Annotated in this window: 45 protein-coding genes and 4 pseudogenes (1 of these 49 running past the window's edge); 21 read left to right on the top strand and 28 right to left on the bottom strand. The window is 71.6% G+C overall.

Annotated elements, in window-relative coordinates; all coding sequences use genetic code 11:
* Window positions 1–40 carry the 3' end of a transglycosylase SLT domain-containing protein gene (locus ACIGXM_RS21530; protein WP_396563205.1) on the top strand. 350 nt of this gene lie to the left of the window's left edge, so 40 of the gene's 390 nt are visible here — the last part of the coding sequence; its start codon lies off the left edge, out of view; it ends in the stop codon at window positions 38–40.
* A gap of 259 nt (window positions 41–299) precedes the next feature.
* Here the strand turns inward: ACIGXM_RS21530 and ACIGXM_RS21525 are convergent, their stop codons facing one another.
* The 3 genes from ACIGXM_RS21525 to ACIGXM_RS21515 form a co-directional block, all read right to left on the bottom strand.
* Window positions 300–509, bottom strand: coding sequence for a DUF397 domain-containing protein (locus ACIGXM_RS21525; RefSeq protein ID WP_396563203.1), 210 nt, complete (start codon window positions 507–509; stop codon window positions 300–302).
* A 140-nt stretch (window positions 510–649) separates the two neighbouring features.
* On the bottom strand, window positions 650–952 hold the full coding sequence (locus tag ACIGXM_RS21520; protein WP_396563201.1) for a hypothetical protein: 303 nt from the start codon (window positions 950–952) through the stop codon (window positions 650–652).
* Window positions 949–1,389: an ATP-binding protein gene (locus ACIGXM_RS21515; protein ID WP_396563554.1), complete on the bottom strand. Its 441-nt coding sequence runs from the start codon at window positions 1,387–1,389 to the stop codon at window positions 949–951. The genes ACIGXM_RS21520 and ACIGXM_RS21515 overlap by 4 nt, the downstream gene beginning before the upstream one ends.
* A gap of 128 nt (window positions 1,390–1,517) precedes the next feature.
* On the opposite strand from ACIGXM_RS21515, the gene ACIGXM_RS21510 reads away from it, so the two are divergent.
* The 7 genes from ACIGXM_RS21510 to ACIGXM_RS21480 all read left to right on the top strand — a co-directional run bounded on the left by ACIGXM_RS21510 (window position 1,518) and on the right by ACIGXM_RS21480 (window position 8,335).
* Window positions 1,518–2,357, top strand: a complete 840-nt coding sequence (locus tag ACIGXM_RS21510) for a Scr1 family TA system antitoxin-like transcriptional regulator (protein ID WP_396563199.1) — start codon at window positions 1,518–1,520, stop codon at window positions 2,355–2,357.
* Window positions 2,354–2,566 (top strand): DUF397 domain-containing protein, encoded by a 213-nt coding sequence (locus tag ACIGXM_RS21505; protein ID WP_396563197.1) that lies wholly within the window; start codon window positions 2,354–2,356, stop codon window positions 2,564–2,566. The genes ACIGXM_RS21510 and ACIGXM_RS21505 overlap by 4 nt, the downstream gene beginning before the upstream one ends.
* A gap of 91 nt (window positions 2,567–2,657) precedes the next feature.
* Window positions 2,658–3,800, top strand: a complete 1,143-nt coding sequence (gene tgmC, locus ACIGXM_RS21500) for an ATP-grasp peptide maturase system methyltransferase (RefSeq protein WP_396563196.1) — start codon at window positions 2,658–2,660, stop codon at window positions 3,798–3,800.
* A gap of 161 nt (window positions 3,801–3,961) precedes the next feature.
* On the top strand, window positions 3,962–4,936 hold the full coding sequence (locus ACIGXM_RS21495; protein WP_396563194.1) for a zinc-binding alcohol dehydrogenase family protein: 975 nt from the start codon (window positions 3,962–3,964) through the stop codon (window positions 4,934–4,936).
* Window positions 4,937–4,978: 42 nt separating this feature from the next.
* Window positions 4,979–5,791 (top strand): MIP/aquaporin family protein, encoded by an 813-nt coding sequence (locus tag ACIGXM_RS21490; protein ID WP_396563192.1) that lies wholly within the window; start codon window positions 4,979–4,981, stop codon window positions 5,789–5,791.
* Between the two features lie 637 nt (window positions 5,792–6,428).
* Window positions 6,429–6,818, top strand: coding sequence for a transglycosylase SLT domain-containing protein (locus tag ACIGXM_RS21485; RefSeq protein ID WP_396563190.1), 390 nt, complete (start codon window positions 6,429–6,431; stop codon window positions 6,816–6,818).
* Between the two features lie 392 nt (window positions 6,819–7,210).
* Entirely contained in the window at window positions 7,211–8,335 is a 1,125-nt protein-coding gene (locus tag ACIGXM_RS21480; protein WP_396563189.1) for an amidinotransferase, read from the top strand.
* Between the two features lie 278 nt (window positions 8,336–8,613).
* Here ACIGXM_RS21480 and ACIGXM_RS21475 read toward each other — a convergent pair.
* A pseudogene (locus ACIGXM_RS21475) lies at window positions 8,614–9,231 on the bottom strand (RNA-guided endonuclease TnpB family protein); the annotation flags it as partial.
* A gap of 163 nt (window positions 9,232–9,394) precedes the next feature.
* Between ACIGXM_RS21475 and tnpA the strand changes: the two are divergent.
* Window positions 9,395–9,762 (top strand): annotated as a pseudogene (gene tnpA / locus ACIGXM_RS21470) (IS200/IS605 family transposase); the annotation flags it as partial.
* Window positions 9,763–9,854: 92 nt separating this feature from the next.
* On the opposite strand, the gene ACIGXM_RS21465 reads toward tnpA, so the two are convergent.
* On the bottom strand, window positions 9,855–10,265 hold the full coding sequence (locus tag ACIGXM_RS21465) for a GNAT family N-acetyltransferase (protein ID WP_396563187.1): 411 nt from the start codon (window positions 10,263–10,265) through the stop codon (window positions 9,855–9,857).
* Window positions 10,266–10,408: 143 nt separating this feature from the next.
* On the opposite strand from ACIGXM_RS21465, the gene ACIGXM_RS21460 reads away from it, so the two are divergent.
* Window positions 10,409–10,801, top strand: coding sequence for a PPOX class F420-dependent oxidoreductase (locus ACIGXM_RS21460; RefSeq protein WP_396563185.1), 393 nt, complete (start codon window positions 10,409–10,411; stop codon window positions 10,799–10,801).
* Here the strand turns inward: ACIGXM_RS21460 and ACIGXM_RS21455 are convergent.
* Entirely contained in the window at window positions 10,798–11,475 is a 678-nt protein-coding gene (locus tag ACIGXM_RS21455) for a hypothetical protein (RefSeq protein ID WP_396563183.1), read from the bottom strand. The two genes, ACIGXM_RS21460 and ACIGXM_RS21455, sit on opposite strands and share 4 nt — an antisense overlap.
* A 218-nt stretch (window positions 11,476–11,693) precedes the next feature.
* Between ACIGXM_RS21455 and ACIGXM_RS21450 the strand changes: the two genes are divergently transcribed.
* A complete protein-coding gene (locus tag ACIGXM_RS21450; RefSeq protein ID WP_396563182.1) occupies window positions 11,694–11,939 on the top strand; it encodes a ferredoxin in 246 nt (81 codons plus the stop codon).
* Window positions 11,821–12,384: pseudogene (locus ACIGXM_RS21445) on the top strand (FAD-dependent oxidoreductase); the annotation flags it as partial. The gene ACIGXM_RS21450 and the pseudogene ACIGXM_RS21445, both read left to right, overlap by 119 nt.
* 195 nt (window positions 12,385–12,579) lie before the next feature.
* Here ACIGXM_RS21445 and ACIGXM_RS21440 read toward each other — a convergent pair.
* From ACIGXM_RS21440 to ACIGXM_RS21425, 4 genes are all read right to left on the bottom strand, one after another.
* Window positions 12,580–13,518, bottom strand: coding sequence for a cupin domain-containing protein (locus ACIGXM_RS21440; RefSeq protein WP_396563180.1), 939 nt, complete (start codon window positions 13,516–13,518; stop codon window positions 12,580–12,582).
* Window positions 13,519–13,568: 50 nt separating this feature from the next.
* Window positions 13,569–14,492 carry an NADP-dependent oxidoreductase gene (locus ACIGXM_RS21435; RefSeq protein WP_396563178.1) on the bottom strand — a complete coding sequence of 308 codons (924 nt, stop codon included), beginning with the start codon at window positions 14,490–14,492 and terminating at the stop codon, window positions 13,569–13,571.
* 241 nt (window positions 14,493–14,733) lie between these two features.
* Entirely contained in the window at window positions 14,734–16,863 is a 2,130-nt protein-coding gene (locus ACIGXM_RS21430; RefSeq protein WP_396563176.1) for a SpoIIE family protein phosphatase, read from the bottom strand.
* Between the two features lie 352 nt (window positions 16,864–17,215).
* The gene (locus ACIGXM_RS21425) at window positions 17,216–17,455 is read right to left on the bottom strand and encodes a hypothetical protein (protein ID WP_396563174.1); all 240 of its coding nucleotides are present in this window, start codon (window positions 17,453–17,455) and stop codon (window positions 17,216–17,218) included.
* Window positions 17,456–17,933: 478 nt separating this feature from the next.
* On the opposite strand from ACIGXM_RS21425, the gene ACIGXM_RS21420 reads away from it, so the two are divergent.
* Window positions 17,934–19,469 (top strand): hypothetical protein, encoded by a 1,536-nt coding sequence (locus ACIGXM_RS21420; protein ID WP_396563173.1) that lies wholly within the window; start codon window positions 17,934–17,936, stop codon window positions 19,467–19,469.
* Window positions 19,470–19,533: 64 nt separating this feature from the next.
* On the opposite strand, the gene ACIGXM_RS21415 is transcribed toward ACIGXM_RS21420, so the two are convergent.
* From ACIGXM_RS21415 to ACIGXM_RS21395, 5 genes are all read right to left on the bottom strand, one after another.
* The gene (locus ACIGXM_RS21415; RefSeq protein ID WP_396563171.1) at window positions 19,534–20,952 is read right to left on the bottom strand and encodes a sugar porter family MFS transporter; all 1,419 of its coding nucleotides are present in this window, start codon (window positions 20,950–20,952) and stop codon (window positions 19,534–19,536) included.
* Window positions 20,953–21,270: 318 nt separating this feature from the next.
* Window positions 21,271–23,409, bottom strand: a complete 2,139-nt coding sequence (locus ACIGXM_RS21410; RefSeq protein WP_396563169.1) for a caspase domain-containing protein — start codon at window positions 23,407–23,409, stop codon at window positions 21,271–21,273.
* A 5-nt stretch (window positions 23,410–23,414) separates the two neighbouring features.
* Window positions 23,415–23,840, bottom strand: a complete 426-nt coding sequence (locus tag ACIGXM_RS21405; protein WP_396563167.1) for a hypothetical protein — start codon at window positions 23,838–23,840, stop codon at window positions 23,415–23,417.
* A gap of 634 nt (window positions 23,841–24,474) precedes the next feature.
* Window positions 24,475–24,705: a DUF397 domain-containing protein gene (locus tag ACIGXM_RS21400; RefSeq protein WP_396563165.1), complete on the bottom strand. Its 231-nt coding sequence runs from the start codon at window positions 24,703–24,705 to the stop codon at window positions 24,475–24,477.
* Window positions 24,702–25,580, bottom strand: coding sequence for a helix-turn-helix domain-containing protein (locus tag ACIGXM_RS21395; RefSeq protein ID WP_396563163.1), 879 nt, complete (start codon window positions 25,578–25,580; stop codon window positions 24,702–24,704). Before ACIGXM_RS21395 ends, ACIGXM_RS21400 begins: the two co-directional genes overlap by 4 nt.
* Before the next feature lie 474 nt (window positions 25,581–26,054).
* Between ACIGXM_RS21395 and ACIGXM_RS21390 the strand changes: the two genes are divergently transcribed.
* A complete protein-coding gene (locus ACIGXM_RS21390) occupies window positions 26,055–26,468 on the top strand; it encodes an ATP-binding protein (protein ID WP_396563161.1) in 414 nt (137 codons plus the stop codon).
* A gap of 544 nt (window positions 26,469–27,012) precedes the next feature.
* Here ACIGXM_RS21390 and ccrA read toward each other — a convergent pair.
* Genes ccrA through ACIGXM_RS21370 form a run of 4 tightly spaced genes read right to left on the bottom strand, consistent with a single transcriptional unit; the run spans window position 27,013 to window position 40,007 of the window.
* A complete protein-coding gene (ccrA, locus tag ACIGXM_RS21385; RefSeq protein WP_396563160.1) occupies window positions 27,013–28,257 on the bottom strand; it encodes a crotonyl-CoA carboxylase/reductase in 1,245 nt (414 codons plus the stop codon).
* Window positions 28,254–28,436, bottom strand: coding sequence for an MbtH family protein (locus ACIGXM_RS21380; protein ID WP_396563158.1), 183 nt, complete (start codon window positions 28,434–28,436; stop codon window positions 28,254–28,256). The genes ccrA and ACIGXM_RS21380 overlap by 4 nt, the downstream gene beginning before the upstream one ends.
* Window positions 28,437–28,438: 2 nt before the next feature.
* The gene (locus tag ACIGXM_RS21375) at window positions 28,439–32,254 is read right to left on the bottom strand and encodes a type I polyketide synthase (RefSeq protein ID WP_396563156.1); all 3,816 of its coding nucleotides are present in this window, start codon (window positions 32,252–32,254) and stop codon (window positions 28,439–28,441) included.
* Complete coding sequence (locus ACIGXM_RS21370; RefSeq protein WP_396563154.1) at window positions 32,247–40,007, bottom strand: amino acid adenylation domain-containing protein; 7,761 nt, start codon at window positions 40,005–40,007, stop codon at window positions 32,247–32,249. The genes ACIGXM_RS21375 and ACIGXM_RS21370 overlap by 8 nt, the downstream gene beginning before the upstream one ends.
* 228 nt (window positions 40,008–40,235) lie before the next feature.
* On the opposite strand from ACIGXM_RS21370, the gene ACIGXM_RS21365 reads away from it, so the two are divergent.
* Window positions 40,236–40,802 carry a GNAT family N-acetyltransferase gene (locus ACIGXM_RS21365; protein ID WP_396563552.1) on the top strand — a complete coding sequence of 189 codons (567 nt, stop codon included), beginning with the start codon at window positions 40,236–40,238 and terminating at the stop codon, window positions 40,800–40,802.
* 80 nt (window positions 40,803–40,882) lie between these two features.
* Window positions 40,883–41,731 (top strand): helix-turn-helix domain-containing protein, encoded by an 849-nt coding sequence (locus tag ACIGXM_RS21360; RefSeq protein ID WP_396563152.1) that lies wholly within the window; start codon window positions 40,883–40,885, stop codon window positions 41,729–41,731.
* Window positions 41,732–41,802: 71 nt separating this feature from the next.
* Here ACIGXM_RS21360 and ACIGXM_RS21355 read toward each other — a convergent pair whose 3' ends face one another.
* The 5 genes from ACIGXM_RS21355 to ACIGXM_RS21335 form a co-directional block, all read right to left on the bottom strand.
* Complete coding sequence (locus ACIGXM_RS21355; RefSeq protein ID WP_396563150.1) at window positions 41,803–42,171, bottom strand: nuclear transport factor 2 family protein; 369 nt, start codon at window positions 42,169–42,171, stop codon at window positions 41,803–41,805.
* Window positions 42,172–42,497: 326 nt separating this feature from the next.
* Complete coding sequence (locus tag ACIGXM_RS21350) at window positions 42,498–43,757, bottom strand: peptidase S8 (protein ID WP_396563148.1); 1,260 nt, start codon at window positions 43,755–43,757, stop codon at window positions 42,498–42,500.
* A 268-nt stretch (window positions 43,758–44,025) separates the two neighbouring features.
* Complete coding sequence (locus tag ACIGXM_RS21345) at window positions 44,026–44,535, bottom strand: DUF664 domain-containing protein (RefSeq protein WP_396563146.1); 510 nt, start codon at window positions 44,533–44,535, stop codon at window positions 44,026–44,028.
* A 121-nt stretch (window positions 44,536–44,656) separates the two neighbouring features.
* Entirely contained in the window at window positions 44,657–45,103 is a 447-nt protein-coding gene (locus ACIGXM_RS21340; RefSeq protein WP_396563144.1) for a nitroreductase family deazaflavin-dependent oxidoreductase, read from the bottom strand.
* Between the two features lie 107 nt (window positions 45,104–45,210).
* A complete protein-coding gene (locus ACIGXM_RS21335; protein ID WP_396563142.1) occupies window positions 45,211–47,280 on the bottom strand; it encodes an N-acetylmuramoyl-L-alanine amidase in 2,070 nt (689 codons plus the stop codon).
* A 491-nt stretch (window positions 47,281–47,771) separates the two neighbouring features.
* Between ACIGXM_RS21335 and ACIGXM_RS21330 the strand changes: the two genes are divergently transcribed.
* Window positions 47,772–48,713 (top strand): RimK family alpha-L-glutamate ligase, encoded by a 942-nt coding sequence (locus ACIGXM_RS21330; RefSeq protein WP_396563141.1) that lies wholly within the window; start codon window positions 47,772–47,774, stop codon window positions 48,711–48,713.
* 457 nt (window positions 48,714–49,170) lie between these two features.
* On the opposite strand, the gene ACIGXM_RS21325 is transcribed toward ACIGXM_RS21330, so the two are convergent.
* The 4 genes from ACIGXM_RS21325 to ACIGXM_RS21310 all read right to left on the bottom strand — a co-directional run bounded on the left by ACIGXM_RS21325 (window position 49,171) and on the right by ACIGXM_RS21310 (window position 52,667).
* On the bottom strand, window positions 49,171–49,731 hold the full coding sequence (locus ACIGXM_RS21325; RefSeq protein ID WP_396563139.1) for a DUF1990 family protein: 561 nt from the start codon (window positions 49,729–49,731) through the stop codon (window positions 49,171–49,173).
* 148 nt (window positions 49,732–49,879) lie between these two features.
* A complete protein-coding gene (gene ltrA, locus ACIGXM_RS21320; protein WP_396563137.1) occupies window positions 49,880–51,367 on the bottom strand; it encodes a group II intron reverse transcriptase/maturase in 1,488 nt (495 codons plus the stop codon).
* A gap of 632 nt (window positions 51,368–51,999) precedes the next feature.
* On the bottom strand, window positions 52,000–52,227 hold the full coding sequence (locus tag ACIGXM_RS21315) for a hypothetical protein (protein WP_396563135.1): 228 nt from the start codon (window positions 52,225–52,227) through the stop codon (window positions 52,000–52,002).
* 230 nt (window positions 52,228–52,457) lie between these two features.
* The gene (locus ACIGXM_RS21310; protein WP_396563133.1) at window positions 52,458–52,667 is read right to left on the bottom strand and encodes a hypothetical protein; all 210 of its coding nucleotides are present in this window, start codon (window positions 52,665–52,667) and stop codon (window positions 52,458–52,460) included.
* Window positions 52,668–53,171: 504 nt separating this feature from the next.
* Here ACIGXM_RS21310 and ACIGXM_RS21305 point away from each other — a divergent pair.
* The 4 genes and pseudogenes from ACIGXM_RS21305 to ACIGXM_RS21290 all read left to right on the top strand — a co-directional run bounded on the left by ACIGXM_RS21305 (window position 53,172) and on the right by ACIGXM_RS21290 (window position 56,530).
* Window positions 53,172–53,591: a YciI family protein gene (locus ACIGXM_RS21305; protein WP_396563131.1), complete on the top strand. Its 420-nt coding sequence runs from the start codon at window positions 53,172–53,174 to the stop codon at window positions 53,589–53,591.
* Window positions 53,564–54,895: an RNA polymerase sigma factor gene (locus ACIGXM_RS21300; protein WP_396563129.1), complete on the top strand. Its 1,332-nt coding sequence runs from the start codon at window positions 53,564–53,566 to the stop codon at window positions 54,893–54,895. The genes ACIGXM_RS21305 and ACIGXM_RS21300 overlap by 28 nt, the downstream gene beginning before the upstream one ends.
* 182 nt (window positions 54,896–55,077) lie before the next feature.
* Window positions 55,078–55,902: pseudogene (locus ACIGXM_RS21295) on the top strand (ISKra4 family transposase); the annotation flags it as partial.
* 94 nt (window positions 55,903–55,996) lie between these two features.
* Window positions 55,997–56,530 (top strand): putative immunity protein, encoded by a 534-nt coding sequence (locus tag ACIGXM_RS21290; RefSeq protein WP_396563128.1) that lies wholly within the window; start codon window positions 55,997–55,999, stop codon window positions 56,528–56,530.
* The last annotated feature ends 1,141 nt before the right edge of the window (window positions 56,531–57,671 follow it).

Raw genomic sequence — 57,671 nt, 5'->3', positions numbered from 1 at the left:
CGCCGCCTGGGCCTACTGGCAGACCCACCACAACTACTGACCAGTAGAGGGAATCACCCGCCGGCCAGCCACCGCTTGACCAACCAGCCACAGCTGACCAGCCGCTGATCACACCCCGAGCCACCCCCGCAGCGCTCCACGCGTCGGACAGGGACTCTCGGAGCGCCCGAAGGGGCCCGGAACGCCACCGCGTCCCGGGCCCCTTCGGCCATCCCCAGGAAACCGAACCACACCGACACGAAGACCCCGGCGACGAGTTCGCCGGGGTCTCTGCACGTCCGAGCAGTCTTACCGAGGGATCACGCCTCGCCGAACTCCCCTGCGGCAGCGCTCCGAGCGAAGGCCGCCCATGCCTCCCGCGAGAAGACCAGGGCAGGACCACCGGGGTCCTTGCTGTCCCGCACCGGGACCACACCGGGGAAGTCGGCGGCGACCTCCACGCAGTTACCGCCCTGCTGGCTGTGGCTCGACTTGAACCAGGAAGCGTCGGACAGGTCTGGGTCGGTCATGGGTGCGGTTCCTCTCGTGCCTTGCGAACGGGACCAAGGGATGCGGCTCTGGGTAACACCTCTACCCACCTGCGGTTGACCGCAGGCCTCCCCCACCCCCTGACAGTCCCCCCGTACCGCACAGCCATGTCGGCGCCGCATCACATCGGCGCCTCTCGTCCGACCGACTGCATCGTCAGCACGTGCGGGCGATCCGCCAGCGTGAACGGCAGCACCAAACCCTCGCCGCGCCGCAGGACGTCCTCCGCACGGAGAAGCGCGTCCTCACCGATCAACATCTCCTTGAACCAGTTGAGTTGCAGGCTTCCCAGCGGCAGGAGCCGGATGGACTCCCACAGCGCCTCCAGCGCATCCGGCACCCGATCGAACGTCGCGGGCTCGACGAGCCCGGTCAGCTCCACGACCACCGGGCCGACGGCGGCCGCGCTCTTCTCGCCGGTCATCCCTCAGCGTTCCTTTCACCCTGACGTGGCCCCGATGCATCGGACGCAGGAGCGAGCACCGCCCACGTGATCTTGCCGATTCCCTGGTCGCCACGCGGGCGCCAACCCCACTGTGAAGAAAGCGATTTGACCAAGATTAGCCCCCGCCCCGCCTCATCCTCCGCGCACACCTCACGCAGCTCGGGAGGGACGCCGCTGGCGTCGTGCACCTCGATCAGCAACCGGTCCGCATCCACGTCCAGGCGAACCCAGACCTGACGCCCTCGGGGACTGCCATGCTGGACGGCGTTCGCCGTCAGCTCGGTCAGCACGGTCAGCCCATCGGTCGCGAACCGCTCACCACCGCTCACGCGTGCGAGCAGGCCCACCAGTAACTGCCGTGCGACTCCAGGGGATCTAGCACTGCGCGGCAACCAGCACTCTTCCTTGCCGGCCATCTCCACGACGGGCTCTCTACACACGCCCACCGTCGCTCCTCTCCGTAGTGGATCCACTACCGAGAATCGGCCGAAGCCCGTACGATCGGAAGTGTTTTGACTTTGACACTTCCCGCATGTAAAAGGCTGTGACGATCTTGCCTGAACAAGAAGTTGACGCAACGTCATCTCCACTTGCGCGGTTCGGCGCAGAACTTCGCAGGTCACGGCGAGCAAGGGGCTGGTCTCAGATCGAGACCAGCAGGCGCATGGGCTACTCGAACACCCTTGTGTCGTGCATCGAAAGAGCTACACGTTCTCCAACAAAGAAGTTTGCTGTAAAAGCCGACATGGTGTTCGAGATGGATGGGGCCTTCGTAGAGCTGTGGCGGCGTTACAGCCGTGCTGCGTTACTTGAGGGCTTCGAGGAGTTCGCAGAGTGCGAGGGGCGCTGTCGGCGCTTGAGGACGTTTGAGCTGGGGGTGATCCCCGGGCTCTTTCAGGTTCCCCGTTACACCGAGGCACTGGCGTTCGCCGCCGTGAAGCGTGGAAGCATCACCCGGGAGCAGGCCGACGAACGGATTGCGTTCCTCGCCGCCCGACAGAAGCGGGTACTGGAGCAGAGGAAGCCACCGCTCGTACACGCCGTCATGGATGAGAGCTGTCTGATGCGCCCGGTAGGTGGGCGTGACGTGATGCTCTCTCAGTTCGACCATCTAGAGGAGCTTGCCGATCGTCCGAACCTCACGATTCAGGTCGCCCCGTACAGCCTTGCGGAACATGTCCCGTTCACGATGCCAGTGGTCCTGTTGACGTTGCCCGATCGTTCGGTCATCGGGTATGCCGAATCGCAGCTTCGAGGGAACCTGGAGCGGGGCCGTGAACCCGTCGCGGCCTGGGAAAGAGACTACGATCGGCTGCAGGTGGAGTCCCGGTCCACGGTGGCTTCACTCGCCATGATCCGCGCTGCTCGGAAGGAACTTGAATGAAGCACATCGACCTGACCGGCGTTCGGTGGGTGAAGTCAAGGCATAGCAACAACGGCGGCAACTGCATCGAGTTTGCGCCCGGCCTTCCCGGCGTCGTTCCCGTCCGTGACTCCAAGGACCCTCAGGGCCCCGCGCTGATCTTCCCGGCCGACGCGTGGCAGGCGTTCGTGGCAGGCGTGCGCACTGGGAGCTTCCCCGCCGGTTCCTGATCCACCCTCGCCTTCGACAGCCCTCGGCCGGTGTTCCGGTGCGGGGGTTGTCGTGTTGTGCCGACGACCGGCTCCAGAAAGGCCCCAACCCGTGACCACCTCCGCCGCGCTGCGTGCCACCCTGGTCGAACAGCTCACCGCCGACGGAACACTCACCGACCCCGCCTGGCGCAGGGCCGCCGAGGCGGTGCCCCGGGAGCTGTTCCTGTCGGAGTACTTCCAGGAGGTGCCCGGCAGCAACCCGACCGGCTACCGGGCCGTCCACGCGGACTCCCCCGGCTGGCTCGAAGCGATCTACACCAACCAGACCCTCATCACCCAGCTCAGCGGAAACACCCGTCCGGGCGATGCGCGCGGGCGTACGGTCACCGGCGCCCCGTCCTCGTCCTCGACACTGCCGTCCCTGGTGCTCGGCATGTGGCAGCAACTCGAAGTCCGCAGCGGACAGCGAGTGTTGGAGATCGGCACCGGCACGGGCTACTCCACGTGTCTCGGTGCCCACCGGCTCGGGGACCAGAACATCGTCAGCGTCGAGGTCGATCCCGGGGTCGCCGAGCGTGCCGAGGCCGCGATCAAGGCGGCCGGCTACGCGCCCGCCCTGGTGGTCGGCGACGGACTCGACGGCCACGCCGAGGGCGGCCCCTACGACCGGCTGATCGCCACCTGCGCGATCCGGTACCTGCCGCATCCGTGGCTCTACCAGGTGAAGCCGGGCGGGAAGATCCTCGCGACGCTGTCCGGGTGGTCCTACGGCTTCGCCCTGGTCCTGCTCACCGTGACCGGGCCCGGACGCGCCAGTGGCCGGTTCCTGCCCGGATACACCAGCTTCATGATGGCCCGCCCGCACACGCCCCCGCCCCGGCAGAGCATCACCCTGGCCCCCGGTGACCAGCGGCCCAGCCGGATCGATCCCGCCGTGCTCGGCACCTGGACCGGCAGCTGGGTGGCGCAGCTCGGCGCGCCCTCGGCCGAGCGGATGGGGGCGGGCGGGCAGCAGATCCTGCTGGACGTGGCCACCGGGTCGCAGGCCCGCAGTGAGCCGGACGGGAACGGCGGCTGGACCATCACCCAGCGCGGTCCGTTGCGCCTGTGGGACCAGGTCGAGAGCGCGGTCGTCCAGTGGCAGGAGCGGGGTTGCCCGCACCAGGAGGCGTTCGGTCTGACGGTCACCGAGCACGGTCAGCGGGTCTGGCTCGGCGGTGAGGACGGCCCGGGTTGGGATCTGCCCGTCTGAGTGGATCTTCGGTGGCGGTCCGGCTCGGAAGGCACAGGGGGTCGCCTCCTGTTTGCCGCCTGCCATCGGTCGTGGTGGGCTTGGAAACGGGCACGATCTCCGCTCGGCGCGCGGTGAGCTGGGCGAACAGCGGAGTGCCCCGTTCTCGGAAGGGGTCCGCCATGCGCGCTCTGCGTTTTGACCGCTTCGGCGATCCCGACGTCCTGCACGTCGCCGACCTGCCCGATCCGGTGGCGGACGACGGTGAGGCCGTCATCGCCGTCAAGGCCGCCTCGGTGAACCCCTCCGATCTGAGGAACGTCGCCGGCGCGATGGAGTGGACGACCCTGCCCCGGACCCCGGGGCGCGACTTCGCCGGCGTCGTCCTCGAGGGGCCACGGGACTGGATCGGTGCGGAGGTCTGGGGCACGGGAGGCGACGTGGGCTTCACCCGTGACGGCTCCCACGCGCAGCTGCTCGCCGTTCCGGCGCGGGCTCTGGTCCGCAAGCCCGAGCGGTTGAGCTTCGAGGAGGCTTCGACCGTGGGGGTCAACTTCGTCGTCGGCTGGCTCGGCGCGGTCGAGGTCGCCCAGCTGGGCAAGGGCGAGACCATCGCGGTGTTCGGCGTCTCGGGTGGTGTGGGTGGCGCGGTCGCCCAGATCGCGCACGCCCTCGGTGCCCGCGTGATCGGCATGGACCGGGTCCGGCCCGCCGATGGCACCCCTGCCTCATCGGTCATCGAGGAGTTCGTCGCGCTCGACGGCAGCCCGGACGAGATCGGATCCGAGGTCAAGCGGCTCAGCGGCGGCAAGGGAGCGGACGTGGTGTACGACGCCGTCGGCGGCGTCACGACCCCGGCGGCGCTGGCCTCGCTCGCTCATCGCGGCCGGCTCGTGGTGATCAGTGCGATCGGCACGCGGACGGTGGAGATCGACCTCGTCGACCTGTACCACAACGAGACGCGGATGCTGGGGTGCGACAGCACGAAGCTCGGCGTCGTCGAATCGGGTGCGCGGCTCGGCCTGCTCGCACCGTATTTCGAGTCCGGACAGTTCCGCCCGCTCCCTGTCGTCGACCGCTACGGTCTGGAGAACGGCGTGGACGCCTACCGGGCGGTGGCGAACCGTACACGCGGCCGAGTGGTCATCTGTCCTTGAACCCCGAAGACCAAGCCCCGCCGCCTCGAGGAGACCACTGCCATGCGAGCCGTTGAGGCGCACGGTGGGCCGTCCCCCCGGGTCCCGGCCGGCGCGGCGACCTGGCCGGTGGTGGCCCGGGGCAGCGCTTCGGAGTGCCTCCTGGCGTTCGTGTTGCTCTTCTGCGTCGTCACGATCGTGCGATGGGTCGCGGGGCCCTCGCCCGTGTCCGCGGCGGTCCCTCAGCTCCATGCGGAACTGTTGATCATCGGCGTGGGCGTCGGGCTGATCCTCGCCGGGCTGATCCTCAGCCCGGTGGGGAAGGTGTCGGGCGGGCACATCAATCCGGCCATCTCCCTCGCCATGTGGCGCTTCGGGGTCTTCGCCGGGGTCGCGGTCGTGCCGTATGTCGTGGCGCAGCTGCTCGGGTCCCTGCTCGGTGCGCTCGCGGCCCGAGCCGTGTGGGGGCCTGCGGCGGGGCGGGCGCCGGTGAGCGACGCCGCGTTGCAACCGGGTCTCGGTTGGTCGGCCGGGGCCCTCTTCGCGGCGGAGACCGCTTCCATGGCCGTCATCGTGCTCCTGGTCGGGCTCTTCCTGTCGGTGGAGAGGCTGGCGCCGCTGGTTCCCTGGCTCGTCGGGCTGCTGATCGGCATGGCGATCGCGTTGCTGGGGACGACGACGGGCGGTTCGGTCAATCCGGCCCGCCAGTTCGGGCCGGCGATCGTCTCGGGTCGGCTCGACTTCCTCTGGGTCTACCTGCTCGCTCCGATGGTGGGCGCCGTTCTGGCGGCACCGCTGCGCACCAGGCTCATGAAGCGGCGTGCTGTGGCCACGCATCGGCTGTGCGGCACCCGCTCCGCCGGCTCCCCGTTCTGAACCTCCCCCTTCTGCGCCTCCCCCTTTGAACCGGGCAGGCCCCGGGCGCGCCGTTGGCCGTTCCGAAGCGGGCGGCTGAGCGGGCGGCGGGACCCTTCAAGATCCCACGCAACACCACACACAAACGACCCCAAAAGCACAGAAAGCGGACATCGGGGTGGGGTGTCCAGTGACGGTGCCCACAGCCGTTTCGAGCCCACTACCGGCGATAGTGGACTTCTCCCGGCACCCCGTCAGCTCTTCGTACCGTGCGGACGGTGCTCCTCGCGCCCGGCGCCACCGCCTTGGGTGTTCGCGCAGGTCAGGTGGCAGGTTTCGGCGTTCGGGCGACATTTCGAGCTGGGTGGTTTGGTCCGTTTTGTCCCGGGTAGCGGCATGCCCGGCCGACGCCCGCACACCCCGCGACCTACGACCGGCCATCGTTTCAGCACCCCTTGGAGCCCACCCCAAGGCCCGCTAACAATGGCCAGGTCGCCAGATGCGGCAGCGGGAACCACACCCCGCAGTCGCACCTCCCGAACGGCACCCGCACCACGCGACGTGCCCGGCGCACGGCCCCGACCCGCGAAGCCCCTGTCCGGCCCGCGGAACCCACGTCGACAAGCCAGCGCCCAACCGATTGAGGTCGAACTCCCACATGCCCGTGATCACCACCCGCATGCGCAAGTCCGCCGCCCTGCTCCTCACCGCCACCGGCATCGCCACCCTCGGCGCCACCCTGGCCCCCACCGCCGCCTCCGCGGCCACCCCCCAGCAGATCGCCGCCAGCATCGTCCCGGCCAACCAGCTGGCCTCCTTCAGCCAGATCGTCTCCCACGAGAGCGGCTGGAACGTCAGCGCCACCAACCCCTCCTCCGGCGCCTACGGCCTCGGCCAGGCCCTGCCCGCCAGCAAGATGGCCTCCGCCGGCGCCGACTGGAAGACCAACCCCACCACCCAGATCAAGTGGGCCTACGACTACATGAACTCCCGCTACGGCAGCCCCAACGCCGCCTGGGCCTACTGGCAGACCCACCACAACTACTGATCCCCGCGAATCCCACGCAGATCCAGTAGCAGTGATCACCCGCTGACCAGCCGCTGATCACACCCCGAGCCACCCCCGCAGCGCTCCACGCGTCGGACAGGGACTCTCGGAGCGCCCGAAGGGGCCCGGAACGCCACCGCGTCCCGGGCCCCTTCGGCCATCCCCGGAACCACCACGCGGGCACAGCCGGACCGGTCGGGGTCCCGTCGGGCGTCAGATGGATGGGGTTCGCTCGTTGACGCCGACAACCCAGCCATGTACTTTAAGTGATATATTGCATACTTTAAGTCACCAGCTTCTGATCGAAAGCGACTGAGCATGGCGGTAGTGCGCAGGCCCGGCCGTCTGGCGGCGGCAGGCCGTGATGCCCGTACGTGGGCCGTGGACCGCGCGTGAGGTCGGCGCCGTCGGCCACGACTGATGACGCCGCGGAACCTCTCATTTCGCCGGTCAGCTCACACAACGAGTGGGACCCGCTGGAGGAGGTCCTCGTCGGGCGTCTCGATGCCGCGACGATCCCCTCCAGCCATCCGGTCGTGGCCTGCAACATCCCACCGTGGGCGGCGCGGTTGCAGGGGCTCGCCGCCGGCTTCAAGTACCCGCGCACGCTGATCGGGCCGGCGCGGCGTGAGCTCGATCAGTTCGTCGCCCTCCTACAGTCCCTCGGCATCACGGTCACGCGTCCGGACGCGATCGACCACGGGCAGCGCTTCGGTACCCCCGACTGGTCGTCGCGCGGTTTCTGCAGCACCTGTCCGCGTGACAGCATGCTCGTGATCGGTGACGAGATCATCGAGACCCCGATGGCGTGGCCGTGCCGGTATTTCGAGACCCACTCCTATCGCAGGGTCCTCAAGGACTACTTCCGGCGCGGCGCGCGCTGGACGGCGGCGCCGAAGCCGCAGCTCACCGACGCACTGTTCGAGGCGGACTTCCGGATCCCCGAGGCCGGGGAGCCCATGCGCTACATCCTCACCGAGTTCGAGCCGGTGTTCGACGCGGCGGATTTCGTGCGCGCGGGACGCGACCTGTTCGTCACGCGGAGCAACGTCACCAACCGCATGGGCATCGACTGGTTGCGTCGCCATCTCGGTCCCGGTTACCGGATCCACGAGATCGAGAGCCGCTGCCGCACGCCGATGCACATCGACACGACGTTCCTCCCGCTCGCGCCCGGCAAGGTGCTGGTCAATCCCGAGTACGTCGACGTCGACCGGTTGCCCGACGTCCTGAGCTCGTGGGACGTCCTGATCGCCCCGGAGCCCGACCCGATCGACGAGCGGTTCCTCAAGATGACCTCGTTGTGCGGCAAGTGGCTCAACATGAACGTTCTCATGATCGACGAGAAACGGGTGATCGCGGAACGGCACCACACCGGCATGCTGCGCGCGCTCGAGAAGTGGGGGTTCGAGCCGATTCCGTGCGACCTGCTGCACTACGCGCCGTTCGGTGGCTCGTTCCACTGCGCGACGCTCGACATCCGCCGGCGCGGCACGCTCGAATCGTATGTCCGTTGACCGGCCCGGGCCCGTCGCGCGGCCGGCGCCGGCCGGGTGGGTCGGCGGGGGCCGCGGAGGAGGGCTGTTCTCGTGTGTCGCAGCGGTGGTGGTTGGTGGAGGTTCACAGTTCGATCGCCAGGATCTGGCCGGGCCAGGGGCCGTTGGGCTGCTCGACCTGGCAGGTGTCGGTGGGGGTGAAGCCCAACCGCCGCTACTGGGCGACCAGTTGGCGGTCGCCTCCGGCTTGACATCCTCGCCGCCCTAAAAGGCGGCGATTCCCTCCGCGCTGCGCCTGGGTGGGTTCCTGCTTCTTCGCGCTGTGCGGGCACGGGTGCCCGTCCTACCTTCGCTCCACAGGCTGATGCCGCCAGTCCGGCGGCCGTCTTGATGTTGATCGCGGCGTTGACGTCCCGGTCATGGGACGCGCCGCACCCGGCGCAGGTCCACTCCCGGACCGCGAGGGGCTTGGGGCCGTCCTTGACTCCGCAGGCCGAGCAGAGCTGCGATGTGGGCTCGAACCGGCCGATATGCACCAACGTGCGCCCATACCGGGCGGCCTTGTACTCCAGCATCGCCCCGAAGGCCGACCAGCCCGCGTCGTGCACGGACTTCGCCAGACGGGTACGGGCGAGCCCCTTGACCGCCAGGTCCTCCACGGCCACCGCTTGGTTCTCGCGGATCAACCGGGTGGAGAGCTGGTGGTGGAACTCGCACCGCGCGTCCGCGACCTTCGCATGTGCCCGGGCGACCTTGACACGGGCCTTCTGTCGGTTCTTACTGCCCTTTTCCTTCCGGGACAGGTTTTGCTGAGCCTTCTTCAGCTTCTTCTCGGCCCGGCGCAGGAACTTCGGACTGTCGATCTTCGTGCCGTCCGAGAGGACCGCGAAGTGCGTCAGCCCCAGGTCCAGGCCGACCGCGGGCAGACCGTCGGCCGGGCCAGCGAAGCACGCTGACCAGCCGTCGGGTCCAAGCGGAAGCCATAGCGGAGCTGCACCAGCCCAGCATACTTGGGTTTATGACTGGCCATCATGGAAATCCGCACCTGGAAAGCACTGCCCCTTCGCGCTACACGCGCACTTGGTCTTCGTGACCAAGTTCCGACACAAGATGTTCGCCGACGCGCACCTGACGCGCATGGAAGAGATCACGCGGGCGGTGTGCGCCGACTTCGAGTGCGAGCTCGTCGAGTTCAACGGCGAGAACAACCACGTCCACCCGCTTGTGACCTTCCCCCGAAGGCCGCCCTGTCCAAGCTGGTCAACTCCCTCAAGGGCGTCTCCACTCGCCGGACGCGTCAGGAGTTCCCCGACCGGGTCCAGCACCACTGGCACGCACAGCGCCTGCGGTCCAGCTCGTACTTCGCCGAATCCCTCGGCGACGCACCGATCACCGCGCTACGGCACTACATCGAACAGCAGAACCAGCCCACCCGACCACCCACACGAGCACCATCCACAGCGTGGAAGGGAGCCCACGGTCACGGTCAGAACGGCCTCAGAATCGCTTCACCACCAAGCTGAAGCCCGGTTGACTGCGATTAGCCCCGGTAGCAGTCGACGCGCAGCAGGGTCAGGCCGCGGCGGCGGGTCTCCTGGAGGGCGTCGGCGATCAGGGCCGCGCCGATGCCGGAGCCCGAACGGGCGCGGGAGGTGACCAGGTTGCGGACGTAGGGTTCGCGGCGGCCGGGCGGGGTGGCGTGGTCGGGGGCGTGTTCGGACAGGACGCAGCTGCCCACGGTGGTGCCTTGGGCGTCCTCGGCGATGCGGGTCCAGAAGGTGTCGCGGTCGTGGGTGTAGGCGCGGACGCGTTCGACGGCGGCGGGTCGGGTGCTCCAGGGCTGTTCGCCCCACTGGCCGGTGCGGCCGAGGGAGGTCAGCCAGGTGACCGCGTCGTCGACCAGGTGGAGGATGTCGGTGGTGTCGTCGGGGCCGCCGGTGCGTATCTTCACCGTGGTGTTCTATCCGGTGGCGGGGTCGGGCGAAAGCCCTGGCGGTCGTTCGCTCCCCGGTGGGGGTGCGTATGCTGCGCCGTGATCATGCCGTGTTCGCCGTGGCGGGGACGGCGTCCGCATCCGATGACCGGGAGACTGTCTTGGGACTGTCCGAGGAACTGCTCACGCTGCTGCGCTCGCGCGGCATCTGCTACCTGGCCACCTCGATGGCCGACGGTTCGCCGCAGGTGACGCAGACCTGGGTGGACACCGATGGTGAGCACGTGCTGATCAACAGCGTGCAGAGTCACGTCAAGACCAGGAACATCGGGCGTGATCCGCGGGTGGCCGTCGCGGTCTCGGACCCGGCGAACCCGTCGCGGTACTTCCAGGTGCGCGGGCGGGTGGTGGAGGTGCGGACCGAGGGCGCGGTGGAGCACATCGAGGCGTTGTCCAGGCGTTACCTGGGCACCGCGTACCCGTGGTACGGCGGGCGGGACCAGGTCCGGGTGATCTTCGTGATCGAGCCGGAGAGCGTCAGCGGCATGGGTTAGCGGGCCGGGCGTGGGGTGCGCAGGTCGGCGCGCAGGACGTGGCAGCTGACCGCCAGGGCCCAGGCGGGGAAGAGGAGTTCTGACCAGGGCAGGATGCTGACCACGAACAGCATTGCCAGGCCGACCAGGTAGCCGAACCAGGTGAGCCGGCGGGGGAAGACGCCGAGCTGGTGGCCGATGGTGGTGGTGCTGAGGGTGAACACCGCGGCCATCCGCGCCAGGTAGCCGGAGAGCAGGACGAAGCTGAGGTGGCGTCCGAACACCCACTCCTGGAGCTGGCCGGAGGTGGGTCCGGAGGCCACCTCGATCAGGCCGTCGACGGCGGCGGTCAGCACGAAGAGCATCGCGAGCAGGACCAGGCCGCTGCCGAGGAAGAGGGTGTCGAAGAAGCGGTCGTGCGGGTGGCCGACGTGGTCGCGCACCGCGCCCATGAACCAGAGGAAGAAGACGCCGGCGAAGGGCACCAGGGCGAGGGCGGTGCGCAGCAGGGAGCGGTGGGAGGTGGTGGCGAGCCAGGCGCCGGCGCCGCCGGGGTGGGTCGGGATGGCGATCCTGACCAGGGCGAGGGCGAGGGCCAGGAGCAGCGCGAAGAGGATGCCGGCCACGCCGGCGGCGCGTGGGGTGCGCAGGGCTTGTGCGGGGGTGTCGTCGGTGGCCGGCGGGGTGGCCTGCATGGGTCCTCCTGGGTGGTGTGCGGGGCGGGGCCCATGGTGGCGGTTGGTGGGGGGTTCGTGTCGTGCGGGCGCACCTGGGCGGTGGACGTTCACTCCGCCGGCCCAGTCACCGGCCTGGTGTCCGTCATGCGGTGTTTGTCCGGCTCGGGTAGCTTCCCTCCTGGCGGGCGTGGCGCGGTCGGGCCCGCGCGGATCTGTGGTGAAGGGACGTGGCCCGGATGCGGCTGGTCGTCGATCTGAACCGGTGTCAGGGCTATGCGCAGTGCGTGTTCCTGGCGCCCGAGGTCTTCGCCCTGCACGGTGAGGAGGCGCTGATGTACCACCCGGGTCCGCAGGAGGCGTGGCGTGCGCGGGTGGTGCAGGCGGCGGCGGCCTGTCCGGTGCAGGCGATCACGGTGGAGGCGGCCGGGCGGGCTCCGGTCGTGTTCGCCTCTGGCGGGGTGGGTGGCCGTGGGCGGGGTTGAGGGGCGGCCGGCGCCGGGTGGGCGGATCGTCGTCGGGGCGTCGCTGGCGGGGTTGCGGGCTGCCGAGGCGTTGCGGGCGGAGGGTTTCGCGGGGACGCCGACGATGGTCGGTGACGAGGTGTGTGAGCCGTATGATCGGCCGCCGTTGTCCAAGCAGGTCCTGATGGGCCGGGTGCCGCCGGGGCGGACGGTGCTGCCCCGGCGTCGGGATCTGGATGCCGAGTGGCGTCTGGGTGTTCCCGCCGTGCGGTTGGACTTGACGGAGCGTCGGGTGGCTCTGGCGGATGGTTCGTCGGTGGGTTTCGACCGGGTGCTGATCGCCACCGGGGTGCGGGCGCGGCCCTGGCGGGTGGCCGAGGAGGCGGCCCTGGAGGGGGTGTTCACGCTGCGGACGGTGGAGGACGCCGAGCGGTTGCACCGGCGTCTGGAGCAGGGGGTGCGGCGGGTGCTGGTGATCGGTGGTGGGTTCACCGGCGCGCCGCTGGCCCGGTTGGAGGCGCAGCTCGCGCTGAGCGAACTGGTGCGTCGTCTGGAGGGTCTCCGGTTGCTGGCCGACCCGCCCCCTACCGTGCCAGCGCGGTGCTGCGCGGGCCGCGTCACCTGCCTGTCGGTTTCGACCGCGTCATTGTCTGATGGTTCGTCAGGTGGCTTGTGCCTGGCGGCGGTAGCCGCCGGGTGGCAGGCCGTGGGCGCGTTTGAAGGCCTTGGCGAAGGCGAACTCCGAGCCGTAGCCGGTCTGGGTGGCGATCGCGCTGAGCGAGAGGTCCGCCTCGCGCAGCAGCCTGGCGGCGGTGGTCATCCGCCAGCGGGTCAGGTAGGCCAGTGGCGGCTCGCCGACGAGGGTGGTGAAGCGGCGGGCGAAGGTCGCCCGGGAGGTGCCGGCCCGATCGGCCAGTGACTCCACGCTCCACGGGGCCGCCGGGTCCTGGTGGATGGCGGCCAGGGCCGGCGCGACCAGTGGGTCGCGCAGGGCCGCGGCCCAGCCGGCGACCGCGGTGGCGGGCTGGTCCTGCAGCCAGGCCCGCAGCACGTACAGCAGCAGTGCGTCGATCAGGGCCGGCACGATGCCGTCCGAGCCGATCCGCGGGGCCTCCAGCTCGGCGCCGAGCAGTTGGACGGCCGCGGTCAGCTCGGGGTGGCGGCCGTGGCGGGTCTCCAGGTGCACCACCTCGGGCAGTTGGCCGAGCAGCGGGTGCGGGCGGCCCTGGTCCAGGTGGTAGGCGCCGCAGAGCAGGCTGGTGCGCGCGCCGTCGCCGCCCAGTGTGAGGTGGCCGATCGGCGAGCCGGGGGCGAAGCGCGCGGGCTGGGGCACGGTGGCGTGGGTGGTGGGGTCGTCCGCCAGCAGGTGGCCGCGGCCGTCGCGCAGGAAGATCACGTCGCCCGGGCTCAGCGCGATCGGGCGGCGGGTGTGGGCGGTGTTCTCCAGCGGGAGGAGCCAGCAGGTGCCGTACAGCACCACGTGGAAGCCCGCTCCGGCCACCGCCGGTAGCCGCAGCCCCCACGGTGCGCGGCCCTCGGTGCGCACCGAGACCGGGCAGCCGGTGCGCATCGAGGCCAGCACCTCGGTGAGGATGTCCATCGCCGTGCCTCCGCTGCCTGGTCGGGTGTGTGTTTCGTCGTTCGTGTGTCTCAGAGGGTCAGGACGATCTTGCCCTGGGCGGTGCCCTCGTCCAGCAGCCGGTGGGCCTTGTCGATCTCGGCGAGTGGGAAGGTCGCGGCGAGGTGCGGGCGCAGGCGGCCGGCGTCGACGAGGGCGGCGATCTCGGCCAGGGCCGCGCCGTCGGGCACCACGGAGATCCCGGCGAAGCGCCGCCCGGCGGCCGTCACCGTGGCCGCGAGCCGCTCGTCGCGGTGCTCGAGGATGGTGACCAGCACCCCGCCCTCGCGCAGCACGCGCAGTGAGCGCTCGCCCTGGCCGGTGGAGTCGAGGACCACGTCCACCTCGCGCAGTGTCCGGGTGACGTCGGTGTGCCGGTAGTCGATCACCTCGTCGGCGCCCAGATCGCGCACGAAGGCGTGCCTGGGCGTACTGGCCAGCGCGATGACGTGGGCGCCGCGTGCCTTGGCGATCTGCACCGCGAGGTGGCCCACTCCGCCGGCCGCGCGCTGGATCAGCACCCGTTGCCCGGCGGCCAGCTGGGCCGCGCCCACCAGGCCCTGCCAGGCGGTGAGGGCGGCCAGCGGCAGCGCGGCGGCGTGCGCGTCGTCCAGTGTGGCGGGGCGGTGGGCCAGCTGGGTGGCGGGGGCGGTCACGTACTGGGCGTAGCCGCCGGCTTCGCCCGGGAAGCGGGGCATCCCGTAGACCGCGTCGCCGACCGCGAAGCCGGTGCCCGGTGCGGTCTGCTCGACGACACCGCTGATGTCCCAGCCCAGCACGAAGGGCGGCTCGCCGAGCAGCGGCAGGGCCCCGGAGCGGACCATCGCGTCCACCGGGTTGAGGGCGCTGGCGCCCACCCGCACCAGCACCTCACCGGCTGCCGGCACCGGCTTCTCGCGCTCCACGACCTCAAGGACCTCGGGACCGCCGAAGGAGTTCTGGCTGACCGCACGCATGGTGGTCTCCCCACTGTGTCGCACCCGACCGCTTCAGGTGATGTCCTCAACCGTAGGGAGCCGGGCGGAGCGCCTGAATGGCCTGCCCTCTCGATTTCATGTCCGATCGTCTCACCGTCTGGCTGTTGCGGGCATGCCGTGGGCGGGCGCGGGGCCGCGTTCGACAGGCCCGGCGGGTGTCCTCGAGGCCCGTGTCCGCTCCTGGGGTCGGCCTGGACGACGGGCTCCTGCCACGGTGGCCTCAGGAGGGGTCGGTGGGGCGGGTGCGGGCGATGAGCAGGGCGACGTCGTCGGTCTCCTCCGGGTTGCGCAGCGCGTCCAGGAGCAGGTCGCAGGTGGCCTCCAGCGGGCCGTGGCGGTCGGTGAGCAGGTCGAGGAGTTCGTGCAGGCGTACGTCGATGTCCTGGCCGCGGGTCTCGACCAGGCCGTCGGTGTAGAGGACGAGTTGGTCGCCGAGCGCCAGGTCGAGGGTGACGGCCTCGAAGGGGACGCCGCCGACGCCGAGCAGGGCGCCGGTGGGCAGGTCGAGGAGTTCGGCCGGGCCCTTCGCGTGGACGAGGGCGGGTGGCAGGTGGCCGGCGCTGGCGATGTGGCAGCGCAGCCGGTGGGGGTCGTAGACGGCGTAGACGCAGGTGGCGATCGACTCGTCCAGGCCGGTGGTGATGCGGTCCAGGTGGTGCAGGACGTCGGCGCAGCCGAGTTCCAGGCCGGCCAGGGTGCGGGCGGCGGTGCGTAGTTGGCCCATGGTGGCGGCGGCGTTGATGCCCCGGCCCATGACGTCGCCGACGACCAGGGCGGTGCGGTCGCCGCTGAGCGCGATGACGTCGAACCAGTCGCCGCCGGCCTCTCCGGCGGCCCCGGCGGGCTGGTAGCGGTAGGCGACCTCCAGGCCCGGCTGGCGCGGTGGGCGCCGGGGCAGCAGGTGGCGTTGCAGGGTCAGGGCGGCGCGGCGTTGGCGCTGGTACCAGCGGGCGTTGTCGATGCAGACCGCCGCGCGGGCGGCCAGTTCGCCGGCCAGCAGGACGTCGTCGTGGTCGAAGGGGCGCGAGGGGCGGGTGCGTTTGAGGTCGAGGACGCCCAGGACCTCGCTGCGGGCGATCAGCGGCACCGCGAGGTAGGAGTGGACGCCGGCTTGGGCCAGCAGGCGGGCGGCGGGCAGGTCGCGGGCGATGGCGGGCAGGTCGTGGGCGCCGATGTGGGAGACCAGGACCGGGCGGCCGGTGTTCGCGCAGCGGGTGACCAGCCGGTCCGCGCCGTAGCGGCACGGCTCGCCGACCGGGTCGGCGGCCTGGGCGGCGGGGGTGGGGCGGGCGGTCTTGACCGCCAGCGCCCGGAAGGCCAGCTCGCCGGGGGCGACGTCGCCGGAGCGCCGGTCCTCCAGCACGTCCAGGACGGACTCCAGGACGTCGACGGCGGCCACGTCGGCCAGCTCCGGGACGGCGACGTCGGCCAGCTCGCGGGCGGTGGTGTCCAGGTCGAGCGTGGTGCCGATGCGCACCGAGGCGTCCGCGATCAGGGCCAGCTGGCGGCGGACGGCGGCGGCCTGGAGGGCCGCGTGGTGCTGCTCGGTGACGTCCAGGACGGAGATCGCCAGGCCCAGCGGCCGCCCGGCGGCGTCCTCCAGGCGGAAGTACGAGGCCCGCCAGGCGTGGTCGTTGTCCGGGTCGGCCGGGGTGCGGCCGAGCACCGTCTTGTTGACCAGTGGCGTTCCCTCGGCCAGCACCCGGCGCATCGAGGACTCGATCTCCCGGGTGTCCAGGAGCGGCAGGGCCTCGCTGGGGGTGCGGCCCAGGTGCTGCTCGGCGCGGACGCCGTTGATGCGTTCCAGGGCCGGGTTGACCAGTTGGTAGCGCAGCTCGGTGTCCAGGACGGCCAGGCCGATCGGGGACTGCGTGACCAGGCGCTCGGACAGGGCCAGACCGCGCTCGACCCGGCGGACGGTGGCCCGCTCCGAGGCGATGCCCAGGGCGTAGCCGCGGCCCCGCTCGTCCTGCAGGCGCATGTTGCGGAACTCGGCGAGCAGGCGGCGGCCGTCCTTGTGGCGCACCGGGAAGGCGCCGGCCCAGGGGCCCTCGCCGGCCATCACCTTGGCGAACAGGGTGAGCACCAGGTTCAGGTCCTGCTCGTCGACGAGCAGTTTGGCGGCGGGGCGGCCCAGGGCCTCCTGGGCGGTGTAGCCGAACAGGTCCTCGGCCTGCGGGCTCCACAGCACGATCCGTCCGTCGTCGCCGAGCACGATCGCGGCGACCGCCAGGGTGTCCAGCAGGCTGCCGGGGGCGAGCGGGCCGATCCCGGGGACGGGGACGGGCGTGGACTGCGGCGCGGGCCTGGGGTCGGGCCCGGACGGATCGCTACCGCCGCTACCGCTCATGCCAGCCACTCCTCCCGGCGCGTCGCGGCACGCGGACAGCACGGGTGCGGGCGCGCTCGGTGTCCCTTCCTCGCGTGCGCCCGGCCGCGCCTTTCCATCGTCTCCCCCGCCCCGCGCGAAGGGCAGCCCCAGCGCCCGGGGCAGGCCGGCGGGCCCGGGGCCACTGGCCGCGGCCGGCGCCGACCCGCCCGATCCGCTGGCGGGGGGACGCGGCGTTCGGTGTACCGCTCGGCCGGCGGCGGGCCCGGGGCGTGGCGCAGGGCCCCGGGCGGGTTGGAGCCGTGCGGCCGGGCGGGTGACGTCCGTTCAGGGGAGCGGCGGGCGCGCCCCGGTCGGGTGCGGGGACGGTGGCTCAGGCCTCGCCGGGGTGCCAGGCCGGCCACTCCCAGGGGCGGTCCTCCCAGTGCACCTGCCGCGGGTCCTCCAGGTCGATGCCGGGGAACAGTCGCATCGCCTCGGCCTTGAACTCCTGCGGGTCGACCGGCTCCCAGCCGTGGCCCTTGAAGTGGGCCAGGCGGTAGCGGCTGTCGGTGCGGAACTCGGCGACTTCGATCAGCGGTTCACCGGGCGTGGCGCTGGCGTTGCGGTTCATGCCGCCAGGGTGTGGCAGGCGCGGGCGGCGTGCATCCCGGGCGGCCCGTTGGGGGCCTACCGGGGGGTCGCCCGTCGTCGGGGCGTCGGGCGCCCAGCAGCAGCCCCTGGCCGCCGGCGAAGGTCACGCCCTGGAAGGCGTCGCCCGTGCGCTGCACCGTGAAGCCGAGCGCGCGGTGCAGGTCGAGTGAGGCGCCGTTGCGGGCGGAGACCAGGCACCACAGCCGCCCCTCTCGCTCCCACACCCACGCCATCCGCCAGCGGGTTCGTCCTCGCCCGGCGGCGGGCGCCCGGGCGGGTAGCGGCGATGTAGCGGCCCGGTAGCGCGGCGACTCGCGAAAAGGGGGGAAACCGTCGCATGTCGCCGCGTGCCGCGCCGCTCACGCCCGGCCGGAGCCCCGATGTGGCACAGGTGTTCGATCTTGGTGTGGGACCCTCGTGCGGCGCATCCCACTCCCCCGAAGATCGAGGTCACCGGCGTGTCAGCGAGATCCCTGTCAGCACCGCGCCGTCCGGCGCCCCCCGCGGCGGGTGCCGGGGGTGGCGCGAGAGGCCGCCACCGCCGTGGTGGCGGTGGGCTGGGCGGCGCGGTGCTGGCGGCCTGCGCCGTCTGCCTGGTCCTGATGGTCGCCCTGGGCCTGCTCGGGCCCTCCGCGGTCGAGCCGGTCTTCGGCGCCGCCGGCGTGCTTCCGCCGTGGTTCGCCCACGCCCACCCGAGCGACCTGCTGGTCTGGGTGCTGGTGGCCGTGGTGCTGGCGGCCGGTACCGCGGCGGTGGCCGGCGGCCTGGTCGCCGTGCGGCGTGGCTGGGCGCCGCGTCCAAAGCGGCTGCTGGCGGGCGGGGCGGTGGCGGTGGCCGCCCTGCTGCTGGTGCCGCCGCTGGGGACCACCGACCCGCTCAACTACGCCGCCTACGGGCGGATCGCGGCGCTGGGCCTGAACCCGTACCGGGTCACCCCCGCCGGCCTGGCCCAGAGCGGCGACCCGGTGGGCCGGCTGTCGCTCGCCGAGCCCTGGCTGCACACCCCTTCGGTCTACGGCCCGGTGGCGACCGCCACGCAGTGGACCGCCTCCCTGCTCGGCGGCGCCTCGATGCTGCGCACGGTGTGGCTGCTGTCCGTGCTCGGCGGCGCGGCGTTCCTGCTGACCGGCGCGCTGCTGCTGCGCCTGGCCGGAGCGGACCCGGCGCGGCGGGTGCGCTCCCAGCTGCTGTGGACCCTCAACCCGGTGCTGTGGTGGAACCTGGTGGCCGGCCCGCATGTCGACACCCTGGGAGCGCTGTGCGTGGTCGCCGCGTTCTGGGCGCTGCGCCGCTCGCCCGTCGCCGCCGCCCTGGCCCTGGCCGCGGCGAGTGCGATCAAGCTGACCATGGGCGTCTTCGCGCTGCCCTTCGCCTGGCAACTGCGGCACGATCGGCGGCGGCTGGCCCTCGCCGCGCTGGCCGGGACCGCGGCGCTCGCGGTCGGCTACGGGCTCACCCCGCAGGCGATCGGCAACGCGCGGGCCGTCAGCAACCAGGCCGCCGACGGCACGCCGTGGCAGCTGCTGCAACGCAACCTGCTCATCCCGCTGTTCGGCACCGCCGGCTCCAACCTGGCCACCACCGCGCTGGAGTTGGTCACCGTCGCGCTGCTGGTGGTGCTGGTGTCGGCCGCGCTGCCGCAGGACGTCGAGGACGCCGGGGCGGCGCAGCTGGCCGCCCGCCCGGCGCTGGCGTTCGTGCTGGCCTACCTGCTCGGCACCGCCTACGTGCGGCCCTGGTACGAGGCGATCGCCTGGCTGCTGCTGGCGATGCTGCCGCGTTCCTGGTTCGACGTGGTGGTCCTCGCGCACACCACGCTGCTGACCCTGGTGTACGACCCCGGTCTGGCCCACGTCCTCACCCCGCACTGGCTGTACGCGCTGGTGCTGCAGATCGCCTACCGCCTGGTGCCCTACGGGCAGGTGCTGCTGCTGGCCGCCGTCGCCGTCGGGTGCCTGCGACAGATCCGCCACCGGCGCCGGGCCCTGGCCTGACGGCGACGGGCCCGGTCCGCGGGTGCTGCGGACCGGGCCCGTCGTGGTACCGGGTTCGGGGCGATCAGCCCATCTCCTCCAGGGACTTGCCCTTGGTCTCGCGGACGAACTTCACCACGAACGGGATGGACAGCGCCGCGAAGACGGCGTAGATGACGTAGGTGCCGGACAGGTTCCAGTCCGACAGCGTCGGGAAGGTCACCGTGATCAGCCAGTTGGCGACCCACTGCGCGGCGGCGGCGACACCGAGCGCCGCGGCGCGGATCCGGTTGGGGAACATCTCGCCCAGCATGACCCAGACCACCACGCCCCAGGAGAGCGCGAAGAAGAAGACGAAGGCGTGCGCGGCGATCAGCGCCAGCAGGCCGTGGCCGTGCGGGAGCGCGGAGTCGGCGCCGTGGCGGGCGGAGAACGCCCAGGCCTCCAGGGCCAGCGAGACGGCCATACCGGCCGAGCCGACGATGGCCAGCGGCTTGCGGCCCACCCGGTCGACGAAGACCATCGCGACCACCGTGCCGATGATGTTGATGATCGAGGTGGTGAACGAGTAGAGGAACGAGGAGCTCGGGTCGATGCCCACCGACTGCCACAGCGTCGAGGAGTAGTAGAACGCGACGTTGATGCCGACCAGCTGCTGGAAGACCGACAGTCCGATGCCGACCCAGACGATCGGCAGCAGGCCGAACCGGCCGCCCAGCAGGTCCTTGAAGGTGGAACGGTGCTCGCTGCGCATGGCGTGCTCGATCTCGGTGACCCGGGCGTCCAGGTCCGCCTGCTCGCCCTCGACCTCGGCGATCACGGCCTTGGCACGGTCGATCCGGCCGGTGGAGATCAGGAAGCGCGGCGACTCGGGGATCGCGAAGGACAGCAGCCCGTACAGCGCGGCGGGGACCACCATCACGCCCAGCATCAGCTGCCAGGCCTCCAGGCCCAGCACGTGGCCGCGCTGGTTGCCGCCGGCGGCCTGCAGGATGCCGTAGTTGGCCAGCTGGGAGACCGCGATGCCGATCACGATCGCGGCCTGCTGGAAGGAGCCCAGACGGCCGCGGTAGGCGGGCGGCGCGACCTCGGCGATGTAGGCCGGGCCGATCACCGAGGCCATGCCGATGCCGATGCCGCCCAGCACCCGCCACAGCGCCAGGTCCCAGAGCGAGAACGGGAGCGCCGAGCCGACCGCGCTCACCGTGAACAGCGCGGCGGCGATCTGCATCACCCGGATCCGGCCCAGCCGGTCGGCCATCCGGCCGGCCAGCGCCGCGCCGATCGCGCTGCCGATCAGCGCGACCGCGACCACCTGGGCCAGCTCACCCGAGCCGACCTGGTACTTGTCCCGGATCGCGGAGACCGCGCCGTTGATGACCGAGCTGTCGTAACCGAAGAGGAAACCGCCCATCGCGGCGGCGGCTGTGATGAAGATGACGTGCCCGAGATGGTCCGAGGTGGCGGGTCTGCGGGCTTGCCGCGCCGGGGCGGTGCTGGTCACCTGAGCTCCTAGTGCCTGACGTGCCTGACGGAACGGGCAGGGCAGGCATGATGGTCAGGTGTTCAGATAGTGAATTGACCCGGCACGCCTTTGTCCCGTCCAGCTTGAGAAGTTGAGCATAAACCCGAACTCTTGCCCGGCCAAGGCCGGTGTTGTCATCAAGAAATGAACGAGTGCGTTCATGCCAGCTCCCCGGGTCCCGGGGCGGGCGCGAGCGCGGGCACCAGCGAGGGCCGCCTGCCCCGGCCCGGGCCGGGCAGGCGGCCCTCGGTGACGCGGTCGGGGCCGGACGTGCGGGGCCGGCGCGGCCGCGGGTCCTCACCCCACCGGGCCGCGCAGCAGCACGGTCGTGGACAGCGCGAGCACGGTGGCCGCCGCGGCCTGCACCAGCACGAACCAGGGCGCCGACAACTGGAAGAGGGCGACGTCGGCGCCCAGGTAGACGTAGCGCGGGGCCAGCAGCAGGGACCCCAGCAGGAAGTACACCTCGGGCCCGAAGTAGGCCCAGGCGGCGGCGGTGACGAAGCGCCGCCGCTCGAGGTCGCGCGGCTCGGTCAGGGCGGCGGCGACGCACAGCGCGCCCATCGGGAGCACCGCGAGCAGGGCCCCGATCGGTCCGGCCGCGTCCGACAGCGTCCCGTTCGTGTTCGGCACCGCGATGAACAGCAGCACGAGTTGGAGCGCGACCGCGCCGAGCGGCAGCCAGACGAGCGGCCGGCGGCCCCCCGGTGGGCGCGCATCGAGCCGGCGGGGAACGGCGGGCAACGGCCACAGCCGGATCACCAGGGCGCCGATCAGGGCGAGGACGGCCGTGAACTCCAGCCAGGCGAAGACGTCCGCGTCGTCGTGCAGCAGCTCGACCGCGTCGGTGAGGTAGTAGACGGCGCAGGCGAAGACCAGGCCCAGGCCCGTGGTGCGTCGCGCGTCCGAGCGCTCCAGGGCGAGCAGGCCGGCCAGGAGCAGGACCGCGCGCAGCACGAAGTACCCGGCGCCGATGACGCTCGAGTGGTGCAGGGTGGAGGCCCTGGCGAACGGCCACGCCGTGAGGATCACCGCGCCCAGGGCGATGACCACGCGCTGGTCGGCGGCCCAGGTGCTCCAGGTGGCCCGGTCCCTCCAGGCCTCGGGCGGGGTGGGGACGCTGCCGCGGGCCCACAGTCGTCCGGTGCCCGGGGCGGTCACCGGGATCTCGAACTCGCCCAGGCGGTTGAGGACGCTGACGCTCCCGCGCGCCGCCGCCGCCTGTTCCGGCAGTGCGGCCGCATCGACGGTGACCTTCACCCAGGCGCCGGCCGGATCGGAGGCCTCGCTCTGGGTCACCGTGAACCAGCGCGAGGTGGTGGTGGCCTGGAAGACCCGGGCCAGTGGCGAGCCCACCAGCTTGACGGTCCGCGCGGGCGCGGGCTCGCCCGGGCGCGTCTCGGTGAGGTCGATCCGGTCGGGGACCGCCTTGAGCTGGGCCTCCTCCAGCGCGGCGGTGGCCGCCGCGGAGACCTCCTTGCTGTCGTCGTCGGTCAGCCGCTGCAGCAGGTCCAGTGCGCCCACCGCCCGCCCGTGATCCTCGTCCAGCAGGATCCGCCGCAGCTCACGGACACCGGCCAGCCGGTCGGCGGCCCTCTCCTGGCCGGTGCGGGAGACCAGCTCCGGCGGGAGTTCGGCCGCCACCAGACGCGCGGCCGGCGGCGCCCAGCCGATGACGAGCCTGCCCTGCAGGTCCACCCACTTCTGCGGGGTCTGGTGGCTGGTGGTGGCACGCACCCGGGCGTAGACGTACTCGTAGAGTTCGTCGACGTCCACCAGGCCGTCCCCGTCGGTGTCGGCCGCACCGGTGCGCAGGCCCTCCACCAGCGCGCCGGTGAACACCGACGGCGTGCGCCGACTGGTCCGGGTCAACCGGTCGTCCTCGAAGGCGTACTCGGTGGCGCTGGAAGCGGTGATCACCACTCTGCCGCGCCCGTCCACCGACGCGCCGGGGCCGGTGGTGGGGGGTGGCAGGAACGAGGTCACCACGTCCACCGTGTCGTCCGCGCGGGCCCGCACGCCCCTGGAGAACGCGCCGCCGTAGCAGCAGTCCAGGAAGAGCGCGACGCGGCGGGCGCGGCTGTCGAACATCTCGGCGTTGACGAAGTGCGCGGCCACGCCGGTCGCGGGCAGCCGGGTCGGCACGGTGTCCGAACCGGCGAAGTACAGGGCGCCGTCCGGGCCCTTGAGGCCGTGGCAGGAGAAGTGCAGCAGCAGGAAGTCGTCGGGCCTGCGGTCGGCGAAGAAGTCGGAGATCTCCCGCCGGATGACGTGGGACGGCTGGTTGTGGATCACCCGTACCTGGAACCGCCCGATCTGCGGGTCGCCGAGGACGGCCTGCAGGGCCTCGGCGTCGTGCGCGGGGGCGGTGAGTCTGCTCAACCCCTCGTGTTCGTAGAGGTCGTTGGCCACGATCAGGGCGTAGCGGTCGGCCACGGTGATCAGCCCGCCTGTCCGCTGCCGGCCTGCTGGGGGCCGGGCTGCTGGGCGGTTTCCAGGCCGTGTGCTTTCAGCCAGGCCTCGACCAGGCGCTGTTCGGTCTGGGCGCCGGCTCCGCTGACGACCAGCCGGTCGCCGCCGAGGGTGATCTCCACGCTGTGGGCGCCCGGGTCCCGGGTCAGCCAGCCGCGGATCGTCTGGACCACCTGACGCAGGGTCTGCGGCGCCTGGGCGATGGTCACCAGCAGGCTGCCGACCTGGGCGACGTCCACCGCCCGGGTGCCGGGCGGGGCCTGGCCGGCGCTGACGGGGGTGACGTCCTGGACGTCGAGTTCGAGCAGTTCGCCGCGGAGCTGGCCGGTGGAGCGCTCCAGGCGCTCCATGTCGTCGTCCGCCGCCCGTAACCGAAGGTGGATCTGCACTGCCACTGGTTCGCCCCTCACCTGTCCGACCGGGTGGGCCGAACACGGGTTCGTCCGTCCATCAAGGTACCGCCGAGGATAGGGCGTTGTTCGTCGCGAGGGAGGGGAAATCCGCTGCCCCGGTGGTGACTTGAGGGCCGGGGCGGGTCGAGTGGGTGGGTGGCCGGTGCGGTGGTCCGGCGGGCGTCACAGGCCGGGCGGGATCGCTGGCGGACCCAGGATCAGCGGATACTCGCCGCTCGCGCCGAGGAGCGGGAGCCGTCGTGCGGGTCGAATTCACCGGCTTGGCGCCAGGGGCCGGGAGATGACCGGGCGGCTGTTGGAGGCCGGACACCGAGTACGGGTGTGGAACCGCCCTCGGGCCGGTCCGGGCGCTGGCCTGCCGCCACCCGAGCGCTCTCGGCGGGGACCACGCCGAGGACTGCTGGGGCGGGGTGCACGTCCACTGAGTGTCGGTTCCCGGCCGGCAGTGCGGGCAACAGGGGGCGGGCACCGTGTCCCTGGTTCAGTACGGTGGCCGCCAGAACACTGCGCGGTGCGTGGCTCCTCCCCGGACCGGGCCGCCCGCCGCCAGGCCGGGGCCCAAGCAGGTCATCCTGCGTGACCGCCGGCCGACGGCCCTCGACGGTGAGCCTGGAGGCTACAGCAGACCCTCGCGGATGGCCTTCGTGAAGGCATCCCACTCAGCTTCGGTGAAGCGCTGGTCGTCGCGGTCCGGGCGTTTGCTGTCCGTGAGAGCGACGCCGCCCCCCGGCAGGTAGGTGACCTCCACGCAGTTGTTGTTGTTCTGGCTGTAGGGCGACTTGTGGCGGGGCAGGCCGGTCAGGTCGAGTGCATAGAGATCGACCTTGGGGTCAGGGGCGGTGCTCAACGGTTATGTCCTTCCATGTGCTTCTTGATGGTCTCCCGCGACTGGTCGGCGGGAAGTGCGGCGGCCAGGATCCGCTCGAACGCCTCTTCATACTCGCCCGCGAGTTCTTCTCCCTCGAAGTAGCGCATGTCGTGCCGATCTTCGGTCATGGCGATGGGTGGCCACGGCCTGGGGAATCGGAAGATCGTAAAGGTACCTGAGGCCCCCGGGTGCGGTCCGGCAGTCAGCGGCATGATCTGGAGTTCGATGTTCGGCAGCTCGGCCACGTCCAGCAGGCGCTGCAGTTGGTCGCGCATCAGGGACGGATGGGAGACGAAGCGCTGCATCATCAGCGACTCGTGCAGGACGAATCGCCACTTGGGTAGACCACTGGGCTGAGTCAGGACGGCCTGCCGGGCCATCCTGACGTCCACGATGGCGGGATGCTCCTCCGGCGGGATGCGGAAAGCGGTGGCGGTGGTGATCTCCCGAGCGTACGCGGCGGTCTGCAGCCACCCCGGGATCACGTTCGGGTGGTAGCACCGAACACTCTTCGCCTCGGTCTCCGCCGCGATGAGGTCTTCGACGTGCTGTGGGACCGCCGTCGTGCCGTAGTTACTCCACCAACCGGTCTTGCCGGCATTGCGGGCCAACTCCTCCAGCGCAGTGATGACCTCCGGATCGGTCACACCGCAGAGATCGAGGAATTTGGCGACCTCGGGGGCACTGATCTTGGCCGTGGCATGCTCGATCCGGCTGATCTTGGGGCCGTCCCACCGCTCGCCCATCAGCTCCGCCACCTGCTCTCCGCTCAACTGAGCGTCGGTGCGGTACTGGCGTAGCGCCTTGCCGAGGCGACGGCGACGGACCGTCGGAACAGCGCGCATGTTGGGCATAGGTGCGATCCGATCCTCTCCAGGTGCGGCTGTCGTGCCGACGGGTGCAGTTTGGCACCCGTCGGGTGCAACGGTCGATAGAACACCTGTTTTCAACATTGCCAGTATGGGTTACAAGCTTGCCAGTTGAGGTTTCAAGGGGCACTCTGTAGGCGCAGGTAATGACACTCCGTCACATCGCGATCACTGTGATGACTTGGAGCCTCTCCATGCCCGTTCGAGCCTCTCGCCCCGGTTCCCCTTCCGGCGCCAGCCGCCTGCCACGACATGACCGCAGGCCGGGGCGTCCGTCTCGGCGCGGCTGATCCGAGCCCAGGCGGCCGTCAACGAGCCGTCCTCCCTGATGACCCCTCCGGCTGGCCTGCGCACTGGCCAGCCACGCGTACCGCACCTCGAAGGACCGACATGCCCGCAACGCTCAACACCCCCTCTGCCTCCGCCGAGCCGCCTTGTAGCACTTCATGGACCGTACCGATGGACTGTGGCGCCGTCCCCACCACGCGCAGGTGGGCCGTCGCCACGCTGCGCTCCTGGCTGGTCGATCTGCCTGACAGTTACGCGGACACCGCCGCGTTGGTCGTATCCGAGCTGGTCACCAATGCTGTCACGCACGCCGCGGGCAGCGGACCGGTCACTGTTGACCTCTGGCTGACCCCGCGCGGGAACCTCGCCGTCCAAGTCGCCGACGGCTCCCCGACCCCGCCCAGCCCGCGCCGGCCGTACGACGACGACACCCGCGGTCGCGGCCTGACGGTGATCGCCACCGAGACCATCGCATGGGGATGGCGGCCCGACGGGAAGGGCAAGTTTGTCTTCGCAACAATCGCGATGCCCGGCACACGGCCACCGGACATCCGGTGCCGTACCGAGGTGTCGACCGACAACTGAACGCACAAGATATGCCGGCTCAACGTCAACCGTTCGTCACACGCGACGTGTTGGGCTGGCACGGGCCTGGTAGTCGGTGGCGCATGCGGCGCCTTGACAACCATCGACCTGTCCACGGTCAACACCGCGTGGCGCCGGTGCCCGGCCGGTAGTGCGGGAAGCACGGGACGCAGGCTCCTGGGCCCTCGTCAGGGCGGTGGTCAGTGGGGGCCCTGCGCGGGTGTGGATCTCCTGGTCGTAGCGGGCCGCCCGGCGCTGACCATCCGACAGCGCCTCGCAGGTCACTGTGCAGTGGAAGACCGACTCGCCCCGGGTGATCACGAAGGTGCGGGTAATCCCGTTGGGTATCGGCGCGCGGTTCGCGCTCCCCCATGCGGTCCATGGTAGGACCGTCAAAATTCCCGCGCGTCAGGGTCGAACCCATCGTCGGAGCATCCGCCGTTGATCGTGTGGGCCGCGGCCCACGGCGGGGTCCGGCAACGGCCGGCCCCTGCCCCGGGTCGGGGGAAGGGGCCGGCGGCGGGCTCGGGTTGGGCGGCGGGGGTTATTCGTGGGCGCCGTCGGTGGGGCTGGTGGCGCCGATGAGGACGGCGAGGTTGCCCATCGGGTGGCGGTTGTCGTGCAGGAGTTGGTGGGCGTCGCCGAGCTCCTCGAAGTCGAAGGTCAGTGACAGGCAGGGGTCCACGATGCCGCGGTCGATGAGTGCGGTGACCTCGCGGGCCTGGCGGGCGTTGGCGGCGTGTGAGCCCTGCAGGCGCTTTTGCCGCATCCACAGGAAGCGCAGGTCCACGTCCCCGTTGTAGCCGGTGCTGCCGCCGCAGATGACCACCATGCCGGCGTTGTCGCACAGGTACATGGAGGTGGGGATGGTGTCGGCGCCGGAGTGTTCCAGGACGATGCGCGGGGCGCGGCGCTCGCCGAGGACCTCCCAGAAGCGGCGGCCGAAGGCGCGGGCGCCGGCCAGCCAGCGGCTCATCGCCTCCTGGTCGTTGGTGTGGGGCAGTCGTCCCCAGTGGTCGAAGTCGCGGCGGTTGAGGTAGCCCTTCGCGCCCAGGCGCACGCACTCCTCGCCCCGCTCGGTGTTGGAGACCACGGCGATGGGGATGCCGCCGGCCCAGCGGACCAGTTGGATGGCGATGCAGCCCAGTCCCCCGGCGCCGCCCCAGATCAGCACCGGGTCGCCCGGGCGCACCGTGTGGGGGTCCCAGCCGAAGAGCTGGCGGTAGGCGGTGGCGGCGGTGACCATGTAGCAGGCGGCCTGGGCCCAGGACAGTCGGCGGGGCTTGGGGTGGCACTGGTACTCGTCCACGACGGCGAACTGCGCGAAGGAGCCGTAGTTCTCCTCGTAGCCCCACACGGTCTGGGTGGAGGAGGTGCACGGGTCGGCGCCGAGCCGGATGTCCTCGGCGTGTTCGTCCCACTGGTTGCCGAGGATGACCACCTCGTCGCCCGGTTTGATCGTGCGTACGTCCTCGCCGACCGCCCACACCACGCCGGCGCCGTCCGAGCCGCCGATGTGGAAGGCCTCCTGCTCGCCGCGGCGCTGGCGGGCGGCGATGACGTCGACCGGGTGGCCGAGCGCGGCCCAGACGTTGTTGTAGTTGACGCCGGCGGCCATCATCTTGATCAGGACCTGGCCGCGGCCGGGCTCGGGGGTGTCGACCACCTCGGTCTGGAAGGCGTCGGCGGGGCGGCCGTAGCGCTCGGGGCGGATCACCGAGGCGTACATCAGCTTCGGGTACTCGCCCAGGGGCGGGGCGTCGCCGAGCTCGTACAGTTCCTTCGTCATCGCGCTTCTCCCTGCAGGTAGGCGAGGCAGTCGTGGTGGGTGGTGGCGGGCAGGGCGATCGTCCAGCCGGCCGGTGTCCGGGCGAAGGCGGGCCACAGGCTCGACTGGCCGCTGGCGTTGACCAGCACCAGGTGTGAGGCGCGGTCGTCCCTGTCGGTGGGGTCGAAGGGGCTGGGCACGGTCAGTCCTTCCGGTCGAGTGCGGCAAGGGCGTGGGCGAGTGTCCGGCCGACCTGGGCGATGTGCTCGGGGCGGGTCATCTCGTAGTGGCCGCAGGTGAGTTGGTGGTTGTGCACGGTGCCGGTGAGGTGCTGTTGCCAGGCGGTGGCCAGCGGCTGGGTGGCGGTTGCGCGGGTGGGGGCGGGCAGGCCCTGGGGGATGGTGCCGTGGTCGGTGGCGGTGAAGAAGAGCAGGTCGCCGTCGAGGAGGGAGGGGGTGAAGCCGGGGCTGATGCGGAGGTTGTTGGCGAAGACGCGGGCCATCGCCCGCACGTCCTCGGGTGCCAGCGGCAGTGTGGAGCCGTCGCCGGTGAGGATGGCCTGCACCTGCCGCTGGGCCTCCTCGGCTGTGGGGACGGGGAGTTGGGCGAGGTGTGCGGGCAGCGGGCTGTCCATCATCGCCAGTAGTTCCACCTGCTCGCCCTGGCGGCGCAGTTCGGTGGCCATCGCGTGCGCCACCATGCCGCCGTAGGAGCCGCCGAGCAGCCGGTAGGGGCCGTGTGGCTGGATGGCGCGCAGGTGGGTGAGGTAGTCGCGCACCATCTGGTCGGCGTGTTCGGCGGGCGCATGGTGGCCGTCGAGTCCGTGGGCCTGGAGTCCGTAGAGGGGCTGGTCGGGGCCGAGCCCGGGGAGCAGGGCGGTGTAGCACCAGGCGGTGCCGATGCTGGGGTGCACGCAGAACAGCGGGCGTCTGGTGCCTTCGGCGCGTAGGGCCAGTACGGGGGCCAGCGCGCCGTCGTGGTCCGTGGTGTCGGCGGTCAGGGCGGCGATGGTGGGGGTGGCGAGCAGGCGGGTGACGGGGATGTCGAGGACGCCGGCGGTGCGCAGTTGGCTGGTGAGCAGGACGGCGCGCATCGAGTCGCCGCCGAGGTCGAAGAAGTTGTCCCTGGTGCCGATCCCGGAGATGGCCAGGACCTGTTCCCAGTGGTCGGTGACCAGGCGTTCCAGGGTGGTGGTCGGTGGGGTGTAGGGGGCGGCGAGGTGGGGGCGCGGTGCCCGGGTCCGCGGGCGGGGCGGTTCGGTGGGGGCGGGTGCCTGGGCGTTGGGGGCCTGGGCGTTGGGGGTGCTGGGGGCCTGGGTGGTGGGGGCCTGGGTGGTGTGGGGGGCGGGGATCCAGTGGCGGTGGCGGTCGAAGGGGTAGGGGGGCAGCGGTACCCGGCGGTTGGGGGTGTGGTCGCCGTTGAAGGTGGTCAGGTCGATGGGCAGCCCGGTGCTCCACAGTCGGGCGAGGGCTTCGCCGAGGACCTGGGTGTCGGGGCGCTCGGCCTTGGCGTGTCGCATGGTCGTCAGCGTGGTGGCGTCGGTGGCGGCCGGGGTGGTTCGGGCCAGGGTGGTCAGGACGGTGCCGGGGCCGACTTCCAGCAGCAGGGGGGTTGGGGCCTGGCACAGGGTGGTGATGCCGTCGGCGAAGCGGACGGTGTGGCGGGTGTGGGCGAGCCAGTGTCCGGTGTCGCGTGCCTGGGTGTCGGTGGTCCAGGTGCCGGTGACGTTGGTGATGTAGGGGATGCGCGGGGGGTGGAGGTCGACGGCCTCGAGGGCGGTGGCGAAGGTGTCCAGGACGGGGTCGAGCATCAGTGAGTGCGCGGCGGCGGGCATCCGCAGTCGGCGGTGGGTGATGTCGTTGGCGGTGAGTTTGGCTTCCAGGGCGGCGATCGCGCGCTCGGGTCCGGCGACCGTGCAGGCGGTGGGGCCGTTGACGGCGGCCAGTGACAGGTCGTCGGTGAGGTAGCCGGCCAGGTCCGCCTCGCCCAGTGCGACGCTGGTGGTGGCGCCGCCGGCGGCGATGATCAGGCGCAGGCGGGTGGCGACCAGGGGCAGCATCTGGTCCAGGGAGAGCACGCCGGCCAGGCACGCGGCGGTGTATTCGCCCAGGGAGTGTCCGATCAGGGCGGCGGGTCGCACGCCGTGTGCGATCAGGGTGCGGGCCAGCGCGTACTGGGTGGCGACCAGGGAAAGGAACGCCTCGATGCTGGCGGGTTCGGTGTGCTGGAACAGGTCGGTGCGCAGGTCGCGGGCCAGGTGGGGGGTGAGGATGCGGGCGCAGTCGTCGATGGTCTCGCGGTAGAGGGGGATGTCGCGGTAGAGGCCGGCGCCCATGCCGACGTACTGGGTGCCGCCGCCGGGCAGGAGGAAGGCCACGGGTGGCGGTGTGCTGGTCGCGGTGTGGGTGGGCGGCGGGGCGGTCAGGAGGTGGGTGGCCTCGAGGGTGGTGGTGGCGACCACGGCGGTGCGGTGTGGCATCGGTGGGCGTTGGACGCGCAGGCTGTGGGCGGTGTCGGCGAGGGTCTGGTGGGGGTGGGTGGTGAGGTGCTCGGCCAGGTCGGTGGCCGCTTGGCGCAGGGCGGTTGGGGTGTGGGCGGACAGCGGGAGGATCCTTGGGCGGTCCTGCGGTGCGGGCGGTGCGGGTGGGGTGGGGTGGTGGGGGGCTTCTTCGAGGATGACGTGGGCGTTGGTGCCGCCCACGCCGAACGCGCTCACCGCGGCCCGGCGTGGGCTGCCGGTGTGGGGCCAGGGGGTGAGGGTGGTGGGGACGTAGAAGGGGCTGGTGGTGAAGTCGATCAGTGGGTTGGGGTTCTCGAAGTGCAGGTTGGGTGGGATGGCCTGGTGTTCCAGGGCCAGGACCGCCTTGAGGAGGCCGGCCATGCCGGCGGCGGCGCCCAGGTGGCCGATGTTGGTCTTCACCGAGCCGAGCGCGCAGTACTGGTGGCGCGTGGTGGTGGTGCGGAACGCGGTGGTCAGGGCGGCTACTTCGATCGGGTCGCCGAGTCGGGTGCCGGTGCCGTGGGCCTCGACGTAGCCGATCGTGTCGGCGTCGATGCCGGCGGCCTGTTGGGCCTGCAGGATCACCTCGTGCTGGCCTTGGAGGCTGGGTGCGGTGAAGCCGACCTTGCGGCGGCCGTCGTTGTTGACGGCGCTGCCCTTGATGACGGCCCGGATGCGGTCGCCGTCGGCGAGGGCGTCTTCCAGGCGTTTGAGGACGACCACGCCCACGCCGTTGCCGTCCGCGGTGCCCTGGGCGTTCGCGTCGAAGGCGCGGACGCGGCCGTCCGGGGAGAAGGGGCCGTCGGGGGTGTGGTGGTAGCCCAGGGGGGCGGAGGTGTTGATGCTGGCGGCGGCGGTCAGGGCGATGTCGCAGTGGTAGGCGAGGAGTTCCTGGCAGGCGGTGTGCAGGGCGACCAGGGCGGTGGAGCAGGTGGTCTGGACGGTCAGGCTGGGTCCGGTCAGGCCGAGGTGGTAGGAGAGGCGGGTGGCGAGGGCGCCCAGGGAGTTGCTGATGGCGGCGTGGGTGGCGGCGACCGAGGAGGGGCGGTGGGCGAAGCGGGGGTGGACGTGGGCCGGGTAGTAGTGGCTGTCGTCCGCGCCCGCGTAGACGCCCACGATCGGTGCCCGGGGGTCCTGGGGGTCCTCGGGCGTGCTGGCGTGGCCGGCGTCCTCGAGGGCGTGGTAGGCGCATTCGAGGAGCAGGCGCTGTTGTGGGTCGAGGAGTTCGGCGTCGGCCGGGCTGAGGTTGAAGAACGCGGCGTCGAACTCCTCGATGCCCTCGACGGTCGAGATCCGCCGTACCAGCGAGGGGTCCTTCAGGTCCGCCGGGTCGCCGCCGGCGGCCAGGAACTCCTGGTCGCTGATGGGTCGGCTCGCGTCGCGGCCGGTGGCGAGCAGGTCCCAGAACTCGGTGGCGTCGCTGGCGCCGGGCAGGCGGGCGGCCAGGCCGATGACGGCGATGTCGTAGGCCTGGTCGCCGTCGTCGGTGCCGGGACCGCTGGTGGTGGCGTCAGACATGGTGGGTGGTCCCTTCGGTGTCCGGGCGGCGCGGGGGGCGGGGGCGGCGTGGTGTGGCGCGCCCTTGGGGGCGGCGGGTGGTGGGCGGTGGTGTGGTGGCGCCCGGTTGGGGGGTGGGTGGCTGGGTGGGGGCCAGGTGGGTGGCGAGGGAGCGGATGGTGGGGTGGGCGAACAGGTCGACCACGGTCAGGTCGCTGCCCAGGCGTTCGTTGAGCAGGGTGTGGGCGCGCAGCAGGAGCAGGGAGTTGCCGCCGAGGTCGAAGAAGTTGTCGCCGGGTTCGACGTGTTTGCCCAGGACCTCGCTCCAGATCGCGGTCAGTCGCTGTTCCAGTTCGTGGCGGTGCTGCAAGGTGGCCTGGTCGTTGGCGGGGGTGGTGTCGGTGTGGGGGGTGCCGGCGGTGCGCAGGGTCCAGTGGTGGCCGGCGCCGATCTGTTGGGCGCTGTGGGTGGCGGCGTGGGTCAGGGCGGTGAGGTCGGTGTCGTCGGCCAGGGCGAGGCGGGCGGTGAGGCGGTGCAGGGGGCGGGCGGGGGCCAGGACGTGGCTGCCCACCCAGGTGGCGGCGCGGTCGGCGCCGATCAGCAGGTGGGCCTGGGGCAGGGCGAGGGCCGCGCGCAGGCTGCGCAGTCCGCCTGTGAGGTCCACGGTGCGGTAGCCGCGGGCTTCGGTGAGGGCGGTCAGGGTGTGGGTGCGGCTCATGCCGAGGGCGTCGAAGCGGCTGAAGGCCAGGCTGTGGGCGTCGGTGTTCGTGGTGTGGCGGTGGTGGGTGGCCAGGGCGTCGAGGAAGGCGTTGGCGGCGGCGTAGGCGCTGCTGAGGGCGCCGCCGAAGAATCCGTTGACGGAGGAGAGGGCGATGAACGCGGCGCCGGGCTGTTCGGCGGCCAGGCGGGCGAGGATCCAGCCGCCGGTGACCTTGGCGGCCAGGGCGTGGCGCCACTGGTCCAGGTCGTACTCCAGGGCGGGTTTCTGTTCGAAGTGGCCGGCCAGGTGGAAGATCGCGGCGAGTGGGCGGTCCCAGTCCTGGCCGGCTTGGGTGATGGCGGCGTGGACCTGGTGCTGGTCGGTGACGTCGGTGGCGGTGTAGCGCACCGTGCCCTTCTCGCGCAGGGCGCGCAGGGCGGCCAGGCGTTGGCCGAGGTCGGAGCCGGTGGCGATGTGTGCGGGCCAGTCGGCTTCGGGGGGCAGGGGGGTGCGGCCCAGGAGCAGGAGGTGGGTGTGGGGGTGGGTGAGCAGGTGGTCGGCGATCTCGCGGGCCAGGGCGCCCAGTCCGCCGCTGATGACGTGGAATCCGCCCGGGGTGCCGGGCAGGTGGGCGGGGGCGGGTGGCAGCGGGCCGGGCAGGGGGGCCAGGCGGCGTACCCGGCGTTGCCCCGCGCGGTAGGCGATGTCGGGGTCGGTGGTGGGGGTGTGGATTTCGGCGAGCAGCGCTTGGGTGTCGGGGGTGTCGAGGTCGATGTGGCGGCCGGTCAGCCAGGGCAGTTCGGCTCGCAGGCTCTTGAGCAGGGCGCCGGCGGTGGCGTGCGGGTAGCTGGGCTGTTCGCCGTCCTGGAGGGCGAAGGCGCCCTGGGTGACCAGGTGGATGGCGATGGGTGCGGGGTCCTCGCGGTGCGCGGCCAGGGCTTTGGTCAGGCACAGCAGGGCTTCGGCGCCGCCCTGTTGGGCCTGGTGGAGGGTGGTGGGGCTGTCCGGCAGGTGGGGGGTGGTCAGGTGCAGGACGGCCTGGGGGGTGCGGTCGTCGGCGGCGAGTTGGTCCAGCAGGGCGGACCAGTCCTCGACGGCGTCGGGGCGCAGCCGGTAGGTGGCGGCGTCGTGGCGGTGGGGGTGGTCGTCGAAGGAGACCACGGTGCACAGTCGGCCCGCTGCCCGCAGGTGTTCGGCCAGTTGGTCGGCCCAGGTGTGCGGGGTGGGGGTGAGCAGCAGGACGGGGCCGGTGGGGCGGGTGGTGGTGGGGGTGAGGTGGGCGTGTTGCCAGACGGGGTGCAGGAACCAGTCGGGCACGGTGGTGGCGTCGCCCAGCAGGTGTTGGACGCGCTGGATCGTCTGGTCGTACTGGCCCGCTTCGAAGCGGCGGCGGAGCAGGGTGCGTTGGATCTTGCCGATCTCGGTCTTGGGGATGTCGTCGGCGGTGACGGGGATGAGGTGGGCGGGGCTGATGCCGCTCTCGCGGGTGATCTTGGCGCGTAGTTCGGCCAGGGCGGTGGCCTCGTCGTGGCCGGGGGTGAGGTGGACGAACAGGGCGAGTTCGTCCGTGCTGGCGGCGGGGTCGGTGCGCACGGCGCAGGCGGCGGTGAAGGAGCGTTCGACGAAGGGGAGTTCCTCGGCGATGGCCTCGATCTCGTGGCTGTAGTGGTTGACGCCGTTGATGATGATGACGTCCTTGGCGCGGCCGGTCAGATACAGTTCCCCGTCGCGCAGGTAGGCGAGGTCGCCGGTCTCGAACCAGCCCTCGGTGGTGAAGGCCTCGGCGTTCTGTTCGGGGTTGTCGTGGTAGCCGCGGGTCACCGTGGTGCCGCGGACCTGGAGGCGGCCGGGGGTGCCTTCGTCGACGATGTGGTCGTTCTCGTCGACGACGCGCATCGCGAAGCCGGGGTAGGGGCGGCCGCAGCTGACCACGGCGCCTTCGTCCGGGGCGGGGGTGGCGGGCAGTTCGGCGTCCGTGACGACCGAGGAGGTCTCGGACATGCCCCAGCCGGGGTGCATCGCGCTCTGCGGCAGTCCGTGGGGGGCCAGCAGGGTCAGGAAGCGGCGGGCGGTGGTGGGGACGACGACCTCGCCGGCGTTGGTGAGCAGCCGCAGTCGTGACAGGTCCCAGGTGCGATCGGTCATGCGGTGGGCGTGTTCGGCGACCAGGCCGAAGGCGAAGTTGGGGGCCCAGCTGACGGTGACGGCGTGTTGGTGGGCCAGGTCGAGCCAGCGCAGCGGGTCGGCGAGCACCCAGGCGGTGGGGGCGTGGATCTGGCGGCAGGTGAGGTAGACGTCGCGCAGGTGGAACATGACCACGCCGGTGACGTGGTCCAGGGGGATCCAGTTCAGCGTCGTCTCGGTGGGGGTGAGGGCGTTGACGGCGGCGGTGGCGGCGCAGCGGGTCACGATGTTGCGGTGGCTCAGGCGTACCGCCTTGGGCAGGCCGGTGCTGCCGGAGGTCAGCAGCATCAGCACGGTGTCCTCGCCGCGGGCGGGGTGGATGTGGGGGTCGGGTTCGGCGGTGCGCAGTTCCCGCACGGTGGCCAGGCGCGGCCGCGGGTCGCCCGCGTCCTGGGGGGCCAGGAGGTGGGCGAGGGCGTCCTGGTGGTCGGGTGAGGTGATCACCCAGGGGTGGTGGAGCATCCGGTGGACGCCCGCCAGTTTGGCGCGGGCGGCGGAGGGGGTGTGGTAGGAGGTGGGCACGGTCAGGGGGACGGCGACGAAGCCGCCCAGCACGCAGCCCCACAGGGCGGCCAGGAAGTCCCGGTTGTCGTCGCACTGCAGGATGACCGCGTCCCCGGGCTTAAGGCCGCGCTGGCGTAGGCCGCCGAGCACGTGGTGGGCCTGGGTGAGCAGGCTCGCGTAGCTGTCGCGGACCGTGGTGCCGTCGGTGAGGACGTGCACCACCTCGGCCTGCGGCCCGCTGTGGGCGGCCCTGCGCAGCACCTCGGCCAGGACGTGCACGTCGGGTTCGGGCAGGTGGGGGCCCGCGCTGAGCGAGGCCGGGGCGCGGCCCGCCCGGGCCGGTGGCGCGGTGGGGGGCGGCTCGGTGGCGGTGGTGGGGTGGGCGGTGCTGGTGGTGAACGCCAGCGGGGCGATCTCGGGGGTGTCCACCTCCAGGGTGACCTGGGCGGACAGCACGCCGGGCAGTTGGGCGAGGTGGTGTTGCCAGGTGTCGGCCAGTTGTTCGTCGATCAGTGGCAGCCGGCGCAGCGCGGCCTCGTCGACGGCGCCTTGCGGGGTGCGGGGCAGGTCCGTGACGGCGACGACGCGGTGGCCGGCGAGGGCCTGGGTGGCGCCGCGCAGGGCGCCGGCGTGGGTGGGGACGGCCACCACGACGCTCTGGCCGCCGGCGGCAGGTGCCAGGTGCGCGCCGTCGCGGATGCCGTCGTGGGCGAGCAGCTGGTCGAGCACGGGGGGCGCGGTGTTCGAGGCGGTGCTCGGGCCCTGCGACCGCGGCGCGGCGGACAGACCGGCCGGGTCGGTCAGGTCGGTCAGGTCGGTCAGGCGGTGGGTGGGGTCGGCGGCGATCGCGTCCAGCAGGGCCTGCCACAGCCGGCCCAGGCGGGCGACGGCGGCCGGTTCGAACAGTTCGGCGCGGTAGTCGATCCGTACTTCGATGCCGCCGGGGGTGCCGTCGGCGTCGTGGCGTTCGACGGCGTTGACGAACAGGTCGAACTTCGCGGTCGCGGTGTGCCCCACCTCGAGGGGCAACGTCTCCTGGCCCAGGCGCAGTTCGGCGTTCGCGTTGTTCTGCAGGGCGAGCATCACCTGGAACAGCGGGTGGCGGCCGGCCACGCGCGGCGGGTTCAGCTCGGCGACCAGCTGCTCGAAGGGCAGGTACTGGTGGTCGTAGGCGGCCAGGTCCACCGCCTTGACGCGGTCCAGCAGTTCCTCGAAGCGCGGGTTGCCGCCGGTGTCCAGGCGCAGCACCAGGGTGTTGGCGAAGTGGCCGATGAGTTCGTCCAGTGCGCTCATCGGGCGGGCGGCGACGGGGGTGCCGATGGGGATGTCGGTGCCGGCGCCGGCGAGCGTGAGCAGGGCCGCCAGCGCGCCGTGCAGGACCATGAACAAGCTGGCCTGGTGCTCACGGGCCAGGCGCAGCAACGCGTGGTGCAGGTCCGCCTCCAGCGTCATGGTGTGCTGGCCGCCCGGGCCGCCGGCGGCACTGTCGGTGGCGTGGGGGGTGTGGGGGTGGCCGGTGGGGAGCGGGATCTGCTGGGGCAGGTCGTGCAGGGTCCGCTTCCAGAAGTCGAGTTGGCGCCTGGTCAGTTCGGTGAGGTTCTCGCGCTGCCACAGGGCGTAGTCGGCGTACTGGACGGGCAGTGGTGGCCAGGTGGGGGCGTGGCCGGCCAGGCGGGCGGCGTAGGCGGTGGACAGGTCGTGTGCCAGGGGGCGCAGTGACCAGCCGTCACCGGCGATGTGGTGCAGCACGATCACCAGTACCTGCTCACCCGCGGTGCTGCCGTAGAGGGCGGCCCACAGGGGGGCGTCGCTCCGCAGGTCGAAGCGGTGGTGGGTGGCGGCGGCGACGTGGTGGGCGATCTCGGTGCTCGGGCAGTCGACGACCCGCAGTTCGGGGTGGAGTGTGCCCGGGGCGGCGATGTCCTGGTAGGGGGTGGCGTCCTGGACGGTCAGGCGGGTGCGCAGGATCTCGTGCCGGTCGGTGAGGTCGGCGAGGGCGGCGCGCAGCGCGGCGGTGTCCAGCGCGTGGTGGGGGCGCAGGACCAGCGGCATGTTGTAGGTGGGGGTGGTGGCGTCCAGTTGCTCCAGGAACCACAGGCTGGCCTGGGTCGCGGAGAGCGGGATACGGGCGGGGCGGGGCAGCGCGAGCAGCGGTGGCAGGGCGGCGGGCGCGTGGGTGAGGCGCTCGGCGAGGGCGGCGGGGGTGGGGTTGGCGTACAGGTCGCGGATGGACAGTTCCACGCCGAGTTCGGCGCGCACCAAGGTGGCCAGGCGTGCCGCGGTCAGCGAATGCCCGCCCAGGGTGAGGAAGTTGTCCTCGGGGCCGATCTGTGGCATGTCCAGTACCTGGGCGAACAGGGTGCACAGGGTGCGCTGTCGGGGGGTGTGGGGCGGTGTGGGGCCGGCGGGGCTCTGGGGGGCGGGCAGGGCCGAGCGGTCCAGCTTGCCGTTGACGGTGGTCGGCAGCCGCTCCAGGGTGACGAAGACGCCCGGCACCATCGCGGCGGGCAGCAGCCGCTCCAGATGCGCCCGCCACGCCTGGGGCCCACCACCCCGGCCGGCCCCGGCATCGGAGTCGGAGTCGGCGTCGGGGGCGGGGCCGGTGTGGGGGTCGGTGTGGGGGTGGGGGACGACGTAGGCGGCCAGGTACGGGTGGCCGGGGCGGTCCTCGCGCAGCAGCACCACCGCGGCGCCGACGCCCGGGTGGGCGAGCAGGGCCGCCTCGATCCCGGCCGGCTCGATCCGTACCCCGCGCAGCTTGATCTGCGCGTCCGTGCGGCCGACGAACTCCAGCTCGCCGCCGGGCAGTCGACGCACCAGGTCGCCGGTGCGGTACATCCGCTCGCCGGGCGCGCCGAACGGGTCGGCGACGAACCGCTGGGCGGTGATGGCTTCCTGGTTCAGGTAGCCGTTTGCGAGCTGGTCCCCGGCCAGGTAGAGCTCGCCCACCACCCCCGGCGCCACCGGGCGCAGCGCCGTGTCCAGCACGTGGGTGCGGGTGTTCCACACCGGGCGGCCGATCGGGACGGTCGGTGTGGTGTCCGCCGGCGAGTACTGCCAGGCGGTCACGTCCACGGCGGCCTCGGTGGGCCCGTACAGGTTGTGGACGTCGGCGCCGGTGATCTGGGCGGCGCGGGCGGCCAGTTCGGTGGGCAGTGCCTCGCCGCTGCAGATGATCCGGCGCAGTCGCGTGTCCTGCCAGCGCTTGGGGTCCTCGAGGCAGGCCTGGAGCACGGCGGGCACGAAGTGGGCGGTGGTGACCTGTTCCCGGCGGATCAGCGTGGCCAGGTAGGCCGGGTCCTGGTGCCCGCCCGGGCGGGCGGCGACCAGCGTCGCGCCGCTGATCAGCGGCAGCAGCAGCTCCCACACGGACACGTCGAACCCGCACGGGGTCTTGTGCAGGATCGCCTCGCCCACCTCGATCCCGTAGGCCTGACGCATCCACAGCAGCCGGTTGCAGATCGCGGCGTGCGAGACGACCACGCCCTTGGGCCGGCCGGTGGTGCCGGAGGTGTGGATGACGTACGCCGCGTCACCGGGGCGCGCCCGGCCGCCGGGCAGCTCGCCGTCGGTGGGGTCGGTGTCGGCCAGGTGCCGCAGTTCGGCGCCGTGGTCCTCCAGCACCAGCGTGGTGAGGCCTTGGTGGGCGTGCGTGACGGTGTCCTGGCCCGCGTGGTCGGTGAGCACGACGACGGGCTCGGTGTCCGCCAGTACCGCCGCCAGCCGGCCCACCGGGTGGTCGAGGTCCAACGGCACGTACGCCGCACCGCACTTGAGGACCGCCACCATCGCCACCACCCACTGCGCCGAGCGCGGCAGGGCGATCGCCACCGTGCGGCGCGGGCCCGCGCCGCGCGCCGCGAGCAACCGGGCCAGCCGGTTGGCCCGCCGGTTCAGCTCCTCGAAGTCGAGGGTGGCCTCGGCCGTGCGCACCGCCTCCACGTGCGGGGTGCGCGCCACCTGCGCCTCGATCAGGTCGGCGAGCGTGCACGCGGGCACCGGGTGCGCGGTGGCGTGCTGCTCCTCCAGCAGGGCGGCCTCGGCGGGCAGCAGCAGGTCGAAGCGGCCGATCGGGGCGGTGGGGTGGGCGGTCAGCCGATCGAGCAGGAGCGTCAGGCGGGCCAGGTGGTCGGGCAGTTCCGCGGCCCGCGGCTGCGCGAGCACCGGCGCCAGGTCCCGGCACAGGTCCTCGTGCCCGTAGCGCGGGGCCGTGAACCGCTCGCGCACCCGCGCCACGACGTCCTCGAAGGTCAGCGCCGGATCCAGCCGCAGCGTCAACGCCGGCGCTCCGACCGTGACTTCACCGCCCTGGGTGTGGCGGTGCAGATAGACGGCCACCGCCGCCATCACGTGGTCGAACCCGTGTCGCGCCATGTCCTCGTCCACCCTGTGTCCTTCCAGAGGTCGCCGTACGGCGGAAGCCGAGGCAAAACAATACCTTCGCGAAGGAATAATTCTAGAGTGATCCACGTCACACGGATCGGAGTGGGTGAGGTGGTCGCCCCCGGGCGACGGGCCCAGCCCGCGCCTTGGCACGCCGGTCGTAAACTGGCCCGCCAGGAGCGCGGGTTGACGATCCCGGTGCTCGGCGTCGAGGGACGGGCGGAGGATCGGATGCGGCTGCGCGATGTCGGGTTCACCCCCGCGGACGTCGAGGTCTACCTGCGCCTGCGGTGCGACCCGGTGATGATGGCCGAACTCGGCGGCCCGCTGCCGCGCGCGGGCATCGCCGCCAAGGTCGAGCGTGACGCGCGCGACGCGGCGGCCGACCGCGCGTGGATCAAGATGATCATCCCGGACGAGACCCGCCCCGAGGTGGTGGCCGGCACGGTCGTCCTGTGGACCCACGAGAACCACGGCACGGACACGGGCGCCGACGCGGGTCGCGGCGGCGGCGCGGACGGGGGCGACGCGGGCGGGGGCGGGCCGTTCAGCGAGATCGGCTGGATGGTGCTGCCCGCCTTCCAGGGCCGCCATCTGGCCACACTGGCCGCCGGCGCGCTGCTCGACCTCGCCCGCGCCGACGGCCGCTGGGGCCTGGTGCACGCCTACCCCGCGGTGACCAACGGCCCCTCCAACGGGATCTGCCGCGCGCTCGGTTTCACCCGCCACGAGACCCTCACGGTGCCCTTCGCCGGCCGGGCGCTGCGCGCCAACCACTGGAGCATCGACCTGAGGTGACCCGCCGCCGGTGCCACCGCCGCACGCCCAGCGAGGCGGCGCGCCAAGGCGGTTGCGCGGCATCGGATATCGTCGACGCCATGACGGCCGCCATCGCCCACAGCACCGACGACGTCACGGTGGGAACGCTGCTGCGCGGCTGGCGGCAGCGCCGAGGCATCAGCCAGCTCGAACTGGCCCTCAAGGCCGACAGTTCGGCCCGGCACATCAGCTTCATCGAGACCGGGCGCGCCAAGCCCAGCCAGGCCATGGTGCTGCGGCTGGCCGAGCACCTCAAGGTCCCGGTACGCGAGCGCAACACCCTGCTCCTCGCGGCGGGTTACGCACCCGCCTTCCGGCAGACCCCGCTGGGGGACCCGGCGATGCGCGCGCCGCGCACCGCGCTGGAGAGCCTGCTGGCGGCCCACGAGCCCAATCCCGCCCTGGTCATGGACGCCGGCTACGACATCGTCAGCGCCAACCGCGGGATCCAACTGCTGCTGGACGAGGTGCCCGGGCACCTGCTGCGGCCCACGATGAACGCCATGCGGCTCACCCTGCACCCCCAGGGCCTGGCACCACGCATCCGCAACCTGGCCCAGTGGCGCGGTCACCTGCTGGAACGGATCCAGGACCAGCTCACGATGCGCCCCCTGCCCGCGCTGCGTGCGCTGTACGAGGAGGTCGCGGCCTACCCGATGCCCGACAGCACCCCGGACGGCGCCGGCCACGGGCACCCACGGCCGGACCAGGCGCCGACCGCGGCCGAGGCCTACCGCTACGCGCTGCCGCTCAGGATCGAGGTGAACGGACAGGTCCTGTCCTTCCTCTCCGCGGCGACCACCTTCAACACCCCGACGGACGTGACCGTCAGCGAGCTGGCGATCGAGACGTTCCTGCCCGCCGACACGCGGACCGCCCGGGCCCTTCGGACCCTCGCACGCACCTGAACACGAACGCGAACGTGGGTGTGAGCGTGGGCGTGGGCGTGGCTGGTCAAGGGGCCCGGGGGGCCGGGCTGTCAGGCCCCGGGGACGCGGTCCAGGAAGCCGGCGACGGAGCGGATGCGGCCGTCCTCGGCCAGGGTGACCACGTCGAAGCCGGCCGCCGGCGCCGAGCCGTCCGCCCCGCTGGTCAGGTCCCAGGTGAAGCGCAGCAGGTCGTGGTGGCCGTCGGGGGTGCCGGTGGGCGTGAACTCGAAGCCCTGGAAACGCTGCTGGGCACCGCTGATCACGGCGACCAGGCCCTCGTGCCCCGCCACCTCGGCCAGCGGGTCGGTGTAGGTGGCGTCCTCGGTGAAGGCGGCGGCCACGGCCTTCACCCGGTCCGTGTGCGTCCGGGCGTTCCAGGCGGCGAAGTAGCGCTGGACGGCGATCTCGTAGCGGGACAAGGCGGGTTCCTCTCGTCGTCTTCGGTGCGTTCTCGTGACGCGTGGACGGTGCGTCCACGCGCCCGCCCGTGCCGCGCGAGGAGCGGGGGCGCACACGGCACGGCCCTTGGCGCCGCGGGCCCGCGCACCGGGCACCGGCCTGCGACACCCCGACGATGCCGCACCCACGACAGCGACGTCGATGACCGGCGAGGTAATCGCCCACGCCCCCACGACGAACTCCACCCACCACCCGGGACCACCCGACACCGACCGAGACCGACCAGGACCACCCGAGGCCACCCGAGGCCGCCCGGGACCGCCCGGGCCGGGTCAGCTGGTGAAGGTCAGCCGGTGAAGGCGGCCAGGCCGTTGGGGGTGCCCAGGCCCGTCGGGCCGTCGTAGCCCTTGCCGGCGGTGCAGAGGTAGGCCGGCGTGCAGGTCGCGGTGGCACCGCTGGTCACGTCGTTGAGAGCACCGGGACGCGCGTACGGGTCGGCGGCCGGATAGGCGGCGGTGGGGGTACCGGCGTCCGCGTAGACACCCGCGATGATCGGGGCGGCGACACTCGTGCCGCCGTACACGTTCCACCCGGAGCCGCCGAACGTCTGGTAGACCGCGACCCCGGTGGCCGGATCGGCGACCGCCGCGACATCGGCGACGGTACGCCCCGCACAACCGGCGTCCTTCTGCCAGCCGGGCTTGGCCTCGATGGTCGAACAGCCGGACCCGGCACCGTCGGTGGCGTCCGTGGACCACGCCTTCTCACTCCAACCACGCCCACCGGAAGCCTTCTTGAGAGCGGTACCACCGACCGCGGTGACATAACGCGAAGCCGCCGGGTACTCGACACCGAAACCGGAGTCACCGGAACTGGCGGTGATCGCGACACCCGGGTGGTTGTAGTACCTCTCGTCGAACGTGGTGTCCCCGGCGGACTCGGGACCGCCGTAGCTGTTGGAGACGAACTTCGCACCCGACCTGACCGCCTCGTTCACCGAACTGCCCAGGTTGTCCGTGCTGGCGCTGTCCGCCTCGACCAGCAGGATGTGCGCCTTCGGAGCGATCGCCGAGACCATGTCGAGATCGAGGGAGATCTCCCCCGCCCAGCCCGGGTTGTCGGCGGGCAACGCGCCGCCGCTGCCACGCTGGCCGACCTTGGTGAAACAACCATCGGCGCTGGTGCAGGCCGGCAGGCCGAACTGCGAGCGGTAGACGGCCAGATCGGACTCGGCACTGGGATCGTTGTAGGCGTCCACGATCGCCACCGTCTGGCCCGCGCCGCCATCCGCGGGCAACTCGTAGGCACTGCGCAGGTCGCCGGGGCCATAACCGGCGGGTGCCGCACCTCGGGCGACACCGAGCGCACCGACGTGCTCGACGGTGTTGGTCACCCGCAGCGCGTTACAGACCATGGTGTCCCCGGGAGCCGGTGTGCCACAGGAGTTGACCCACGTGGTCCCGGCCGCGGCCGGCGCCCGAACACCGTCCTCGCTCGCGCTGGCCTGCCCGATGAGCAGCGGCGTCACGGTCGCCGCCAGCACGGTGGTGGCGGCCGCGATGGCTATCTTGGTGGACCTGCGCTTGATCCGGCGGTGCTGGGTCATGGTCGTTCTCCCACGGGCGGCTGGGGACAGGGCAGTTGGACGGCGGCCCGCCGCCCCCCGGCGTGCGGGCCGCCGAGCACGAACCTACGGCCTGCCACCAGCCCGACGGGCCGGACAGGCCACAACTTCAAGATCCCCTAAGGAACACCTCACACCCCGCTTCACCAGGAAGCCGGGGGTGCGCCAGGAGTCGTCCCCGCACCGCCAGCACAGACCCCACCCGCGGTCCGCTCCACCGGTAGTGGAGCAGACCCCGGACAGTGCCGGCTCAACGGTGGTGGAGCAGACCGCGGACGAAGGCGGCCTGACCGGCGTGCTGGAGATCGTCCGAGATGACGCTGACCAGCCGCACCCCCATCGTCACCGGCGGGCTCCACCTCTCGTCGACGATCCGCGCCAGATCGGCGACGCGCAGCCGGCGCAGGAAGCCCACGGTCGCCTCGTGGACCGCGTCGTGGTAACCCGTCAAAAGCTCGGCCGGCGCGCGCACGGCGGCGACCTGCCTGGCGCCGTGCCCGTAGCCGGTGGCGTGGACGGCGAAGGGCAACGCGAAGCGCTCCGCCCAGCCCTTCGCGGTCCAGACCTGCTCGCCGCCGGCCAGGTCCGCCACGTGATCGTCCTGGACCCGGGTCAGGTGCCACACCAGCCAGGCGATGGTGTTGGCCCTGGCATCCACCCGCGCGGCCAGCTCCTCCACGCCCAGGCCGTCGACAACCTCATGGACGCCCTCCCGGATCCGGCCGAAGGCGTCGGCCAGCAGATCGGCGGCACTGTTCACACGGAGCTCCTCACGAACGGGCACAACACACGCGCGCAACGCACGCACGGAGCGGACACGCGGAGCGGACACGCGGAGCGGACACGCGGAGCGGAACGGACGGGCCGGCGGGGCCGGCGGTTCAGTGCGCGGTGGCGGACCGTTCCAGGACCAGGACGGGGATCTGCCGTTGGGTCTTCTTCTGGTACTCCGCGTAGTCGGGGAACGCCTCGATGGCGCGCGCCCACCACAGCTCCTTCTCCTCCCCCGCCACCTCACGGGCCCTCATGTCCCGGCGCACCGGCCCGTCCTGGAGCTCGACACGGGGATCGGCGAGCACGTTGTGGTACCAGACCGGGTGGGTGGGGGCACCGCCGAGGGAGGCGATGACGGCGTAGGTGCCCTCGTGCTCCACCCGCATGAGCGGCGTCTTGCGGATCTTGCCGGTCTTCGCGCCCCGGGTGGTGAGCAGGACGACCGGCAGGCCCCGCATGGTCGTTCCCTCCTTGCCACCGGAGGACTCGTACAGTTCGACCTGGTCACGCACCCACTGCTGCGGGCTGGGCTCGTACTCACCGTTCAAAGGCATGCTCTGTTCCCGTCCTGTCCTGCTCGTCGAGGTCCTGCCGGGCCAACCGCTCCAACGTCAACCACCGCACCCGCTGCCACTGCTCCGGCCACTTCGGCCGGGCCGCGCTACCGGGTGGCCGCCCGCACGTCGGTGGACTTGAGGAACGCCAGGCGGTGGTTGAAGCGGATCGGGTAGTAGGTGTCCTTGCCCACCACCAGGGTGCGGTCATTCGGCGCGTCCCCGTTGATGTTCTGGTCGTAGAAGTAGTCGGCCGGCTCGGGGGTGTCATCGACGGCGAGATACCCCTGCCCGGCCGACACGGTCGCCCGCAGGGACACCACCGGCAACGGTGTGATGGCCGGGTAGGGGGCGTAGGCGGCGGCCTCGGGATAGGCGCGCCCGTACACCGGGATCGTGGCCAGGCCCGAGCGCGGGGTCAACACCGTCGTGGGCGCCACCTCACCGGCGCCGGCCAGGACACCGGCGCCAGCCGCGACACCGGCGCCAGCGAGGACACCGGTGGCGGCCGCCAGCGGCGAGCCGGTGACGCGCCCGTCGCTGCGCGCCGCCGAGCCGTTCGGGTTGGCGAACCAACACTTCTGACCGTCGTACCAGATCGCCGTCCAGTCACCCTGCTGGTCGGCCACGACGTAACGGGCACCGGTGACGGCCTTGTCACTCCAGTCGTCGGCGGCCGTCGTGGCGTTGTTGATCAGCGGGGCGTCCGGGGCGGGCCGGGTGCGCAGGTAGACGAAGTTCTCGGGACGGGAGGCCACCTCGCTGACGGGAGGTTCGTTACCGGCGTCGAAGGGCGGAGCGATGGTCACGGTGTCACCGGGCCGCGGCGGCGCGGTGGTGCCGGCACCCAACGGGGCCCGCAGCAACTCCAGGTAGTGGGCCCAGTCCCAGAAGGTACCGGGATCCCAGTGCATACCGGCCACGGCGTCCTGGGTCGGGCCGGGAACATCGTCGTGCCCGATGATGTGCTGACGGTCCAACGGGATCGCGAACCGGCCGGCGAGGTAGCGCACCAGCGCCGCCGAGGACTCGTACAACTGCTCGGAGTACCAGGTCGGGCGATCGGTGGGCACGGCGAAACCCTCGTGCTCGATACCGATGCTGTGCATGTTGATGCTCTTGTTACCGGCGTGCCAGGCGATGTCCCGGGTGTGCACCAACTGCGTGACGTGACCATCCCCGGCACGCACCAGGTAGTGCGCGGTCGCCTGCTCGTGCGGATCCTGGAAGGACGCGATCGCACCCGCGTAATCACTCTCGGTGTCATGAATGACCAGGTAACGGATCCGCTGACCGTCCTCGGGACGATGAGCCGGGTTGTAGTTGCCATAGGACGTCGGATCGTCAGGATCGGTCAGCGCATACGCGGCAGGGACGAAGTCACAGCCCAGATCAGCCGGACACTCCGGGACCTCGGCCGACGACGACACGAGCGGGAACGGCTCGGGCACGACGAGACCCGCCACCTTCGGCAGGGTCAGCCACTGCCCCTCCCCGGTCCACCGCGAGACCCCCGCACGCAAGGTGGCATAGACACGATCAGCGAAGAGACGACCAGCCGCACCGGCCGCACCCGACGCACCCGACGCGCCGGTCGCGCCCGCCTGGCCAAAACGGGCGACGGCCGCGTACCAGCGAGCGGGGTCACCGGCACCCACCGCACCGCTCTGCCGCTGGTAGGAAGCCAGCAGAGCCGCACCGCCACGGATGTTCTGCTCGCTGTCGACACGCAGCTGGGCGGCCGGACGGTGGATCAGGTCCGCGGCGACCTGCAGGGTGTGCAAGGCCGGGGAGTCGACGACCCGCGGCCGGGAAACAGCCACGTGAACGGGATCGGCGAGATGGGCGGGGTGGGGCCGGTCCTCACCGCGCGGCCCGCCCGCCAGGCCACCGCTGGCACCCTGCCCGGCGGCGTGACGGGCGGCGTTCTCAGCGGCGACGTCGACCTGGGTCAGTCCCAGCACACCGTAGTTACCGGTGGTACTGGGCGCGCCCTGGTGGGACTCCCAGCGGGACTCCTGGTAGGCCAGGGCCAGCAGCAGGCCACGCGGGACACCGAACTCGTCAGCGGCCGCCGCGAACTGGCCTTGCAGGACCCGCGCGCCGGCCGGGACACCGCGCGCGGTGATGCCGTCGTCAGGCCGGGCCCGCGCGGCGGGCACGGCCAAGGCACCCACGCAGACGGTCGCGCAGGCCGTGGCCAGAGCGAGCAGACCAGCCCCCGACGACCGCCCCCACCGGCCCGACGACCGCCCCCACCGGCCCAACGGCCACACCCACCGGCCCGACGACCGCACCCACCGGCCCGACGACCGCACCCGGCGATCCGGCGGCCGTACCCGGCGATCCGCCGGGGGGTGCGGGGCAACCGGGCCGGTGGGTGCGGCGGGCGCCGGTGACGGGGCCGGGCGCAAGGTGTCGGCAGCGGGGATCAGAGCCATTCCACGGTTGTAACGTGTCTGACGTCAGATCACCCGACGTGACACTCACCCGATCGGGGCGCGCCCCTGGCCACCACCCCGGCACGGCGGCGGGCACCCGACGTCGACCGGCCCAGCCCGGGGCCGATCGACGTCGGGTACCGGCAGGCTCCGGGGCCCGCCCCCGCCCACGACCGCCGGCCCCGGCCCGGACAGGCCCTCACCCACACAGAGCAAGGAGACGCGCAGTGGCCCCAGCCGACGTCACCGCCGATCACCCACACGCCCCACGCAGCGACGCCGAACTATGGCTCCTCCTGGGAACCGGGCTGAGCGGCCGGCGGATCTTCGGCGAGCTGACCGCCGCCTTCGACCAGGCCTTCGGCCACCGCTACACCGTCGTGAGCACCGAAGACCTCCTACTGGGCGTGCAGGGCGGCCGCCTGACCCTGCACGACCTCACCGGACGTCCACTGAACGCGCCGAAAGTCGCCTACGCCCGGCTCTCCAGCCCACGCGTGAGCACCGACCGGGAAATCACCGTGCTACGCCACCTACGCGCCATGGGCACCGACCTCCTCAACCCCGTCGAAGCGGTACTGGCCTGCGTGAACAAGTTCTGGCAGCTACAACAACTCGCCGTCGCCGGGCTACCCGTCCCCGACACCCGCAGCTACGCCGACGCCCCCCTGAGCGAAGTCCTACGCGCCGGCGTCCCCGAACCCTGCGTCGTCAAAGCCGTCCGCGGCCAACGCGGCCAACAGGTCTTCCTCGCCCCCGACGCCGCCCTCCTCCACGCCATCCACGGCAACCTACGCCCCGACACCCCCTACCTGTTCCAACGGTACGTGGCACACTCACACGGCCGCGACCTGCGCGTGGTCGTCGTCGACGGCCAAGCGGTGGCCGCACAGATCCGCACCGCCCACAACGGCGACATGCGCTCCAACCTCGCCCAAGGCGGCACCGCCGACCTCTGCCTGGGCCGCTACCCCGCCGGCGAAACACTGGCCATCCAGGCCGCCAAAGCCCTCGGACTGGGCGTAGCCGGCATCGACCTCCTGTTCGAACAAGACGGAAGCTTCACGATCTGCGAGGTCAACGTCAACGTCGGCTGGCGTGAACGCATGACCAAGGTCACCCCCGCCATCGTGACCGCCTGCCAAACCCGCCTCGACACACACACCTGAAACCCACCCCCAACCCCCAACCCCCAACCGCCGGCCAGCGGCCAGCCGCCGGCAACCGGCAACCGGCAACCGGCAACCGGCAACCGGCAACCGGCAACCGGCAACCGGACCAGCCCCCCACCCCGCCCTCCAACCCCCTCCAACCACCAGCCCCGGGGACGGAGCCATCCCCCCCCCCGGCCACCAGAGCCGGGCGACGGCGGTGCCCCCGGCCGCCCGGCCGCCGCGCGTCACGGGACCACCCCCATGGGACCGTGTTCACGAGTTCAAGTTCCAGCCCGACCTCCGTGGGCCGCACACGGTCAGCGCTGACCGGCCACGCACCACCGGTACCGGCCGCGGACCGCCCCGGCACGCCCCGCCCCGAACCACCGGCCCTGTCCCGAACCACCGGCCCTGTCCCCCGTGTTCAGCTCACCATGGTCCCCGGCGTTCAACTCACCGCGGCCCCCGCTCCTCAGCCCGCCGTGGCCGCGCGCGCCACCACCCGCAGGTACCGTTCGATCGCCAGATGCTGCAGCACCACCGCCACCGGCCGACCGAGCCGCGCGTACCAGGCCGCCAGCCGTGAGAACGCGGTCACCTCGAACCACACCTCGCCACCGGCGTCCATGCTCACCACGAAGGACTCCTCGCCGCACTCCGGATGCCCAGGCAGCGTGCCGTACGCGAAACCGACCCGGTCACACTCCTCCACGGTCCACACCACCCGACACGGAATCACCAACCGCGGCAGCCGCAACCCGGGCAGACCGACCCGCAGCAGCACCGTGACACCAGCCGCGATCCGCGCCGGCGGCGGGTAGAGCGCGAAACCCGAACCCAACTGGGCTCCCCAGCCGAGCACATACGCACCCGCACGCTCCAGCACCACGGGCCCGTGACCGAGATGGACCCGGCGACGAAGCCAGCGGTAGCCCGACGGCAACGCCGCCAACCCGGTGGCACCGACCTCCCGATAGCTGAGCACGGCGGCACAGGCAGCGAGGTAACGGCGGCACAGGACATTCGACGACACCCGACAGTTGTACAACCACCAGTGAAGCCCCACCAAACACAGACCACCCAACCAACCACCACCAACCGCTGAGTAGGCCCGGAGCGCGGTGCCGAGATTGCTCCCGGTCCGTTTCTCCGGACCTCTCGCCGAACCCGCCGTGCGCCTCTCAACGCAACGGGCTCTCCACGGTCTCTGCCGTCAGGCGGGGGTTCGCAGGCTGCCATGGGCTGGGGATTGCGCTCGCCCGGTATCGGTAACGGCTGACCGTGACCGATGCGATCCGGAGGAGCTCGATCCCGTTCGCCGCGATCGGTCGCCACTTCCCGTCAGGGGTGGTGAACCGGCGGCGGACATCGCCCCAACTCCAGTGGTGGCGTTCCCGCAGCATGCGGATCAGACGCCACCATACGAAGCCGTCGAGCATGTCGAAGACATGCTTGGCGACCGCGTGCTTGAAGTAGTTGGCCCAACCGCGCATGATCTGAGTGAGTCTGATCAGCACGGCAGCAAGGTCCTGCTGCGATGTCCTGCGTGTCAGAGCACGGATCTTCTCCTTCAACGACCGGATGGGCCGGTCGGCGACGAAGGTGTAGACGTGCCAGGTGTTCGTCCCTCTCTTGCGCCTCCGCAGGATGCGGAAGCCCAGGAAGTCGAATCCTTCGCTGATGTGCACGATTCGGGTCTTGGCTGGTGACAGCCTCAACCCCAACGGTTCGAGCACACCTGCGACTTCCTCGTGCAGTGCCGCGGTGTCGGCCTCGGTGCCGTGCACCAGGACGACGAAGTCGTCCGCGTAGCGGACGACCCGCCACGTCGGTCGACCCTTGCGGCGCCGGTAGGCGCGTTTGCCTTCGGTGGCCATGGCCCCGCCCGGCTCCCACGGCTCGTGGAGATGCTCATCGAGCACCGACAGAGCGATGTTCGCCAGCAGCGGGGACAAGATGCCGCCTTGCGGAGTACCGGTCAAAGTCGCCTTGCTCTCGCCGAGTTCGGTAAGAATCCCGGCCTTGAGGAACGCCTTGACCAGCGTCAGGACGCGCTTGTCTCTCACCCGCTTTCGCACCCGGTCCATGAGGGCCGTGTGGTCGATCGAGTCGAAGCACGCCTCGATGTCCGCGTCCAGCACCCAGGAGTATCCCCGGGTGGTGAAGTAGTGGATCTCGGCGATCGCGTCCTGGGCCCGCCGTCGGGGCCGGAACCCGTAGGAGACCGGCTTGAAGTCGGCCTCGAAGATCGGTTCCAGCACCAGCTTCAGCGCCGCCTGAACGACCCGGTCCGCAATCGTCGGAATCCCGAGCTTGCGGACCTTCCCCGAGCCGCCCGGCTTGGGGATGCCGCGTTCCCGCACCGGCAACGGTCGGAACGAGCCCTCCTTGAGGGCGGTCCGCAGGTCGTTCAGGAACCCGGGAACACCGATGCTCTCCTCGACGTCGGCAGCTGTCAGGCCGTCGACGCCAGATGACCGGGCGCCCCGGTTGCCCGCGACCCGGTCGAACGCCGCGATCGGCGTCGCCGGGTCGTGCACAAGGTTGAACAGGTCATCGAACCGGCGGCCGGAATCGGCCACCGCCCAATGGTGAAGCTTGGCCTGCATCTCCAGTACCCGGACCCGAGGGCCCGGAGCTCCGCCGTTCGGCAGGGCGTCTTCCGGCATTGCAGCGTCCTTCCCTTCTCGATACCGCTGCCGCCCTTCCCCATGCGGCCGGCTTTCCCGGCCTCGGAGTACTACGGCGGCTCCGCCCCGTCCCAGACCGATCGGTGGTCGGTGCACCCAGCCCCAACTACCCGCTGGCGTCAGGCAGTCAGGGCAAGATCCGGGACGGTTCCCGTGTTCACTGTGGTTCGCTCGACGGAGTAGGAGCCCGGCTGTGTCCCTGCGGCATCGCCACGAGTACGCCGCAGACATTCCTCGTGGCCTCCCGGGCAGCTTTCGTATACCGCCCCAGGAGTTAGCAGTTCACCCAAACGGATGACCCGCGTGCGCACCGCTCCCGGCCCTGATCCACCAGGTTCGAGCCGGTGTCCCATTAAGAGACGTAAACACCGGTTCCTCTCGTACTCCTCTCCATCACGCTCGCCGGACCCGCGCCATCTGGCAGTACTGGCCTCGTCCCGGCTTTGTCAGGGCCGCTCCCACCCTCCCCGGCACCACCCGGATCAGGCTGCCCTCAGCTTCAACCCCACTGCTGCGACAGGGGATTGGTGCAGGTCTTCCACCTCCACTCGAACCAACAGCGCCTCACGGCGCAAACGAAAGACAGGCCAACACCCGGCCCCAGACGACGTTCACCCACAACCCCGAACAGGATCCAAACCCAACCGCTGGGCCTCGACTTGGTCGGCGTCGACCAGCACCAACTCGTTGCCGTAGGGCGCACGACGCACCACGTCGTGCAGACGCGGCACAGGCCCCGGCTCGACCGGACGGAACCCGCTCTTGTTCACCACCGTGACCACACCACTCGACGCGGCAACCTCCTGCGCGACGGCCCGCGCGACCACGGCGGTGTCCACCGGACGGACCAGCCACCAGCCACCGGCCCCCGACCGATCCGAGCGGAGCCTGGAGCCGCTCCAGCGCCACCGCTGCATCCTCCAGCAGCGGCGCCACCCCAGCCGGTACCTCCCCGGCCGGCGGGAACACACCGGACCCGGCGGCCGACCGGCTGTCAGAGGCGACTGCCAGGCTGGCGGTCATGGACGACCACGCCTTGTGGGGCAGCCCCGCCGACGGGGCACTGGCACTACTGCTGAAGACCGGGTGGATCGACGTCCACCCGGGCACCCCGCGGATCGAGGAGTCCCTCTTCGGCCGCGCCTTCCCGGGCCGTCGCTCTGGACGACCAGCCGATCACGGGCTTCCTGATCGAGGTCTCCAGCATCCGCGGCGCCACCACGACCTCCTGCTGACGCGGGCCCGCCTGTTCGACGTGGGCCCGCCTGTTCACGGTCACGGTCAGAGCGTTGTTCGCTGCCCAAAGGTTCTTCGAGGAGATAACTCTTGGGGGGTGTCACCCGTACTCGGCTTCAGCCGGTGGCGGCCGGCCCAGACCTGTTGTTGCGCGGTGGCCGCCGGCGACAGTCGGGCAGGCCCACCTCGGGGACGTCGGCCGGCACCTCGTCCAAGGCCCCGGCCCACTCCTGCTGGGAGCCCTTGAAGGCGATCCGCGGGTTGATCCGGTGCGGCCCGCCAGGGGGCGGGTGAGTCGGCCCGGGCCGTAGAGCTGGGTCGGGCGTGAGCGCCAGTAGTCGTCGACGGTGTGCCGAGATCAGTGAGGCCGGCCCCGAGGCCGCGGAGCTTCGGGCTGCGATCGAGGACGTGTTCGCACGGGCGTGAGACGAAGGCGTTCGTCGAAAGGAAAATGGCCCGTGTTCGTCTGTCGTGTCGATCTGCGGCCGCGCTGTTCGACCTGGGGTGGAGAGGGTCGATAGGCGACCCCCGATCAAGGAGACGAAAGATGGCGAAGTACATGCTGATCATGCGAGGCACGGACGAGTCCGTCGCGAAGATGATGGAGACGCCTTTCGAGGAGATGCTCGAGACAGTGGGCCGGTTCAACGAGGAGCTGATCCGGGCGGGCGTGCTCGTCGCCGCGGAGGGCCTGGACGACCCGTCCCAGGGCGTGGTGGTGGACTTCGGCGGGGAGACCCCGGTGGTCACCGACGGTCCGTACGGCGAGACGAAGGAGCTGTTCGGCGGCTTCTACGTGATCGATGTCGCTTCGAAGGAGGAAGCGGTCGAGTGGGCCAAGCGCCTCCCGGCCTTCCCCGGCTCGAAGTGCGAGGTCCGTCGTGTGCCGGGCATCGAGGAGTTCCCGCAGGACAACGAGTGGATCATCAAGGAGCGGGCGTGGCGCGAGCGGACCGGCCAGATCTGACGCCCGCGGCCGCCGACGGCCCGCCGAGCGCCGAGTCGGCGCGGCGGGCCGTCGAGGCGGTCTGGCGGATCGAGTCGGCGCGGATCGTCGGCGCGCTGGCCCGCTATACCGGGGACTTCGCGCTCGCCGAGGATGTCGCTCAGGAGGCGCTGGCACAGGCACTGGTCGCCTGGTCGCGCGACGGTGCGCCGGCCAGCCCGGTGGGCTGGTTGCTAACGACCGCGCGGCGGCGGGCCATTGACAGCTTCCGTCGCAAGTCCGCGCTCGAGGAGCGGTACGCCATGCTGGCGGGCCAGCTGGCCGATGGCGAGTTCAGCTCGGGCACGGTGGTCGCGCCCGGCCGGTCGGACGATCTGCCGTGGGACCCCGACCGGGTCGATGACGATGTCCTCGCGCTGATGTTCACGGCCTGCCATCCGGTGCTCGCCCCCCAAGCTCGGGTGGCGCTCACGCTGCGCGTGGTGGGCGGCCTGTCCACCGAGGAGATCGCCCGGGCGTTCCTCGTGCCAGTGCCGACCATCCAGGCCCGGATCACCCGGGCGAAGAAGACGCTTGCCGCGGCGCACGTGCCGTTCGAGCTGCCACCGTCCCAGGAACGGCCAGGACGGCTCGGCGGGGTCCTGAGCGTTCTGTACGTGATCTTCACGGAGGGCTCGACGGCGACGACCGGTGACCGCCTGCTGCGACCTGAACTCGCGTACGAGGCGATCCGGCTGACCCGGACGCTGGCCGCGCTGCTGCCCGGTGAGCCGGAGGCGTACGGGCTACTCGCGCTGTTCGAGCTCACCGCCGCGCGCTTTGCCGCGCGTACCGGACCCGATGGGGAGGCGGTACTCCTGGAGGACCAGGACCGGCGCCTGTGGGACCGGCCAGCGATCCGTCGCGCTCTGGCGGCACTCGGCCGGGCCGCAGCCATCGGGCGGGGCCTTGGACCATACGGTCTACAGGCTGCGATCGCCGCCTGCCACGCGACGGCACCCTCGGTGGAGGAGACCGACTGGGAGCGTATCGTGCTCCTGTACGAAGCCCTCGGCCGCGTGGCTCCCTCCCCTGTCGTCGAACTCAACCGGGCCGTGGCCCTCGCGATGGCGAGCGGACCACGACAAGCACTGTCCATGGTGGACGCATTGGTCGCCTCCGGCCACCTGTCGGACTCGTACCTGCTCCCGAGCGTGCGCGGTGAACTACTGGTTCGCCTCGGTCGCACCACCGAGGCCCGAGCCGAGCTGGAACTCGCCGCCCGGCTGTGCCGTAACACCCGCGAACGGTCCGTACTACTGCGCAAGGCGGCGGCGTTGGAGTGATGTCCACCCACCCAACACCACCATCGCGCCCACACCTCAGCCAGCCAGTCGATCGACATCGCGGTGGCCGGTCGAGAACTGGAGACCAGCCCACTGTCCGGAAGCACGGCGACGCCTTCGGCAACTCAGCCACCCACGACATGACCCGACGCCGCCGCACACCACACCAAACCATCACGATCAGACAACGCAAACCCACCGTGGCCTGCGTCTTCGACACCCGCCCGGCCCCACACTCCCCCACGACGTGATCCACCCGCCCGGCGGCCGCAGCGACGGCAGCCTGGTCCGCCCGGGGCCGAGGGCGGAGAACAAGTGGTGCACCGCCTCCCCCATCCGCCCGCCCGAACAGGTCATCGCCGACGCCTTCGACCAGACCGAAGCCCGCGACCCGAAGCACCTGCGACCCTGGGACGTCCTGGTCGACGGCGCCCGCCACCAGCTCGACCTGATCACCACCGAGACCGCCCGACGCGGCGTCACGGTCCACATCCTGCTGGACTTCGTGCACGTCCTCCGAGTACGTCCGGGCCGCCGCCCACGCCTTCCACAAACCCGGCACCCCCAAGGCCGAAGCCCGGGCCGCCGACCACCTGACCGCGATCCTCGCAGGCCACGCCGCCCGCACCGCCCACACCGCCCACACCGCCCACAAGATGACCGCCCAGGCCAACCGCGAGCACCTAACGGCCTCCCGACGCGAGGCCGTCGACGCCTGCCACCGCTACCTGACCGGCCACCTCGACCAGCTCGCTTACGACACCGCCCTCAACAACGGCTGGCCGATCGCCACCGGCGCCGTCGAGGACGCCAGCCGTCACCTGATCGCCGACCGCCTCGAGATCACCGGCGCCCGCTGGGGCCTTCACGGAGCCGAAGCCGTCCTACGACTTCGCACCGTCGTCTCCAACGCCGACCTCGACTCCTACCGGCGCTTCCACGCCGCCCACGAGCACCAGCGGCCCTACCCCACCCCTGACCAGCAGGCCTACAGCCTCACGGCTTGACCGGGGACCGGCTTGCGGCCGGTGGTCGACGGTGACGGAGACGAGCGCGCGAGAAGTCTCCACGCCGATTGACGACCCGCGGCAAGATTGAGCCGTGCCGACCGAGTCAGACAAGATCGAGCTGAGCGAACACGAACTCCGTGAAATCACGGGCTACGCGGCTGATTGCGCGCGCAGAGCGCTGTCGATCTTCGAAAAGGATCTCCCCGCTGACACGCGCCCTCGCGACGCCATCGATGCGGCACACGCCTTCGCCGGGGGCGGCCGGCGCACGGCCGCTCTGCGGCAGAGCGCGTGGGCGGCGTTCAAAGCGGCACAAGAAGCCACCTCACCCGCTGCGGCTGACGCGGCACGAGCGGCCAGCCATGCGGCCGGCGCCGCCTACCTACATCCCCTGGCAAATGCACATCAGGTGAAACACATTCTCGGCGCGGCAGCGCATGCGGCACGAGCAGAAGAGTTGGTATCCGGAGAAGACCCTCGCGCCAGAGCGGGCACCCTCGAATGGGCGCATCATCACGCACCACCAGCGGTCACCGCGGTGCTCAGCCGTCTACCCGCCGCACCTCCCGGAGGCGGCCGCGTGGGAGAGTTCATCCGCGATCTCGACGCCGCCCTCCGCGCCTGAGCGCGATCAAATACCAGAGACCCGCAGAGGGATCCGTCAGCGGAACTTATTGAGGGCCAACGGCCGCCCCACCGAAACGGTCGGCTTCGCTTCCGAACCGGCCCGCAAGCCCACGTGACCACGACACCGCAGCGGACCACTACCTCCCCTCGAAACGAACTGCACCCAGCCCGGTTGCCCCCGGTCGACTCCAGGTCGTCGACACCCCGAGCACCAGGCGCGGCCAAACACCCCGCGGCGAAGACAGGCACAAGACACGAACCGAGAACCCACACACCCAACGCCCCCCACCACCCGGCCGAACACCAACAGGCCCAACGACGGCGAGCAGCAAGCCGGCCCCGCCCGCCACCCCCCACACCACCACAACAGCGAGTCCCCCCACGAACGCCGGCCCCACCACCCAGGCCACCCGGCAAGAACGCCGCCCAGCCCCCGGAACACAATGAGTTCCCACCAACCTCCCCACACAGGCCACCACCACACAACCACACCCCGACCAGCACCACGAAGAACCCGGCACCCGACCACCACAACCCAGCACCCCCACCCGACCACCACAACCCGGCACCCCCACCTCCAGCGGGCACCAATGCCACCCCACGAACAGCGCGACACCCCCTCACCGGCCACACCTCCCCCCAGGCCAGCGCCAAGGAGACAGCACCAGGGGGCCAACGCGCCCGAGCAGGACCCGTCACACCCCCCACGACGGGCCACCCACCCGGCAACACCTACGGGGCAGCGGCACGCGCGTGACCGCCCGCCCCCCGCGCCCTCCTCCCCCGACGCACCACCATCCACCCCAGCCCCAGCCCCAGCCCCGGCGGCAGCCGCGGCGGCCTCCCGCGCCTCGGCCCCGACGGCAGCCTCCCGCGCCTCGCGCACGTCACGGCGCAGCAGAACCACCCAACCCGCCGGCACGAGCGCGGCAAACAACCACCACTGGATCGCATAGAGCAGGCGAACACCCCCTCACCCGCCACACCTCCCCCAGGCCAGCGCCAAGGAGACAGCACCAAGGGGCCAACGCGCCCGAGCAGGACCCGTCACACCCCCCACGACGGGCCACCCACCCGGCAACACCTACGGGGCAGCGGCACGCGCGTGACCGCCCGCCCCGGCGCCCTCCTCCCCCGAC

Source organism: Kitasatospora sp. NPDC052896 (assembly GCF_044547075.1).
GTDB lineage: Bacteria > Actinomycetota > Actinomycetes > Streptomycetales > Streptomycetaceae > Kitasatospora.
Note: the sequence above shows the minus strand (reverse complement) of the source record. Positions and strands in the feature narration are given on the sequence as shown.

Coding starts and splice junctions, on each gene's coding strand:
- ACIGXM_RS21490 (WP_396563192.1), top strand. CDS start 4,979: ATGCGAGCCGTTGAGGCGCACGGTGGGCCGTCCCCCCGGGTCCCGGCC.
- ACIGXM_RS21455 (WP_396563183.1), bottom strand. CDS start 11,475: ATGCAGGCCACCCCGCCGGCCACCGACGACACCCCCGCACAAGCCCTG.
- ACIGXM_RS21395 (WP_396563163.1), bottom strand. CDS start 25,580: ATGCCCAACATGCGCGCTGTTCCGACGGTCCGTCGCCGTCGCCTCGGC.
- ACIGXM_RS21340 (WP_396563144.1), bottom strand. CDS start 45,103: ATGCCTTTGAACGGTGAGTACGAGCCCAGCCCGCAGCAGTGGGTGCGT.
- ACIGXM_RS21435 (WP_396563178.1), bottom strand. CDS start 14,492: ATGCGTGCGGTCAGCCAGAACTCCTTCGGCGGTCCCGAGGTCCTTGAG.
- ACIGXM_RS21360 (WP_396563152.1), top strand. CDS start 40,883: ATGACGGCCGCCATCGCCCACAGCACCGACGACGTCACGGTGGGAACG.
- ACIGXM_RS21520 (WP_396563201.1), bottom strand. CDS start 952: ATGACCGGCGAGAAGAGCGCGGCCGCCGTCGGCCCGGTGGTCGTGGAG.
- ACIGXM_RS21485 (WP_396563190.1), top strand. CDS start 6,429: ATGCCCGTGATCACCACCCGCATGCGCAAGTCCGCCGCCCTGCTCCTC.
- ACIGXM_RS21390 (WP_396563161.1), top strand. CDS start 26,055: ATGGACTGTGGCGCCGTCCCCACCACGCGCAGGTGGGCCGTCGCCACG.
- ACIGXM_RS21440 (WP_396563180.1), bottom strand. CDS start 13,518: ATGGACATCCTCACCGAGGTGCTGGCCTCGATGCGCACCGGCTGCCCG.
- ccrA (WP_396563160.1), bottom strand. CDS start 28,257: ATGACGAAGGAACTGTACGAGCTCGGCGACGCCCCGCCCCTGGGCGAG.
- ACIGXM_RS21430 (WP_396563176.1), bottom strand. CDS start 16,863: ATGAGCGGTAGCGGCGGTAGCGATCCGTCCGGGCCCGACCCCAGGCCC.
- ACIGXM_RS21425 (WP_396563174.1), bottom strand. CDS start 17,455: ATGAACCGCAACGCCAGCGCCACGCCCGGTGAACCGCTGATCGAAGTC.
- ACIGXM_RS21505 (WP_396563197.1), top strand. CDS start 2,354: ATGAAGCACATCGACCTGACCGGCGTTCGGTGGGTGAAGTCAAGGCAT.
- ACIGXM_RS21450 (WP_396563182.1), top strand. CDS start 11,694: ATGCGGCTGGTCGTCGATCTGAACCGGTGTCAGGGCTATGCGCAGTGC.
- ACIGXM_RS21365 (WP_396563552.1), top strand. CDS start 40,236: ATGCGGCTGCGCGATGTCGGGTTCACCCCCGCGGACGTCGAGGTCTAC.
- ACIGXM_RS21525 (WP_396563203.1), bottom strand. CDS start 509: ATGACCGACCCAGACCTGTCCGACGCTTCCTGGTTCAAGTCGAGCCAC.
- ACIGXM_RS21495 (WP_396563194.1), top strand. CDS start 3,962: ATGCGCGCTCTGCGTTTTGACCGCTTCGGCGATCCCGACGTCCTGCAC.
- ACIGXM_RS21305 (WP_396563131.1), top strand. CDS start 53,172: ATGGCGAAGTACATGCTGATCATGCGAGGCACGGACGAGTCCGTCGCG.
- ACIGXM_RS21515 (WP_396563554.1), bottom strand. CDS start 1,389: ATGGCCGGCAAGGAAGAGTGCTGGTTGCCGCGCAGTGCTAGATCCCCT.
- ACIGXM_RS21350 (WP_396563148.1), bottom strand. CDS start 43,757: ATGACCCAGCACCGCCGGATCAAGCGCAGGTCCACCAAGATAGCCATC.
- ltrA (WP_396563137.1), bottom strand. CDS start 51,367: ATGCCGGAAGACGCCCTGCCGAACGGCGGAGCTCCGGGCCCTCGGGTC.
- ACIGXM_RS21375 (WP_396563156.1), bottom strand. CDS start 32,254: ATGTCTGACGCCACCACCAGCGGTCCCGGCACCGACGACGGCGACCAG.